Annotated in this window: 51 protein-coding genes and 1 tRNA gene (2 of these 52 only partly in view); 22 read left to right on the top strand and 30 right to left on the bottom strand. The window is 68.0% G+C overall.

Annotation, left to right across the window (positions count from 1 at the left end; genetic code table 11):
- From ACG3SL_RS18255 to ACG3SL_RS18240, 4 genes are all read right to left on the bottom strand, one after another.
- Positions 1-576, bottom strand: partial view of a glycosyltransferase gene (locus ACG3SL_RS18255; RefSeq protein WP_448662587.1) — the 5' portion only. The gene continues 375 nt to the left of window position 1, outside the view; only the first 576 of its 951 coding nucleotides appear in the window; the start codon lies at positions 574-576; its stop codon lies off the left edge, out of view.
- Positions 577-861: 285 nt separating this feature from the next.
- Positions 862-3,939, bottom strand: a complete 3,078-nt coding sequence (locus ACG3SL_RS18250; protein WP_448662586.1) for a TonB-dependent receptor domain-containing protein — start codon at positions 3,937-3,939, stop codon at positions 862-864.
- A 407-nt stretch (positions 3,940-4,346) separates the two neighbouring features.
- Positions 4,347-7,154: a TonB-dependent receptor gene (locus ACG3SL_RS18245; RefSeq protein WP_448662585.1), complete on the bottom strand. Its 2,808-nt coding sequence runs from the start codon at positions 7,152-7,154 to the stop codon at positions 4,347-4,349.
- A 163-nt stretch (positions 7,155-7,317) separates the two neighbouring features.
- A tRNA-Leu gene (locus ACG3SL_RS18240) sits at positions 7,318-7,404 on the bottom strand.
- A gap of 176 nt (positions 7,405-7,580) precedes the next feature.
- Here ACG3SL_RS18240 and ACG3SL_RS18235 point away from each other — a divergent pair.
- A complete protein-coding gene (locus ACG3SL_RS18235) occupies positions 7,581-8,939 on the top strand; it encodes an MATE family efflux transporter (protein ID WP_448662584.1) in 1,359 nt (452 codons plus the stop codon).
- Here the strand turns inward: ACG3SL_RS18235 and ACG3SL_RS18230 are convergent.
- On the bottom strand, positions 8,911-9,642 hold the full coding sequence (locus tag ACG3SL_RS18230; protein ID WP_448662583.1) for a zinc-ribbon domain-containing protein: 732 nt from the start codon (positions 9,640-9,642) through the stop codon (positions 8,911-8,913). The two genes, ACG3SL_RS18235 and ACG3SL_RS18230, sit on opposite strands and share 29 nt — an antisense overlap.
- A gap of 177 nt (positions 9,643-9,819) precedes the next feature.
- Between ACG3SL_RS18230 and ftsE the strand changes: the two genes are divergently transcribed.
- The 4 genes from ftsE to ACG3SL_RS18210 are packed head-to-tail and all read left to right on the top strand — an operon-like array spanning position 9,820 to position 12,617.
- On the top strand, positions 9,820-10,521 hold the full coding sequence (ftsE, locus tag ACG3SL_RS18225) for a cell division ATP-binding protein FtsE (protein ID WP_448662582.1): 702 nt from the start codon (positions 9,820-9,822) through the stop codon (positions 10,519-10,521).
- A complete protein-coding gene (locus ACG3SL_RS18220) occupies positions 10,518-11,402 on the top strand; it encodes a cell division protein FtsX (protein WP_448662581.1) in 885 nt (294 codons plus the stop codon). The genes ftsE and ACG3SL_RS18220 overlap by 4 nt, the downstream gene beginning before the upstream one ends.
- On the top strand, positions 11,399-11,932 hold the full coding sequence (locus ACG3SL_RS18215) for a YdcF family protein (RefSeq protein WP_448662580.1): 534 nt from the start codon (positions 11,399-11,401) through the stop codon (positions 11,930-11,932). Before ACG3SL_RS18220 ends, ACG3SL_RS18215 begins: the two co-directional genes overlap by 4 nt.
- 1 nt (position 11,933) lies before the next feature.
- Positions 11,934-12,617 carry a lysophospholipid acyltransferase family protein gene (locus ACG3SL_RS18210; protein ID WP_448662579.1) on the top strand — a complete coding sequence of 228 codons (684 nt, stop codon included), beginning with the start codon at positions 11,934-11,936 and terminating at the stop codon, positions 12,615-12,617.
- 338 nt (positions 12,618-12,955) lie between these two features.
- On the opposite strand, the gene ACG3SL_RS18205 is transcribed toward ACG3SL_RS18210, so the two are convergent.
- Together ACG3SL_RS18205 and hisC are read right to left on the bottom strand one after the other, a co-directional pair.
- Entirely contained in the window at positions 12,956-13,864 is a 909-nt protein-coding gene (locus tag ACG3SL_RS18205) for a prephenate/arogenate dehydrogenase family protein (protein WP_448662578.1), read from the bottom strand.
- Complete coding sequence (gene hisC, locus ACG3SL_RS18200) at positions 13,864-14,958, bottom strand: histidinol-phosphate transaminase (RefSeq protein WP_448662577.1); 1,095 nt, start codon at positions 14,956-14,958, stop codon at positions 13,864-13,866. Before hisC ends, ACG3SL_RS18205 begins: the two co-directional genes overlap by 1 nt.
- A gap of 104 nt (positions 14,959-15,062) precedes the next feature.
- Between hisC and metX the strand changes: the two genes are divergently transcribed.
- The 4 genes from metX to ACG3SL_RS18180 are packed head-to-tail and all read left to right on the top strand — an operon-like array spanning position 15,063 to position 18,047.
- Positions 15,063-16,187, top strand: coding sequence for a homoserine O-acetyltransferase MetX (metX, locus tag ACG3SL_RS18195; RefSeq protein ID WP_448662576.1), 1,125 nt, complete (start codon positions 15,063-15,065; stop codon positions 16,185-16,187).
- The gene (locus tag ACG3SL_RS18190; RefSeq protein ID WP_448662575.1) at positions 16,184-16,606 is read left to right on the top strand and encodes a GNAT family N-acetyltransferase; all 423 of its coding nucleotides are present in this window, start codon (positions 16,184-16,186) and stop codon (positions 16,604-16,606) included. The genes metX and ACG3SL_RS18190 overlap by 4 nt, the downstream gene beginning before the upstream one ends.
- Positions 16,603-17,190, top strand: coding sequence for a methionine biosynthesis protein MetW (gene metW, locus ACG3SL_RS18185; RefSeq protein WP_448662574.1), 588 nt, complete (start codon positions 16,603-16,605; stop codon positions 17,188-17,190). Before ACG3SL_RS18190 ends, metW begins: the two co-directional genes overlap by 4 nt.
- A gap of 2 nt (positions 17,191-17,192) precedes the next feature.
- On the top strand, positions 17,193-18,047 hold the full coding sequence (locus ACG3SL_RS18180; RefSeq protein WP_448662573.1) for a pirin family protein: 855 nt from the start codon (positions 17,193-17,195) through the stop codon (positions 18,045-18,047).
- On the opposite strand, the gene ACG3SL_RS18175 is transcribed toward ACG3SL_RS18180, so the two are convergent.
- The 5 genes from ACG3SL_RS18175 to ssb all read right to left on the bottom strand — a co-directional run bounded on the left by ACG3SL_RS18175 (position 18,044) and on the right by ssb (position 23,282).
- Complete coding sequence (locus ACG3SL_RS18175) at positions 18,044-18,505, bottom strand: hypothetical protein (protein WP_448662572.1); 462 nt, start codon at positions 18,503-18,505, stop codon at positions 18,044-18,046. The genes ACG3SL_RS18180 and ACG3SL_RS18175 overlap by 4 nt on opposite strands.
- 83 nt (positions 18,506-18,588) lie before the next feature.
- Complete coding sequence (locus ACG3SL_RS18170) at positions 18,589-19,875, bottom strand: PepSY-associated TM helix domain-containing protein (protein WP_448662571.1); 1,287 nt, start codon at positions 19,873-19,875, stop codon at positions 18,589-18,591.
- Positions 19,872-20,450, bottom strand: coding sequence for a hypothetical protein (locus tag ACG3SL_RS18165; protein ID WP_448662570.1), 579 nt, complete (start codon positions 20,448-20,450; stop codon positions 19,872-19,874). The genes ACG3SL_RS18170 and ACG3SL_RS18165 overlap by 4 nt, the downstream gene beginning before the upstream one ends.
- Positions 20,450-22,597, bottom strand: coding sequence for a TonB-dependent siderophore receptor (locus ACG3SL_RS18160; RefSeq protein ID WP_448662569.1), 2,148 nt, complete (start codon positions 22,595-22,597; stop codon positions 20,450-20,452). The genes ACG3SL_RS18165 and ACG3SL_RS18160 overlap by 1 nt, the downstream gene beginning before the upstream one ends.
- A 133-nt stretch (positions 22,598-22,730) precedes the next feature.
- Positions 22,731-23,282 (bottom strand): single-stranded DNA-binding protein, encoded by a 552-nt coding sequence (gene ssb, locus ACG3SL_RS18155; RefSeq protein ID WP_448662568.1) that lies wholly within the window; start codon positions 23,280-23,282, stop codon positions 22,731-22,733.
- On the opposite strand from ssb, the gene ACG3SL_RS18150 reads away from it, so the two are divergent.
- A complete protein-coding gene (locus ACG3SL_RS18150; protein WP_448662567.1) occupies positions 23,263-23,511 on the top strand; it encodes a DUF4169 family protein in 249 nt (82 codons plus the stop codon). The genes ssb and ACG3SL_RS18150 overlap by 20 nt on opposite strands.
- Before the next feature lie 3 nt (positions 23,512-23,514).
- On the opposite strand, the gene feoB is transcribed toward ACG3SL_RS18150, so the two are convergent.
- The 4 genes from feoB to ACG3SL_RS18130 form a co-directional block, all read right to left on the bottom strand.
- Positions 23,515-25,374, bottom strand: coding sequence for a ferrous iron transporter B (gene feoB / locus ACG3SL_RS18145; RefSeq protein WP_448662566.1), 1,860 nt, complete (start codon positions 25,372-25,374; stop codon positions 23,515-23,517).
- Positions 25,371-25,667 (bottom strand): FeoA family protein, encoded by a 297-nt coding sequence (locus ACG3SL_RS18140; RefSeq protein WP_448662565.1) that lies wholly within the window; start codon positions 25,665-25,667, stop codon positions 25,371-25,373. Before ACG3SL_RS18140 ends, feoB begins: the two co-directional genes overlap by 4 nt.
- A 69-nt stretch (positions 25,668-25,736) precedes the next feature.
- On the bottom strand, positions 25,737-26,402 hold the full coding sequence (locus tag ACG3SL_RS18135) for a COQ9 family protein (protein WP_448662564.1): 666 nt from the start codon (positions 26,400-26,402) through the stop codon (positions 25,737-25,739).
- Positions 26,402-27,307, bottom strand: coding sequence for a DMT family transporter (locus ACG3SL_RS18130; RefSeq protein ID WP_448662563.1), 906 nt, complete (start codon positions 27,305-27,307; stop codon positions 26,402-26,404). Before ACG3SL_RS18130 ends, ACG3SL_RS18135 begins: the two co-directional genes overlap by 1 nt.
- A gap of 104 nt (positions 27,308-27,411) precedes the next feature.
- Between ACG3SL_RS18130 and ACG3SL_RS18125 the strand changes: the two genes are divergently transcribed.
- Positions 27,412-28,509, top strand: coding sequence for an alkene reductase (locus ACG3SL_RS18125; RefSeq protein WP_448662562.1), 1,098 nt, complete (start codon positions 27,412-27,414; stop codon positions 28,507-28,509).
- Here the strand turns inward: ACG3SL_RS18125 and ACG3SL_RS18120 are convergent.
- The 8 genes from ACG3SL_RS18120 to ACG3SL_RS18085 form a co-directional block, all read right to left on the bottom strand.
- Positions 28,479-28,973 (bottom strand): hypothetical protein, encoded by a 495-nt coding sequence (locus ACG3SL_RS18120; protein WP_448662561.1) that lies wholly within the window; start codon positions 28,971-28,973, stop codon positions 28,479-28,481. The genes ACG3SL_RS18125 and ACG3SL_RS18120 overlap by 31 nt on opposite strands.
- 4 nt (positions 28,974-28,977) lie before the next feature.
- The gene (ribH, locus tag ACG3SL_RS18115; RefSeq protein ID WP_448662560.1) at positions 28,978-29,397 is read right to left on the bottom strand and encodes a 6,7-dimethyl-8-ribityllumazine synthase; all 420 of its coding nucleotides are present in this window, start codon (positions 29,395-29,397) and stop codon (positions 28,978-28,980) included.
- Position 29,398: 1 nt separating this feature from the next.
- Positions 29,399-30,532, bottom strand: a complete 1,134-nt coding sequence (gene ribB / locus ACG3SL_RS18110) for a 3,4-dihydroxy-2-butanone-4-phosphate synthase (RefSeq protein ID WP_448662559.1) — start codon at positions 30,530-30,532, stop codon at positions 29,399-29,401.
- Positions 30,519-31,127 carry a riboflavin synthase gene (locus tag ACG3SL_RS18105; protein ID WP_448662558.1) on the bottom strand — a complete coding sequence of 203 codons (609 nt, stop codon included), beginning with the start codon at positions 31,125-31,127 and terminating at the stop codon, positions 30,519-30,521. Before ACG3SL_RS18105 ends, ribB begins: the two co-directional genes overlap by 14 nt.
- Positions 31,127-32,071 (bottom strand): bifunctional diaminohydroxyphosphoribosylaminopyrimidine deaminase/5-amino-6-(5-phosphoribosylamino)uracil reductase RibD, encoded by a 945-nt coding sequence (gene ribD, locus ACG3SL_RS18100; protein WP_448665165.1) that lies wholly within the window; start codon positions 32,069-32,071, stop codon positions 31,127-31,129. Before ribD ends, ACG3SL_RS18105 begins: the two co-directional genes overlap by 1 nt.
- Positions 32,068-32,415 carry a hypothetical protein gene (locus ACG3SL_RS18095; RefSeq protein WP_448662557.1) on the bottom strand — a complete coding sequence of 116 codons (348 nt, stop codon included), beginning with the start codon at positions 32,413-32,415 and terminating at the stop codon, positions 32,068-32,070. The genes ribD and ACG3SL_RS18095 overlap by 4 nt, the downstream gene beginning before the upstream one ends.
- A gap of 54 nt (positions 32,416-32,469) precedes the next feature.
- Entirely contained in the window at positions 32,470-33,144 is a 675-nt protein-coding gene (locus ACG3SL_RS18090; RefSeq protein WP_448662556.1) for a TonB family protein, read from the bottom strand.
- 81 nt (positions 33,145-33,225) lie between these two features.
- Positions 33,226-34,557, bottom strand: coding sequence for a glutamate--tRNA ligase (locus tag ACG3SL_RS18085; protein ID WP_448662555.1), 1,332 nt, complete (start codon positions 34,555-34,557; stop codon positions 33,226-33,228).
- Between the two features lie 110 nt (positions 34,558-34,667).
- On the opposite strand from ACG3SL_RS18085, the gene ACG3SL_RS18080 reads away from it, so the two are divergent.
- The 5 genes from ACG3SL_RS18080 (at position 34,668) to ACG3SL_RS18060 (ending at position 39,522) form a co-directional block, all read left to right on the top strand.
- A complete protein-coding gene (locus tag ACG3SL_RS18080) occupies positions 34,668-35,603 on the top strand; it encodes a ribose-phosphate pyrophosphokinase (RefSeq protein ID WP_448662554.1) in 936 nt (311 codons plus the stop codon).
- A 104-nt stretch (positions 35,604-35,707) separates the two neighbouring features.
- Positions 35,708-36,451, top strand: a complete 744-nt coding sequence (locus ACG3SL_RS18075; protein WP_448662553.1) for an SDR family NAD(P)-dependent oxidoreductase — start codon at positions 35,708-35,710, stop codon at positions 36,449-36,451.
- Positions 36,452-36,474: 23 nt separating this feature from the next.
- Positions 36,475-37,074 carry a cytochrome b gene (locus ACG3SL_RS18070; protein ID WP_448662552.1) on the top strand — a complete coding sequence of 200 codons (600 nt, stop codon included), beginning with the start codon at positions 36,475-36,477 and terminating at the stop codon, positions 37,072-37,074.
- Complete coding sequence (locus ACG3SL_RS18065; RefSeq protein ID WP_448662551.1) at positions 37,071-37,934, top strand: aldose 1-epimerase family protein; 864 nt, start codon at positions 37,071-37,073, stop codon at positions 37,932-37,934. The genes ACG3SL_RS18070 and ACG3SL_RS18065 overlap by 4 nt, the downstream gene beginning before the upstream one ends.
- 16 nt (positions 37,935-37,950) lie before the next feature.
- Positions 37,951-39,522: a peptide chain release factor 3 gene (locus ACG3SL_RS18060; protein ID WP_448662550.1), complete on the top strand. Its 1,572-nt coding sequence runs from the start codon at positions 37,951-37,953 to the stop codon at positions 39,520-39,522.
- A gap of 122 nt (positions 39,523-39,644) precedes the next feature.
- Here ACG3SL_RS18060 and ACG3SL_RS18055 read toward each other — a convergent pair whose 3' ends face one another.
- Together ACG3SL_RS18055 and ACG3SL_RS18050 are read right to left on the bottom strand one after the other, a co-directional pair.
- A complete protein-coding gene (locus tag ACG3SL_RS18055; protein ID WP_448662549.1) occupies positions 39,645-40,913 on the bottom strand; it encodes a spinster family MFS transporter in 1,269 nt (422 codons plus the stop codon).
- A gap of 277 nt (positions 40,914-41,190) precedes the next feature.
- Entirely contained in the window at positions 41,191-43,530 is a 2,340-nt protein-coding gene (locus ACG3SL_RS18050; RefSeq protein WP_448662548.1) for a TonB-dependent receptor, read from the bottom strand.
- A gap of 118 nt (positions 43,531-43,648) precedes the next feature.
- Here ACG3SL_RS18050 and ACG3SL_RS18045 point away from each other — a divergent pair, with 118 nt between their 5' ends.
- Positions 43,649-44,299, top strand: a complete 651-nt coding sequence (locus ACG3SL_RS18045) for a TetR/AcrR family transcriptional regulator (RefSeq protein WP_448662547.1) — start codon at positions 43,649-43,651, stop codon at positions 44,297-44,299.
- An 82-nt stretch (positions 44,300-44,381) separates the two neighbouring features.
- A complete protein-coding gene (locus ACG3SL_RS18040; RefSeq protein WP_448662546.1) occupies positions 44,382-44,657 on the top strand; it encodes a hypothetical protein in 276 nt (91 codons plus the stop codon).
- A 36-nt stretch (positions 44,658-44,693) separates the two neighbouring features.
- On the opposite strand, the gene ACG3SL_RS18035 is transcribed toward ACG3SL_RS18040, so the two are convergent.
- Complete coding sequence (locus ACG3SL_RS18035) at positions 44,694-45,221, bottom strand: YceD family protein (protein ID WP_448662545.1); 528 nt, start codon at positions 45,219-45,221, stop codon at positions 44,694-44,696.
- The gene (locus ACG3SL_RS18030) at positions 45,218-45,730 is read right to left on the bottom strand and encodes a ubiquinol-cytochrome C chaperone family protein (RefSeq protein ID WP_448662544.1); all 513 of its coding nucleotides are present in this window, start codon (positions 45,728-45,730) and stop codon (positions 45,218-45,220) included. Before ACG3SL_RS18030 ends, ACG3SL_RS18035 begins: the two co-directional genes overlap by 4 nt.
- Before the next feature lie 118 nt (positions 45,731-45,848).
- On the opposite strand from ACG3SL_RS18030, the gene ACG3SL_RS18025 reads away from it, so the two are divergent.
- Together ACG3SL_RS18025 and ACG3SL_RS18020 are read left to right on the top strand one after the other, a co-directional pair.
- A complete protein-coding gene (locus ACG3SL_RS18025) occupies positions 45,849-46,328 on the top strand; it encodes an outer membrane protein assembly factor BamE (RefSeq protein ID WP_448662543.1) in 480 nt (159 codons plus the stop codon).
- 112 nt (positions 46,329-46,440) lie between these two features.
- A complete protein-coding gene (locus ACG3SL_RS18020) occupies positions 46,441-46,962 on the top strand; it encodes an RcnB family protein (protein WP_448662542.1) in 522 nt (173 codons plus the stop codon).
- A 164-nt stretch (positions 46,963-47,126) separates the two neighbouring features.
- Here the strand turns inward: ACG3SL_RS18020 and pbpC are convergent, their stop codons facing one another.
- Positions 47,127-49,223, bottom strand: coding sequence for a penicillin-binding protein 1C (gene pbpC, locus ACG3SL_RS18015; protein ID WP_448665164.1), 2,097 nt, complete (start codon positions 49,221-49,223; stop codon positions 47,127-47,129).
- Between the two features lie 155 nt (positions 49,224-49,378).
- On the bottom strand, positions 49,379-55,138 hold the full coding sequence (locus tag ACG3SL_RS18010) for an alpha-2-macroglobulin family protein (protein ID WP_448662541.1): 5,760 nt from the start codon (positions 55,136-55,138) through the stop codon (positions 49,379-49,381).
- A gap of 182 nt (positions 55,139-55,320) precedes the next feature.
- Between ACG3SL_RS18010 and ACG3SL_RS18005 the strand changes: the two genes are divergently transcribed.
- Together ACG3SL_RS18005 and ACG3SL_RS18000 are read left to right on the top strand one after the other, a co-directional pair.
- Positions 55,321-55,977: a glycosyltransferase gene (locus ACG3SL_RS18005; protein WP_448662540.1), complete on the top strand. Its 657-nt coding sequence runs from the start codon at positions 55,321-55,323 to the stop codon at positions 55,975-55,977.
- Positions 55,978-56,263: 286 nt separating this feature from the next.
- Positions 56,264-56,314: the 5' portion of a helix-turn-helix transcriptional regulator gene (locus tag ACG3SL_RS18000; RefSeq protein WP_448662539.1), read on the top strand. 651 nt of this gene lie beyond the right edge of the window; 51 of the gene's 702 nt are visible here — the first part of the coding sequence; its start codon is at positions 56,264-56,266; the stop codon falls past the right edge of the window.

The raw sequence follows: 56,314 nt of genomic DNA, 5'->3' as shown, positions 1-56,314 counted from the left end.
CGCGGCGTCGCGACGGACGCGAAAGCCAGCGCGCGCCGCATCGTCGAGCAGGCGGGCATCCTCGCCGAACGCCAGCGCCTTGAAGCCGCCCAGCCGGTGATAGACGCCGGTGCGAAAGGCGAGGTTGGCGCCGCCGGTGAAATGATGCGTGTCGCGCGCCTCCCACGGCACCGGGTCGATCCGTCGGCGATACGCGTGGAGCCGATCATAATAGGCCTCGACGCGCGAATGGGCGGGATCGCCCGAGGCGCCCATCCGAACGATCCGGCCCGCCACGACATCCGCGATCTCCAGCGCAGCGATCCCCCGCTGGATCCAATCGGCGCAGGGGCGGCTGTCGGCATCGGTCGTGAACAGCAGGCCCTCGCCATCGGGCAAGGCGGCAAGGCCCATCGCCATGGCCGCGTGCCGGGCGACGCCCGCGTTGGCGGTGCCGCGTTGAAGGCCGCCCCCGACCCTGAGCGGACAGGGCAGCACCCCGGACGCTTTCCGCAACAGCGCCGCGCTGTCGTCCTCGCAGCCGTCCAGATAGATGCAGACCGTCAGCTCCACCGCGCGCATGTCCAGGTTGGACACGGCATGGAGAAGCGCCGGCAGGCGCTGCGCCTCATCGCGGGCGGGGACGCACAGGGCGACCGGTAATGGGCTGGGCAGCGCTGGTCTCCGCGAATCGAGGATGCGCTGTGCTAACGTCCGGTGTCGCGGCAAGGTTCATCGGGTGGCAAGGCGCAGCCCGGGCGGCAGTCTTCGCCGGCCCGCACGCGCGGTCGCGCTGCGGGTGCCATAGTCGCGCGTGGCGACGGTCGGGCTTTCAGGAAAAACTCCCCGGGAACCTGCGTTCCCGGGGAGCTTCGTTACGCGTTACAGCTTGAGCGAGACGCCGGCGACGATCTGCCGCCCGAGCAGATCATAGCCCATGATCGTGTTGCCGCGCAGCAGCCCGATACGCGAGCGGCTGTCCGGAACGATCGGCGGGTCGCGATCGAAGATGTTGTTCGCGGCAAGCCGGAACGTCATCTGCTTGTTGATGTCGAACGTCAGCGCGAGATCGAACCAGTCATAGGCCTTGATGCCCGGCCACTGATCGCGACGCGCGCTGACATCCTGTGCCGGGATGCCGGTGTCGGCAGGCGCATAGACGTCGAGCGGCATCGCCGAGCGATGGCGCCAGTTGAGCGACAGGCTGGTCGAGCGATCCGGCGCGGTCCAGGTCGTGCGGAACTGGTGCGACCAGGTCGGCATGCTCTCACCGCACAGATTGCCGAAATAGCCCACGCAGTTGCGCGGGGCGATCGTCGGCGATGCCTGCGAGGTGACCGAGGTCATCAGCGTGCCGTTGAAGCTCATGTCGAGCCCACCGATCCCACCAAGGCCGACAGCGTACTGGCCCTGGAAATCCCAGCCATGCGACTGCGAGCGATAGCCGTTGGCCGAACCACGCGCGACCCAGCCGGTGGAGGGGCTGGTCGCCGGCGAACTGGACAGCGTGCCGTCCGCGTTGCGCACGATGCCGCGACAGAAATAATTGTTTCCGGTCGCGAGACACTCGTTGATCAGGTTCTGCGGCTGGAGGAAGTCGAGCTGGTCCTCCAGGTCGATCAGCCAGCGATCGACCGACACCGTCAGGCCCGGCACGAAGCGCGGGCGGAACACGACGCCGAACGTCTTGGTATAGGCGGTCTCGGGCTTCAGGTCGAACCCGCCTTCGCGCACCGTGCAGCGATCATCCGGGCAGATCAGCGTCGTGCTGCCATACAGGTTCGCCGGCAGCCCGGTGTTGGCGCATTGCTGCGGCGTCGCGAGCGGGGGAAGGCGCGGGCCATTGGGGTTGGCCGTGTTCACGCGCGGCGCGCAGGGATCGGAATAGAAGCCCTGGTTCCAGAACACGTTGGACGCGCCCTGTGCGGTGCCGACGCCGGGTGCCGCCTGCGACTTGTTGTACGACGCACGGAAGGTCAGGTCCGCGATCGGCGACCAGATGCCCTCGATCTTCCAGGTGCCGAACTTGTTCTCCAGACGGTTGTACTTGGACAGGCGATAGCCGCCGTTCAGCTGGAGCAGCTTGGTCCAGGACTGGTCCTCGACCAGCGGTGCCTGGATTTCGGCGCTCGCTTCCAGGATGTTCTGGGTATAGCGCGAATTCTCGCCACCGTTGTTGTCGATGTAGATCTGGTTGACGACGGTGCGTTCCATCTCCTCGCGATACTCGCCACCCAGCGCGATCGCGACGCCCGACGTCGCGAACGGCGAGGTGATGCCGTACTTGCCCAGGTCGCCGCTGACGGTGCCCAGGAACTGCAACAGGCGCGGGATGCGCGTGCTGATGCCGCCGCTGGCTGCACCATAGATATACTGGTTGAGCGCCGCGTCGCTGTTGAACGGTGCGAAGGCGTTGAACGGCACGCAGCTGGGATCGCTGCCATTCACCACCGAACGACAGGTCGGACGGCCATTGACGTTGACGACGTCGAGCGAGCGATTGACCTTGGTATAGTCCGCGAACGGCACGTCGATCGTGTCGAGCTGCGCACGCGAGATCATGCCCGCCACGTCATAGGACCAGACATCGTCGAACACCCGGCCACGCAGGCCGGCGACGACGCGGTAACCCGCGTTGGTGAACTTCTGTTCGACCGACGGCATCGTGTCGAAGCGATAGCGCACGTCGAGCGGGGCGTATGCAGTGGCGGACCCTGCATTGGCGCCGCACAGCACCTGTGCCTGCGATGCCGACAGGAACGGGTTGTTGCAGTTCACCGAATAGGGCGTCGAGCCATAGACGGAATAGGAATAGGTACGGTTGAGCTGGGTGTTGTACGACTTGTCGCGATAATACAGCACGTTGCTGTACAGCTCGACATGATCGGTGATCTGCGCGGTCAGGAATCCGCCGACGTTCAGGCGGTGGAACGGCCGCTGGAACGCCCAGTCGTCATACGGATTTGCAGAGGCGCCCGAAGGGCCGCTGTTGATCGGAATGAAGGTGCCGTTGCCGTTCGGGTTGTTGACCAGCTGCTGCCCGGCGAACGCGCCCGACTGCGGGATGATCGTGCCGGCGGGCGTATAGCTCGCGCGCGAGCACGACAGCGGCGACGTGTTGCTCGTCGTCACCACTTCGCACACGCCGTTCGAACGGTCGCCCAGGCGGACCAGGCTCGACTGGCGGTAGTTGGCGAAGGCCGAGATGTTGACGCGGTTGTCGAACAGGTTCGCGCCTGCCGCCACGCTCACGTCGGCGCGGGCGCCGTCGTTGCTCATCCCGTTGGGCGCGTTGAACCCGGCGCGCGATGCCGCGTCGGTTACCGCGGTTGACCGGTTGTTGTGGTTGAAGAAGCTGTAGTTGCCGTCGATCCGAAGGCCCTCGAAGTTCTTCTTCAGGATGAAGTTGACGACGCCCGCGACCGCGTCCGACCCATAGACCGCCGACGCACCACCGGTCAGCACGTCGATGCGCTCTACCAGGGCGTTGGGGATGATGCCGACGTCGACCGTGTTGGGCAGGCCGATGCGCATCCCGTCGATCAGCATCAGCGTGCGTTCATAGCCCAGGCTGCGCAGCTTGATGCGTTGGCGCCCTTCGGAGTCGCTGAAATTCTGTTCGGAGTTGACCTGCACCTGCGGCAGGCGGTTCAAGACTTCCTCGATCGTCGTCGCGCCCTGGGCGGCGATTTCCGCTGCGGTGGTGGTGACGATCGGCGCGGCCGAGCGATTGTTCGGCCGGACGATGCGCGTGCCGGTGACGACGATGTCGCCGCCGCTCTGCGTGCTGGCGCTGTTCGCATCCGCAGCAAGATTGGCCGATGCCGCCGGATCGCCGATGGAAGCCGGTGCGTCCTGTGCCGCGTCGCTATTGGTATTAGAAAGTGCCTGTGCGGCGGCTGGCGTAGCGACCAGCGCGGCCACGCAACAACTGGTGGCCAACAATCCCCTGAATATCATTATAACTCCCCTTGTTCCCTCAAACATCGGGGGGAAAATATCTGACGCCGACCACTTTTCCGTGCCCTTGCGCAGATGTACGCGCGGCTTGCGGTTTGCCCATTCACCGCGCGCCATACCGGTTTCCCCGAGACCGATCGGGGGTTAATGTCACATAGGTTTCACGCGAACAATACCACTATTGACGATTGGTCTATTCAGGATCGCTATTGGCCGTATGTGGTTGTTTTCTGGCAACGGACAGGGTTGTCACGCGGGTGCGGCGATCCAGGGCCGCATTGCAGCGCACATATCCCACCGCTTCGCGCAGAGATTGCCGTCGACGCTGACTATACCCAAGAATTTCAGCCGGATACGCCGCAAATACGGCCGCGCGGGCGAGGGCGTTTGCGCCCCCGCCCGGATTTTCAGAAGAAAAGCTTGCGCACGCTCAGCCGCACCGCCCGCCCGGTGGGGTCGAGCAGGCCGGGCTGGTAGCTCAGCGGCACGACGCCAATCTGGTTGGTCACCCGCTGCCGCGTGTTCAGGATGTTGTCGACCGAGAAGGTGATGCGGGTGCCGCGCAACCACCGATGCTTGCGCACCAGCTTGATCTGCTGCCCCATGTCGGCGAACAGCCGCAGGTTGAACGTCGCGAGGCTGCCGAAATCGAGCTGGTCGCCGCTGCCGAGGGTGCCGGTGTCCACCTGGGTCCCGCTCTGCCACTTGCCGATCAGCCGCGCGCCCAGGCCATCCTTGGAAATGCCAGCCTGCGCCTCGACCTCATGCTCGGGCTGGCCGCCGCTGCTGCCGGTCGCCGAGCCGTTGAGAAGATCGAGCACCGGCAGGCCTTCGCGGATCGTCACCTGCTCCTTGAAATGCCAGGTGTGGTACAGGCTGAACTGGAGCCGCCCCGCCAGCGCGCCATTGGGACCGCCCATCCCGCGCCCGCCAAAGCCGCCGCCGGGACCACGCGGCCCGCCGCCGGGGCCTCCGGGGCCGCCGCCGAACAGCCCGCCCTGGGGACGCGGCGGACCATCGCCGCCGGGCCCGCCCGGGCCGCCGGGCCCTTCGGGGGGCAGCGGGGTGCCATTCTTCTCCGCCTCGGCCCGCGCCGCATCGCGGGCGGCGCGGCGGGCCTGGAACATCTTCTCCAGCTTGGACGCCAGCGGCATCGAGAAATTGACGCCCCAGCGCAGCTGCTCGCGCTCCGCGCTGGCGAAATTGACCGGGCGATTGTCCACGCTGATCAACTGGCCGCTCGCATCGCGAACGAATCGCGACGGGAACGCCGCCTCGACTGCCGCCGTGGCGGCGGGGAAGCTCGAAATCTGGTTCTTCGTCGTGCTGGTGATGTAATCGGCGCTGAACTGCAGGTCGGTGCTCTCCAGCGGGCGCACCGAGGTGCCCAGCTTGAGCACGTGCCGGCTGTCCGACCCCAGATTGGGATTGCCGCCGCTGATCGTGGTGACGCTCACGGCCTGGCCGCGCACATAATCGAACACGCGCACATTGGGCGTCGACAGCGTCGGATCGCCGAGCTGGTTGGCGCTCGGCGCGCCTTCCTCGTCGGTGACCGATACCAGGAAACGGACCTGCTTGAGCGGCGACCAGTTGACGCCATAGCCGGTGGTGACCAGCGTGCCGAAGTCCGACAGCTGCTCGACCTCGACATTGCCGTTGAGCGTGAGATCGCCGATCGCGTCGAGCACGGCGCGGCGGCGGCTGGCGATGGGCAAGTCGAAATTGGCCTGCACGCTGCCGCTGTCGCGCCCGACATCGCCCGCGCGGGCCACGCCGGCGCGCAGCGAACTGCTGCTGAAATCGCTGGTCCGCGCATTGACTCGAATGCTGGTCGAGGCATTGCCCGCCGGCACCTTGAACAACGGTCCGTTGATCAGCGCATCGACGCCGCCGACGCTGGAGGTCGAACGCGCCCGATCGCGCAGGCTTGGCTGGATCAGATTGGTATCGATCGGCCCGAACGGATTGAGCGACGCGACATTGGCGTCGATCAGCGACTGGATCGGTGCGGGGTCGATCCCCGTATCGGTCGTGCTGCGCGTCGTGACGCGATCGTAATTGCCGGTAACCGACCAGCGCCAGTCGTTGCTCCAGGGCAGCCCGTCGCCGTTCAGCGAGCCGCCGGCATGGGTGGTAAAGCTGTGATTGGTGCGCGCCATCGGCAGCAGATCGCCGAACGCGCGATAGAGCGTGACGTCGTTGACGAAGGGCGAATAGTCGTTGGTCGCGGGCACTGTGAGCGTCAGCGTCGGCAGCCCCAGCAGCGCACGGCTCTGCGACGCTTCGATCCGGGCGTTGAACGTCGCGGTCAGCTTGGCGTTGAGGTTGCGGCTGTACACGCCGTTCAACACGAGCTGCTTCGACGGCGCGACCAGCGTGCGATAGCGCGTCATGTCGGGCGTGTAGGGCTTGCCCGCGCCGGGCGCGAAGGCGGCGAGCGACGCCGCGCCATCGGCGGCGGACCCCGGCACCGCCGCCTGCGTCACGCGCGTGCCGGCCAGCGCGCTGAGCGCGGGGTCAATCTCACCGCCGTTGATGCCGGCGATATTGCCGCGCGGGTCGAACAGGCCGTTGCCGTTGGGAATGATGTCGCGCTCGCTTTCGAGCAGCCCCGATTTCGCAGTGTAGCGGGCATCGAAATTGATGCGGCCTTCGCGATTGATCTTGAGCACGTCCAGGTCGACGCTGCCATTGGCGTTGCCGCCCGCCGTCGGCATGCTGCCGACGACTTCGGCGGTCAGCGCGCGGAAACGGGGGCGCAGGACGATGTTCACCACGCGCTGGTCGGCGCGATAGCCGTATTTCAGCGCGACTTCCTCGGGCAGGATGTCGACGCGCTCGATCGCCTCGGTCGGGATTTCGCGGATTTCGGAGAAGCTGGAGATGCGGCGCCCGTTGAGCAGTACCACGGGCGCATCGCCGCCGCGCCCGCGCCCGCTGCCGGTCTGGGGCGCGAGTTCGGTAAGCAGGTCGGAAATCGTCGCGACGCCGTACGCGCGGACATCGGCGGGGGACAGCTGGACCTCGGGCGGGATGTCGCCCGGCACCGCGCCGCGCACTTCACCGCGCACGACGATCTCGTCCGAATCGGCAGAGTCGTCCTCCGGCGCCCCCGAGGGCTGCGGCGCGACCGGCGGCTGTTGCTGCGCATGCGCGGCCATCGGCAGCGCGCCGACCATCAGCCCCGCCACTGCACATCCCCATTTCACCATCACGCTACTCCACCCTGATTCCGCCCGCTTCGGGGTCGGCCCTGTTCCATGCCGGCTCGCTAAAGCGCAGTTGTCGCAGAATTGTGCCAGTGTTTCCCGGCGCGGATCGGATTTTCGGGGGAAGGTGGCGGCGCGGCGTTTCCGCCGCGCGCCCAGGGTTTCATGGTGCGGTCGAGAAGACTCGAACTTCCACGGCCTTTCGGCCACAACGACCTCAACGTTGCGCGTCTACCAGTTCCGCCACGACCGCACGTGAAACTCCGCTGGTGTCCCCAGCGGCTGGTAAGGCGGTGGGCCCTAGCATCGGCCAAGGCGGGTTGCAAGCGGCGTGAAGCGCTTTCCGCATTATCCTTTTGCGCCGGCCGGCGCCGCCTTGAAATTCGCTCTTTCGCGAACTTCCAAAAAGTCTCTAAGGCCTGCGGCACCATGCGTCCCTCCCCAGCCCTTTCCGCCGAGGCGCGCCGCATCCTGGCGCTGGCCTGGCCCGTGATGCTCACCAGCCTGAACTGGACGATCCTGCACGTCACCGACGTGGTGGTGGTGGGATTCGGCGGTACGGGCGAAGTCGCCGCGCTGGGCGCCAGCCGGACGCTGACCTTTCCGGGCATTGTCATGGGGCTGGGCGCGCTGACCGGCGTGCTCGTCCATGTCTCGCGTGCCGATGGCGCGGGCGACCTGCGCGAGACGGGGCGCGTGCTGCATCAGGGGCTTGCACTGGGGCTGCTGCTCGGGCTGCTCGGTGCGCTGGGACTGTTCTTCTTTGCCGAGCCGTTGCTGCTCGGGCTCGGCGTCGCGGCGCACACTGCGCCGCAGGCGGGGCGCGTGGTACAGGCGATGGCGTTCGCCTTTCCGTGCCAGCTCGTCATGATCGCGGCCAGCTTCTTCCTCGAAGGGGTGAGCCGCCCGCAACGCGTCACGGTGGTCAACCTGGCGATCCTGCCGGTCAACGCCCTGCTCGCCTGGGCGCTGGCGGGCGGGCATCTGGGGCTGCCGATGCTGGGTGCAGTCGGCGCGGCGCTGGCGACGACGATCGCGTCGGGGCTGGGCGCGGTGGGCATGGTCGCCGCCGCCTGGACGCTACCGCGTGCCCGCGCGCGCGGCGTGCACGCGCTGGGCGAGGTGTTGACCCCGGCCACCTGGGCCGGCGCATTGCGGCTGGCGAAGTTCGGGCTGGTGCCCGCGATCGCATCGGGGCTGGAACTGGTCGGCTTCTCGATCCTGATCGCGCTGTCGACGCGGCTGGGCGACGTCACTGCGCACGCCTTTCAGATCGTGTTTTCGGTGCACAACGTCACCTTCGCGGTGGCGCTGGGCCTGGGATCGGCGGCGGGCGTGAGGGTGGGCAATGCCGTGGGCGAGGGCGTGCCCCATGCCGCCGCCGGGCGCGCGATGATCGCGGCGGTGCTGGCTGCGCTGGCGACCGCGCTGCCCGCGTCGCTGCTGGTACTCATGCCCGGGCCGGTGATCGGGCTGTTCCCCGCAACCGATGCGGTCCATGCCATGGCACTGTGGATGCTGCCGATCTGGGCGCCGTTCATCCTGTTCGACGGCGTGCAGGTGGTGTTCGTCTATGCGCTGCGCTCGCTCGGCGACCAGGTGGTGGCGGGCCTCAACGGCATCATCGCGTTCTTCGTCGTGACCGGCGGGGCGGGACTGTGGTTCATCCACGCCGGCATGGGTGCGCTGGGGCTGGTGCTCGCCTCGGGCCTGGGCATGGTCGCGGCCGCGCTGCTCGACGGCGCGCGGCTATGGTGGATCAGCCGCCGATTTCGCTCGCAAAGCTGAGCTGCACCACCTTTGCGCTGGCGGGCATGTCGACCTTTGCACTGTTGAATTCGACCGAGCCCTTGGGCGCCAGTTCGCGCGTCACGGGGGTGATCCGCCAGCTATAGACCAGCTGCTTGGCGCCGTCGCGCAGCTCGACCCGGATGTCGGGCACATGCTGCCGGTCGCCGCTGGGGTTCACCACGCGGCCCGACACGGCGAACACTTCGCTGCCGTTGGGCATGGTGCGCAGCTCGACATTCTTGTCGGCAAAGACCAGCGGCGTGTCGATTTCCTTGCCGATGCCCAGCCCGAACTGCGCGGCAAGACCCGGCGCGCCCGAATAGAGGATGGCGCCCGCGCCCAGCAGCATCGAGACGCCGGCAACCAGCGCCGCTGCGGTCCAGCGCCGGGCCGGGTTGCGGCGCGGCTTGAACGGCGGCTGGGGCGCGAAGGGATCGTAATCGGGTGCCGCCGGGCTGGAGAGCGCGGCATCGTCGAACACGCGCGGCGCAGGCGGCGCGGGGGCAGGGGCCGCCACCGGCGCGGGGGTCGCGGCTTCGGGCGCCGGATCGGGGGATGCGCGCGTGGAAAGGTCGAGCACCGCCGGCGCCTGGAACCAGCTATGCTTGCAACTGGCGCACCGGACCGTGCGCCCCTCGGCCCCGATCGCAGTGTCGGGGACCAGGTACCGCGTCCGGCACTGACTGCATTCCAGGATCATCTACGCGTTCTCACAACCGGTTGCCCACTGGCCGGTGCCGCGATTCTAGCTGCATCCAGGCGCACTGCCAAGCGCCGTCGCAGCACCATGCGACGCACTGCTTGAGCGCACCGGGCGGCTGTGCGATGGCGGAGCCGCCGCACAGGGGACACAGGGAGAACGGCGTAGCCCGAACGCATGGCCAATATCGTTCAATTCGAGGATGTCGGCCTGCGCTACGGGACCGGACCGGAGACGTTGTGCGACGTCTCGTTCACGCTGAAAAGCGGGTCCTTCTATTTCCTCACCGGCACATCGGGCGCGGGCAAGACGTCGCTGCTCAAGCTGCTCTACCTTGCCCAGCGGCCGTCGCGCGGCGTGGTGCGGCTGTTCGGTGAGGATGCGGGCGCGCTGCCCCGCCAGCGGCTGCCCGGCTTTCGCCGCCGGATCGGCGTGGTGTTCCAGGATTTCCGGCTGGTCCCGCATCTGTCGGCGCATGACAATATCGCGCTGCCGCTGCGCGTCGCGGGCGTGTCGGAAAGCGATATCGCGGCGCCGGTGCGCGAGATGCTGGCCTGGGTCGGGCTCGAGGACCGCGGCAATGCCCGCCCGGCGACGCTGTCGGGCGGCGAACAACAGCGGATCGCCATCGCCCGCGCAGTGATTGTCCGCCCCGAAATCCTGGTGGCCGACGAACCCACCGGCAACGTCGATCCCGACATGGCGGAGCGGCTGCTGCATCTGTTCGATTCGCTCAATCGGCTGGGGACGACGGTGGTGGTCGCCACGCACGACTTCCACTTGCTCAGCCGCATTCCCAACGCGCACCGGATGCGGCTGGAAAACGGGCGGCTGCTCGATCCCACGGGCGTGCTGCGCAACCCGCCGGGGGCGCCGTGAAGCTGAGCCCCGATCCCAGCGCGACCGATCGCCGGCTGCTCGACGAGAGCGGGCGCACCCGCGCGATGGCGTGGATCATGGCGATCATGCTGTTCCTCACCGTGCTGGCCGCCGCGCTGGGGCTGGGCATGGCCGGCGCCACCGCGCAGCTCGACCGCCAGCTGGCCGGGCGGCTGACCGTGCAGATCGTCGAGCCCGATCCCGCGACGCGCGACCGGACGGCGGCGGCGATGGTGACGGCATTGTCGCGCATCCCCGGCGTGACGCGCGTGGCGGAGGCCGATCGCGCGCGGCTGGCGGCGCTGCTCCAGCCCTGGCTGGGCGACACGGGCATCGACCCCGACCTGCCGATGCCGGCGCTGATCGACGTCGAGATGCGCGGCGGCGACGTCGCGCTGGTCGAACAGGTCGCGCGCCGGATCGCGCCCGCCGCGCGCGTCGATCGCCACGCGGCATGGCTGTCGCCGGTGCGGGGATTCCTGTCCACGCTCAGCTGGCTGGCGCTGGGGCTGGTGCTGCTGATCGCTGCCGCCACCGCCGCCGTCGTGCTGCTTGCGGCGCGATCGGGGCTGGACACGCACCGCGCCACGATCGAAGTGCTGCACATGCTCGGCGCCACCGATGTCCAGATTGCCCGCCTGTTCCAGCGGCGGATCGCGTTCGATACGCTGGCCGGCGGGCTGCTGGGCACCGGCGCGGCGATCGCGCTGGCATCGCTTCTCCAGGCGCGCCTCGGCCTGCTGGGGTCCGAGATGCTGAACGGCATTGCGCTCCAGCCGCGCGACTGGCTGCTCCTGCCGCTCCTACCCCTAAGCTTCGCGCTGCTGGCGACGGGGGCGGCGCGCTTTGCCGTGCTGCGCGCATTGGGGCGCACGCTGTGATCTGGCGCACGCTGCTGTTGCTGGTGGTCGCGTGGGTGCTGGGATTCGCGATCTTCATGATATCGCTCGGCAAGCCGCTCGACGACCGCAAGACCGACGCGATCGTCGTGGTCACCGGCGGGCCGGGGCGGATCGATCGCGGCATCGCCGTGCTGACGCGCGGCGACGCGAAGCGGATGCTGGTCAGCGGCGTCGATCCCGATGTGAAGCCGGTCGAGTTCGCCGTGCAGTACAAGATCGATCGCACGCTGTTCTCCTGCTGCATAGACCTGGGGTGGCAGGCGGTGGACACCCGCTCGAACGCCGAAGAGACGCAGAAATGGGTCGCGCGCCACGGCTTCAAGTCGATCCGGCTGGTCACCACCGACTGGCACATGCCGCGCGCGCGGATGGAACTGGCGCACGCGCTGGGCGGCGACGTGGAGATACTGGGCGACGGCGTGCGCAGCACCGCCGGGTTCCAGGTGCTGTTCCGCGAATACCACAAGTATCTGGTCCGACGGATCGCGTTGCTGTTGGGAGCGGGATGAGGTGAGGGGTGTGCGTACGCTGCTGTTCAAGGCGGTGTTCTATGGCGTGTCGGTGCCGATCGTGCTGCTGGCGCCGGTAATGGCGCTGTTCGGCGACCGCGCCTTTCGCGGCTGGGTACTTCGGTGGACGACGTTCCACGCCTGGTGCGCGCGGCACATCATGGGCATCCGCACCCGCGTGGAGGGCGCGCCGATCCAGGGCCCCGCGCTCTATGCCGCCAAGCACCAGTCGTTCTTCGAAACCTTCGAGCTGGTCCGCATGCTGGATGCGCCGGCGATCGTGATGCGCCAGGAATATGCCCGCATCCCGGTATGGGGATGGGCGGCGCGGCGCTATGGCGTGATCGTGATCGACCGCAGCGGATCGGCGAACGCGCTGCGCCAGATGATGCGCGAGGCCAAGGCGGCGGGCGACGCCGGGCGATCGGTGATCCTGTTCCCCGAAGGCACGCGCTCGCCGGTGGGCGAGGCCCCGCCGCTGCGATCGGGCCTTGCGGGACTATACCGCGCGATCGGCCTGCCGGTGGTCCCGGTCGCGCTGGACAGCGGGCATGTGTGGCCCAAGGTCGGCCCGATGCGGCCGGGGGTGGTGACGTTCCGCTTCGGCGAACCGATCCCGGCAGGGCTGAAGCGCGATGCGATCGAGGCGCGGGTGCATGCGGCGATCAATGTGCTGAACGGGTGAGGGGGTTGGGTCAGGCGGGCCGCTTCAGCTTTGACCTTGCATCAGTCGAACGGTTGAGATTGGTGGAAGCAATTGTGGTCAGGGTGCGCGGCTGGCGCTTTCTTTGATCCTCCCCCGGAGGGGGAGGGGGACCAGCCGCAGGCTGGTGGAGGGGTAGTCTCCCCATGTTCCACGACTCGAAGAAGACGCAGCACGTTCGCGCCCTTCGCATACCCGCACAGATAACTCCGTACGATCCGAAAACCGCGATGCACCACATCGTATGTTATCGCCCGCGGTGACTACCCCTCCACCGGCTTCGCCGGTCCCCCTCCCCCTCCGGGGGAGGAATAAGCCCCTCACTCGTGCGAGCGGCCGAAATCGGGGCGGGCGTCGTCCTGGCCCTGGTCGATGATCGAGCGGCGCACCGCGCGGGTGCGGGTGAACAGGTCGAACAGTTCGTCGCCCTTGCCCCAGCGGATCGCGCGCTGGAGCGCGGACAGGTCCTCCGAAAAGCGCTGGAGCATGTCGAGCACGGCCTCGCGATTGGCGAGGAACACGTCGCGCCACATCGTCGGGTCCGAGGCAGCGATGCGGGTGAAGTCGCGGAAACCGCCCGCCGAATATTTGATGACTTCGGACGCGGTGACTTCCTCCAGATCCGATGCCGTACCGACGATGGTATAGGCGATCAGATGCGGCAGATGGCTGGTCACCGCCAGCACGCGATCATGGTGCGCGGGGGCCATCGTCTCGACCTCCGCCCCCAGCCGGCGCCAGAATTCGAGCACGCGCTCGGTCGTCAGCGGATCGGTGCCCTCGGGCGGGGTGATGATGCACCAGCGCTTGTGGAACAGCGAGGCGAAGCCTGCCTCCGGCCCGCTATTCTCGGTCCCCGCCACGGGATGCGCGGGGACGAAAATGAGGCCCGGCGCGGCGGCGTGCACGGCCTCGACCACGCTTTCCTTGCACGATCCTACGTCGCTGAGGATCGCCTCGGCCGGCATGTCGGCGGCAATTTCCGCCGCGACCGGCCCCATTGCGCCGACGGGTACGCACAGGATCACCAGGTCGGCGTCGATCACGGCGGTGCCGGCGGTGTCGGCCACGTCATCGCACAACTCGATCCGCACTGCCGTTTCGCGCACGGCGGGATCGGCGTCATAGCCGGTGACCCGCACGCTCGGCATCGCCTGGCGCACGCCGCGCGCGATCGACGAGCCGATCAGGCCCAGCCCGATGACAGTGACGCGCGCAAAGGGCAGCATCAGGCGCCCACGATGGCGCGCAATGCCGCCGCCAGCCCGGTGATTTCCGGTTCGGTGCCGATCGTGATGCGCAGCCCGTGGGGCAGGCCCTGCCCCGGCAGCCAGCGGACGATATAGCCCGCCGCCATCAGCCCCTTGTACGCCGTCTCGGCGCTGGTCTCGCCTTCGAACAGCACCAGCACGAAATTGGCCTTGGAGGGGACGACGCGCAGCCCCTTGTTCCCCATCGATGCGATCTGATCGGCGAACCAGGCGCGCCACTGCGCATTGTGGCTGCGGCTGTTCTCGACGAACGCCTTGTCCTGCAGCGCGGCGACCGCCGCCTTTTGCGCGCCGATGCTGAACGCGAAGGGCGCGCGGATGCGGTGCATCGCATCGATCACCGCCGGCGCGGCATAGCCCCAGCCGACCCGCGCCGAGGCGAGCCCGAAAATCTTGGAAAAGGTCCGCGTGACCAGCACATTGGGCTGGGTCCGCGCCAGTTCGAGCCCGCCATCGTCGTCCTCGGCGCTGAGATACTCGGTATAGGCCTGGTCGAGCACCAGCAGCACATCGCGCGGCAGCCCGGCGTGGAGCCGCGCAATTTCCTCGCGCGCGGTATAGGTGCCGGTGGGGTTGTTCGGATTGGCGACGAACACGATGCGGGTGCGATCGGTGACGCGCGCGAGGATCGCGTCGACATCGGTCGCATAGTCCTTGTCCGGCGCCACCACCGGCGTCGCCCCCACGCGCCGCGTCGCGATGTCATAGACCGCGAAGCCATAGCGGACATAGATGATCTCGTCGCCCTGCCCGGCAAAGGCGCCGGCGGCGAGGTGGAGCACTTCGTCCGACCCGGTGCCGTAGATGATCCGGTCCGCCTCGACGCCGTAATGCGCCGACAATGCATCGCGCAGTTCGACTGCGGCGGCATCGGGATAGCGTTCCAGCTCCATTGCGGCCGCGACATAGGCCGCGCGCGCGCCGTCGGGGGTGCCGAACGGATTTTCGTTGGACGAGAGCTTGGCGACCTTGCGGCCGTCGTCGGTCGTCGAGCGACCGGGCACATAGGGAGCGATGCCCATGATCCAGGGCTTGGGAGCGGGAGCGTTCATGGCCGCGCGGATTGGCCCAATGCCCGCCGCTTGGCAAGCGCTGCGCCCCCTATCGGGCAAGACGCGGCTTGAACCCGCCGCCCCGCCCTTCTAACGAACGCGCCATGTCCGACGATCAGCGCTTCGGTCTTGCCCGCGTGGCGACGTTGCCGGGGCCACTCAGGCTCGACGGCGGCGTGCTGCTGTCGCCGGTGGACATCGCCTATGAAACCTATGGCACGCTGGCGCCCGATGCGGGCAACGCGATCCTGGTCACGCACGCGCTGACCGGGGACCAGCATGTCGCCTCCGCGCATCCGGTGACCGGCAAGCCCGGCTGGTGGGCGCGAATGGTGGGGCCGGGCAAGCCGATCGACACGGATCGCTATTTCGTCGTGTGCGCCAATGTGCTGGGCAGCTGCCTCGGCTCGTCGGGGCCCGCCAGCATCAATCCGGCGACGGGCAAGCCCTGGGCGATGACCTTCCCCGTCATTACGATCCGCGACATGGTGCGCGCGCAGGCGATGCTGCTCGACCATCTGGGCATTGCCCGGCTGTTCGCGATCGTCGGCGGATCGATGGGCGGGATGCAGGCGCTGAGCTGGACCGCGACTTATCCCGAGCGCGTGGCCTCCGCCGTCATCATCGCATCGGCCCCCCGGCATTCGGCACAGAATATCGCGTTCCACGAAGTCGGGCGGCAGGCGATCATGGCCGATCCGCGCTGGCGCGGCGGCGACTATTATGCCGACAACGATCCCCCCGCCTCGGGACTGGCGGTGGCGCGGATGGCGGCACACATCACCTATCTGTCCGAAGCCGGGCTGACCGCGAAGTTCGGGCGCAAGCTCCAGGGGCGCGAGGCCAAGACCTTCGGCTTCGACGCCGATTTCCAGGTCGAGAGCTATCTGCGCCACCAGGGGTTGAGCTTCGTCGACCGGTTCGACGCCAATTCGTACCTCTACATCACCCGCGCGCTCGATTATTTCGACCTGGCCGAGGAGCATGGCGGCAAGCTGGCCAATGCGTTCCGGGGCACGGCAACGCGGTTCTGCATCGTCAGCTTCGACACCGACTGGCTCTACCCAACCAGCGAGTCGCGCAGCGTGGTCCACGCACTCAACGCCGCCGGCGCGCCCGCCAGCTTCGTCGAGCTCAGCTCGCCCTTCGGCCATGACGCCTTCCTGCTCGAAAGCCCCGAACTGGACCGTGTGATCGGCGGATTCCTGCGCGCAGGGGAGGCGGCATGAGCTATCGCCTGTCGTTCGAGCGCGCCGACCAGCAACTCGACCTGATCCACGCCTTTCTCAGCGGCTCCTATTGGGCCGCGGGCATTCCGCGCCATGTGGTGGAGCAGTCGATCGCCGGTTCCTTCTGCGTCGGCGCGTTCGATGCCGAGGGCGACCAGGTGGGATTCGCGCGCGTGGTCACCGATCATGCGACCATGGCGTATCTCGCCGATGTCTTCGTGCTGCCCGCGCATCGCGGACAGGGCGTCGCGCGGCAGATGATCGAGGGACTTCAGGCGCATCCCTCGCTCCAGGGGCTGCGCCGCTGGCTGTTGTTCACGCGCGACATGCAGCTCCTATATGCCGGGCTCGGCTGGCGCCCGCTGGCGCATCCCGAACGCTGCATGGAGCGGCACCAGACGGACCCGTACACGCAATGACCCTGCGCCCCGACCTTGCCCTGATCGCCGCGCATGTCGCGCGCGAGAGCCGCGTGCTCGACATCGGCTGCGGCGACGGCGCGCTGATGGCGGCGCTGCGCGACCAGCGGGGTTGCGACGCGCGCGGGCTGGAACTGGACCCGGGCAATGTCGCGGCGGCGATGGGGCGCGGGCTGCCGGTGATCCAGGGCGACGCTGATACCGACCTGGCCGATTATCCCGACGCCAGCTTCGACTATGCGATCCTGAGCCAGACGCTGCAGACCACGCGCCGCCCCGACTGGGTGCTCGACCAGTTGCTGCGCATCGGCGGGCGCGCGTTCGTGTCCTTCCCCAATTTCGCGCACTGGCGCGTGCGGGCGTCGCTGTTGTTCGGCGGACGGATGCCGGTGACGCGGCTGTTGCCGCTCAAATGGTATGCCACGCCCAACATCCATCACGTCACCGTCGACGATTTCCGCGCGCTGGTGGACGAGCGGGGGCTGACCGTCGAGGGCGCATGGTTCCTGTCGGGCGACCAGCAAACCGGGTCGGCGATGGCAAACCTGCTCGCGGAGCATGCCGTATTCCTGTTGAGGCGATGACGATGACTCATGTGAAGCAGCTGCACGCGGCGTATCGCGACGATATCGGCGACCTCGTAACCCGCCGCCCCGTACCGGGCCCGGCGATCGACCATCTGGGCGCGTTCCTGTTCCTCAACCATCACGGGCCGCAGACCTACGCGCCGAACAATCGCGGCCTGCCCTTTGGCCCGCACCCGCATCGCGGGTTCGAGACAGTGACGTTCATCCTGGAGGGCGAACTGGCCCATACTGATTCGGCGGGGCATGAGAGCATCATCCGCGCGGGCGGCGTCCAGTGGATGACGGCGGGCAGCGGGCTGGTCCATGCCGAAGTCTCCCCCGCCGATTTCAAGCGCGACGGCGGGCCGATGGAGATTCTCCAGCTGTGGGTGAACCTGCCCGCACGGCTCAAAATGTGCGCGCCGCGCTATGTCGGCGTCCAGGCCGATGGCATCCCCGCGATCCCGGTGGACGGCGCAACAGTGCATCTCGTCTCGGGCAGCTTCGCCGGCGTCGCCGGGGCGATCGAGTCGCTGACGGGCGTGTTCCTGAGCTGGGTCGAAGCGGCGCCGGGTGCCGCCGTGACCTTCGACGGGCTTCAGGGACGCGATGTGTTCCTCTATGCCGCGCGGCGCACGATCGCCGTGGACGGCACGGCCATCCCCGCCTTCACGCTGGCCGAGGTCGCGCCGACCGACACACTCACCGTCACGGCAACCGAACCCGCGCTGTTCCTGTTCGGCCATGCCGATCCGATCAACGAGCCGGTGGTGGCCCACGGCCCGTTCGTGATGAACAGCGTCGAGGAAATCCGCCAGGCCTTTGCCGATTACCAGGCGGGCAAGTTCGGCCATGCGGAGATCGTGCGCGGCTAAATCCGCCGGCCCCAGTTGAGCGTCACGCGCGTCTGCCCCTGATAGGGTTCGGCGACCACCATCACGCTGCGCTCGGACTCCTCGCCCGCCTCGTATTTCGTGTCGGTCATCGTCTTGTGGGCGAGGCCGGAGGCGTTGAGCTGGGCGCGCGACCAGCCGAGCACCGTGCGTGGGTCCGCCGCCGTGTTGTACACGATCGTGCCCGAGACATGGCGGGGCAGCCCATCGGGCGCGGAAATGCAGCTGGTGACCTGCGCATCGACATAGAGGGGCACGAAATCGGGCTTGTTGCTGCAATCAATGGCTGCCGTCACCGCCGCCGGCGTGCCCTCGGCGGCAGCGGCGGCGACGTTCTGGGCGGTGGGGTCGCTGACAGTGTCGGACGACGCGCCCCCGCCGCACCCCGCGAGCAGCAGCGGCAGGGCGAGAAGGGCGGCTCTGTACAAAGGCTGGGGCATGGTCGCTCCGCGCTCGAGTGGGGAGAAACGCTCCCCGACACGCGCATAAGCATTTCGCAGCCGGAAAGGTTGCGTCCCCGGCGTCAGGCCGCTGCGGCGCGGCGCCCGCCCAGGACGATGCCGCCCAGCGTCGCGGCAACCATGCCGATCCAGAAGATCGCCGTGAAGGGCGCCGCGTCTCCCACCGCAAACCGCAAAGCCAGCGTCACCAGCAACAGGGCCGGTGCGCCCCAGACGATGCCGTGCCATGCGCCGAGCAACCGGGGCTCGTGGATCCCCCGCCGCCGCCGCTTGCCCAGCCAGATATAGACGCCCGTGGCGCTCACGATCGTCAGCGCGAGGCCGAACAGGCAATAGGCGATCTTGACGGGCAGTCCGCCATAATTGCCGAAGTGCAGCTTGTAGTTCGATGCCGCCGCCTGCTTGCCGATCGCGCCATCCGCGAGGCCCGCAGTCCCATGGAACCGGCCGGCGGCGTCGAATGCGTAATACTCGCCGAAGATCAGCCGGCGCGGCGGGCCGCCGATGATCTGGACATGCTGGCCCGCCGTGCCCGGATCGTGCAGCGTGACATAGGTGACGGGCACGTCGGGGAAATGCTGCTGCATATAGCGCAGCGGCGTGGCGACATCCGCGAGCGGCGCCTTGGCCGCATTGGGCTTGCCCTCGCCGCCGAACACCGGGGCATAGACGGCTTCGAGGTCGCCGCCATAATAACGCTGCGCCAGGGCATAGGCTGTGATGCTGCCCAGCCCGATCACGGCGCCGGTGATCGCGATCGCCAGCCCGAACGGCAATGTCCACACGCTCAGCCGGTTATGCCAGTCCGCCAGAGCGACGCCGCCGCTGCTGCGGGTGCGCAGGCGGAACGCATCGCGGAAAATGCGCGGGTGCGCGAGCAGACCGGTCACCGCCAGCGCGACCATCAGCATTCCCAGGATACCCACCAGCGTGATGCCGAAGATGCCGGGAAGGTGCAGCGTATAGTGCAGGCCGTAGAGAAATTCGGACCAGTGGTTCTGCTCGGGCGCGGCGATCCGGCCCTGTGCGTCCAGGTGCACGGCCTGGCTGTCGGTCGTGATCGTGGTGCGCGGCAGTTCGGGCACCGGCAGGTGCACGTATAAGTGCGTCGTCGCGGGCTTGCCCCGCTCGCTTGCCAGCACCGCCGCGACGCCGCGCTGCACCGCATCCGGGTCGATCCGCGTCATTTCGGGGGCGTCGAGCTGCTCGGCGCGCTGCCATTGCTGATAGAATACCAGCACGGTGCCGCTCAGGCAGACGAAATACAGCAGCGCCCCGGCCAGCAGGCCCATCGCCGCATGCGCCGAAAGCGCGCGCTTTACCGTGGCGGCACTGGGCACCAAGTTCATGCGATCGCTCCGGGAATCAGGAAAGGCGCGCCCGCCGCCACACAGGCAAGCAGCGTCGCGATCTGGGTACGGCGGCGCGCCTGCATCAACAGCGCAGTGGCCAGCCCCGCCCAGACCAGCGGCACGGTATACAGGGCCGCGACAACGGCATTGGCCTCGCCCCAGCCGCTCCACAGCCCCAGCGTGCGCACCGCGAGGCACAAAGCGAGCGCGGCGATCAGCCCGCCGGGGATGACCAGCAGGAACGTCGCGACCCGGCGCCCGATCCGGCGCGGCTCACCCGGCTGCGGCAACATGCCGACGCGACGATTGGAGGCGGCGGCGCGGGCCGGCGGCGCGCGCAGCCCGGCGACGGCGAGCGCGACGAACGCCGCCCCCGTCGTCACCAGCGCGGCGACCGATACGCCCCATGCGCCCGCCGCCTGCCATCCGGCGACGACCGATGCCACCATCAGCGCCCAGCCGAGGGTATTCCACCCGGTCGAGCGATGCGGCAGCGCCCACGCATGGCGCAGCACGCCGACTGCGCCTGCGCCCATCGCACAGGCCAGCCACAGGATCGCCGCGCCCGGCATCAGAAGCGGTAGCTCAGCGTGCCGAAGATGTTCCGCTCGGCCCCGATGAAGCAGTCGCCGCGCGAAAGGCAGGTCGCGTAATATTTCTTGCCGAGCAGGTTGGTTGCGTTGAGTCCGAGGCTCCAGCGGCGCCACCGCAGTTCGGCGAAGCCATCGACCAGCGTATAGTCTGGCGTCCGCAGGCCATCGGGGAAGGCCGGGCCATAGGAGATGGTCTCGCCCGCATAGCGCACGCCGCCGCCCAGCTTCAGGCTGACCTCGTCCGCCACGCTGAAGCGGCGCGAGGCCCAGAGCGAGGCATTGTGCTTGGGCACGCTTTCCAGCTGCTGGTTGGTGCCGTCGATCTCGGCCTCGTTATAGCTGTAGTTCGCGATCAGCTGGACCTGGCCCGCGATCACGGTGCGCGCCTCGAACTCGATGCCCTTGGACGTCAGCGATCCCGCCTGGCGCTGGTCGAACGGGTCGGCCGTGGTGGGGTCGTCGACCGGGCGATTGGTTTCCTTGATGCGGTAGCCGGTCAGCGTGACCATGCTTGCGGCATTGGGCTGGTATTTGATCCCCGCCTCATACTGGTTGCCCGCCTTGGGCACGAACGGCTTGCCGTTGCTCGCGGTGCCGGCGATCGGCTCGAAGCTCTCGGTATAGCTGAAGAAGGGCGACACACCGGGCACGATCTCGCCGATGATGCCGGCGCGGAAAGTGGTCGCGCTCTGGGCGACGCGCGCAGCGCTGAAGCTGCGGCTGGTCACGCGGTCGCGCCGCGCACCGAGCACGATCGACACGCGATCCCACAGCCGCATCTGATCCTGGACATAGACGCCGAACTGGGTCTGCTCGACATCGTCCGAAGGCGCAGCGCCGGCGGGCAACCCGCCGCCGAAATCGGACAGCGCGGCATAGTCGATGTTGTACAGGTCGATATATTCGAAGCCATAGCCCGTCGTCTTGCGGACATGGTTCCAGCTGTAATCCACGCCGGCCAGCACGACATGCTCGATCGCGGCGCCGGTGTTGAAGGTGAACTGCGCGTTGTTGTCGGTCGAGAAAATCTCCATCCGCGCGGTGCTGCCCCCAGAAATGAGCCCGATCGTGCGCTGCCTGGGGTCCGCCACGGCAACGCCTTGCGCATCGGTCACCGGCGCGCCTGCGGCATCGAGCAGCACATAGGGATTGGCGGGGTTGGAATAGCTGTCGGGGTAGTGCGTCAGATAGGTCAGGTCGCTGTCGATATAGCGCGCCTTCAGGCTCAGCTTCGCCTTGTCGCTGAATCGGTGCGTCAGCAGCGCGGTGCCCTGGAGCAGCCGCCCGTCATAGCGGTCCCAGCCAGGCTTGCCGATGAACGTATCATTGGCAAGCTGGCCGTTCGGATTGGGCAGCAGCGTGCCGACGACTGGCAGGAACTGCGACGTCGAGCCGCCATCGTCCTCCTGGTACAGCCCCAGCAGCGTCAGATCGGTATTCGCCCCCGGCGACCAGGTGATCGACGGCGCGATCATCACGCGATCGTCGGGCACATGATCCACCTGCGTCCCCGCATCGCGCACCCGCGCGACGATTCGCGCGGCGAGCCCGTCGGTGATCCCGCCGGTCAGGTCGGCCATCACTTCCTTGCGGTTGAACGAGCCATAGCGGACCGCGACTTCACCCTGCGTCACGGACGAAGGCAGCTTGGAATTGAGATTCACCAGCCCGCCCAGCGAACCCTGGCCGAACAGCATCGATGCGGGGCCGCGCACCACCTGGACGCTGTCGAAATTATACGGATCGGCGCGGATGCTGGCGTAATAGCTGAAAATGTCGCGCATCCCGTCGCGAAACTGAAGCGCGTCGAGCCCGCGGATCGTCGCGCTGTCGATGCGACCGTCCGAGCCATAGGGGTTGGACTGGACGCCGGACACATAGTTGAGCGTATCCGAGATCGAGACCGCGCCCTGCGCCGTGTACAGTTCGGCGGGGATGACAGTGACCGGCTGCGGCACTTCGATGGCCGGCGTGTCGGTCTTGGTCGCGGCGCCGCTTTCGCGAAGCTGCCCAGACACGACGATGTCCGAATCGTCGCGCACGCTCTGCGCCTGGGCAGTGCCGGCGAGAACAGTGGCGCCGGTGAGCGCGGTAACAGACAGCAGCAGCGACTTGATATGGTTCATTACTTCACCCCTTATATGGGGGTGCCGTTAATGAGAGTCAGTCGCAGTATCAAGAATATTCGACCGCCGATCGCGCTTTTGGCGATCGCCCCGCATCGACGCCGGCGCGCCGATGCGGGATGCGGGGACACCATCAGAAGGGAACGTCGTCGTCCAGGTCGTCCGGGAATCCACCACCGAAATTGCTGCCGCTCTTGCCGCCGCCGCTGTTGAAATTGCCGCTGCCGCCGCCACGGACCGAAGACTGGCCGGCGAATTCGTCGGGCGCGCCCCAATCGTCGCCGCCGCCGCTGTTGCCGGCACCCCGTCCACCACCGCCGCCGCCCTGGCCGGGCGCGCCGTCGAGCATGGTCAGTACGCTGTTGAAGCCCTGGAGCACGATTTCGGTCGAGTAGCGGTCGTTACCCTGCGGGTCCTGCCACTTGCGGGTGGTCAGCGCGCCTTCGATATAGACCTTGCTCCCCTTGCGCAGGAAACGCTCGGCGACATTGGCGAGGCCTTCGTTGAAGACCTTCACCGTGTGCCACTCGGTCTTTTCCTTGCGCTCGCCCGTGTTGCGGTCCTTCCAGCTTTCGGACGTGGCGATGCGCAGTTCGACCACCTTGCCGCCGTTCTGGAAGCTGCGCGATTCGGGATCGCGGCCCAGATTCCCGACGAGGATCACCTTGTTCACGCTGCCGGCCATTCAAAACTCCAGTAAATCGATTGAGCGCACGCGTGGGACGGCGCTACACAAACCCATGGCTGAGATCATTAACCTGAACAAAGCAAGAAAAGCGAGAGCGAAAGCGGCGGCCGGTGCCACCGCAGACGCCAACCGGATCGCCTTTGGCCGGACCAAGGCCGAACGCGCCGCCGACGACGCCGCGCGGGCCAGGGCGGAAAAGCTGCTCGACGATTCGAAGCGAGAATAGGGGTCAGAGCCCCAGCGCCACCGCGCTCCAATAGGTGATGCCCGCCGCGACATAGGCCAGCGCAAACAGATAGCCGACCATGAACGCCGGCCATTTCCAGCCATTGGTCTCGCGCCGCGTCACCGCGATCGTCGAAATGCACTGCGGTGCGAACACGAACCACATCAGGAAGGCGAGTGCGGTCGGCAGCGTCCAGTGTTTTTGCAGGTTCTCGCGGATCGTCGCTTCGCCCGAGGCATCGTCGGGATTGTCGACTGCATAGACCGTCCCGATCGCCGCCACCGCCACTTCGCGCGCCGCCATCGCCGGGATCAGCGCGAGCGCGATGTCGCGGTTGAAGCCGATCGGCGCGACCACCGTTTCCAGCCCATGCCCGATCCGCCCGGCGATCGAATAATCGACCTTGGAAATCCCGCTGCCCTCCGGCGGCTTGGGGAAGCTGAGCAGCGCCCACAGCACCACGGTGGTGAACAGGATGATCGTGCCCGCGCGCTTGAGGAAGATCGCCGCACGCTGCCACAGGCCCAGCACCACGTCGTGCAGCCGGGGCAGCTGGTATTTGGGCATCTCCATCATGAAGCCGCTGGTCGCGCCCTTGGTCACGGTATGCCGCAGCACCAGCGCCGCGCCGAACGCGCCGACGATGCCGAAGATATACAGCGCGAACAGCACCAGCCCCTGGAGCCCGATGCCCGGCAACACCGCGCGATCGGGAATCATCGCCCCGATGATGATCGTGTACACCGGCAGCCGCGCCGAACAGGTCATCAGCGGCGCGATCAGGATCGTCGTCAGCCGGTCCTTGTCGTCCGAAATCGTCCGCGTCGCCATGATGCCCGGCACGGCGCAGGCAAAGCTGGACAGCAGCGGGATGAACGCGCGGCCCGACAGGCCGACGCCGGCCATCACCCGGTCCATCAGGAACGCGGCGCGGACCATGTATCCGGTCGCCTCCAGCACCAGGATGAAGGCGAACAGGATCAGGATCTGGGGCAGGAACACCACCACCGCCCCGACGCCGGCGATCACGCCGTCGAGCAGCAGCGAGCGCAGGAATCCGGGCGCCAGCAATCCGCCGATCGCCTCGGAGAGCGCGGCCATGCCCGCCTCGATCCAGCCGATCGGCGCTTCGGACCAGGCGAACACCGCCTGGAACATGACGAACATCAGCCCCAGCAGCAACACGGGTCCGAACACCGGGTGCAGCGCGACCGAATCGAACCGATGCGTCCAGCGCCGCGCCGCCGTCTCCGACACGGTGACCGCCAGCGCGATCTGGCGCGCGCGGCGCTGGAGCACGACGATATCGTGCTGCACGCCGGCGCCCGCGCGCACCTTGTGCGGCGTGCCGCGCACGACTTCCGCCAGCCGGTCGCGCAGCGCGTCCAGCCCGCGACGGCGCACCGCCACGGTGGAGACGACGGGCACGCCCAGTTCGCGTTCGAGCGCTTGCGCATCGAGCACCAGCCCGTCGCGTTCGGCGAGATCGACCATGTTGAGCGCGACCACGATCGGCAGTCCCAGCGCGATCAACTGCAGCGTGAAGCGCAGATGGTTGTCGAGGTTCGACGCATCGACCACGCACAGGATCGCATCGGGCAGCCGTTCGCCCTGCTGGCGCCCGACCAGCACATCGCGCGTCACTTGCTCGTCGGGGCTGGAGGGATCGAGGCTGTAGGTGCCGGGCAGGTCGATCAGCTCGACCGGGCGCCCGTCGTTCAGCGCCATGCGGCCCGAATGCCGCTCGACCGTCACGCCGGGATAATTGCCGACCTTTTGCCGGGCACCGGTCAGCGCGTTGAACAGCGCACTCTTGCCGGCATTGGGGTTGCCGACCAGCGCAACCAGCGGTGTGGCGTTCATACGATCGGCGTGGCGTTCGAGTCGATCGGCGTCCGCACCTGGATCGCGGCGGCGACGTGGCGGCGCAGCGCCACGGTCATGCGGCCGATCCGGCACGCCACCGGCCCGCCGCCGAGCAGCCCCGAGCGATGCAGCATCTCGACCTCGACTCCCTCATCGAGTCCCAGCTCGCGCAAACGGCGCGCCTCGGGCACGGCAAGGGAGTCCCAATCCACCGTCGCGACCGTCGCCGGACGCATCTTCGGCAATTTCGCAAGGGATACAGGCACGGAAAGCGCAGCAGCCACGTTCATGCTGCGAGTGATTATCAATAAGCGGCCGCGATTGCCAGCCCAAACTGGCTGCGGCGAATACGGATGGGTTCAGATCGCGGGATAGCGCAGCCGACCGACGAAGCGCGACAGGCTCGGGCGGTTGGCGGTGCGCGCGAGGAAACCCGCCTTGGCCTTTTCAAACCGCATGATTCCGTCGATCCGCCGGCCCAGGAAGGCGCGCGCATCGGCCCATGCCTCGCTCTCGTCGTTCAGGAACACCGCGATCGTCGCGGCATAGACGCTGCCCAGGATCGCGCGCTTGGTATAGTGGTTGTAATCGGTCGCGGTATCGCCGGCCAGCCGCCACATCGCATCGACGGAGCGCCAGCCGAGCCGAGTCGCCCGAGCCGCATTCTGCGGCATCGCGAGGATCGCGACGGCCCGGCGCAGCGCTTCGCGATTGGGCGCGGCGATCGCCAGCCGCGCCTCGACCAGCGCCGTGATCCGCTGGCGGATCTTCATCGCGCCCAGCGCCTCGGGCGTGCAGCGCGCCGCCATCTCGGCATCGATGCTGGCGAACCACGCATCGATCATGTCGACTGGCGCACCGCCGGCAAAGGCCAGCCGGGCAATGTCGCGGTCCACGCCCGCCGCATCGGCGGTAGCGTCCAGCGCCTGGCGGTTCCATCCATCGAACGCCGCATTGGCGGCCACCTGCGGGGCAAGCGCCATCCGCAGTTCGTCGAGCGTCGCATCGGCAAGATCGGTAGGCATCATTCCGATCTAGTCGCTTCGCTGCCGGGCGCAAGCGCGCGCGTGCCCCGATCGCCGCTGCGCACCAGCACCAGCGCCACTGCAACCAGCACCGCGCCGACCAGATCGGGCGTGGTCAGCCGCTCGTCATAGGCGATCCAGCCGATCAGCGCGCCCACCACCGGCTGGATCAGCATCGCGATCCCGACGATCAGCGGCGAGAGGTGGCCGAGCGCATAGATCATCAGCCCCTGTCCCAGCACCTGGCTGAAAAACGCCAGCCCGATCAGCGGCCACCAATTGCCCGGCACGATCCGCTCCCCCATCGCCAGCGCGAACAGCAGCAGCGCGGGGATCGTCACCAGCGACGACAGGACCAGCGCGGTCATCGCCGGCATCGCCGCACGCACCCGCGCCATGCACACAAGGTAAACCGTATAGACGAGGCCCGCGAGGACACAGAACAGATCGCCGGCCAGATGCCGGGGCGACAATTCCGCCGATCGCCCGAGCAACAGCGCCGCACCGATCGCGGCAAGCAGCAGCGCCGCCGCCTGTGGCCGTGTGGGCCACATCCGTGCCGCGATGAATCCATAGATCGGATAGATCAGCGTCGCCGAATTGCCGAACAGCGTGGCATTGGCCAGCGTGGTGCGGACGATGCCGATGTGCCAGCTCCCCAGATCGACGGCAAAGGCCAGCCCGCCAAGCGCCACCAGCAGCCACACTCCGCGTGCCGAGCGCACCGGCCGCTGTCCTGCGGCCAGCCCCACCCCGAACAGCAGCGGCGTCGCCAGCCCCATCCGCCAGAACGCGGCGGCGACCGGCCCCACATCGGAAAGCCGCACGAACAGCGGGCCGAACGACAACGCCAGATTGGCGACGACGATGGCCAGCAACGCCACCAGCGGCGCGGCGGCGGGCAAGGCGCGGGTTTTGGACGCGATAGGTTTCGTTGGGGGGGCGGCCTCGTGCATGCTGCGCTGTAGCGCCCTATCTCCGGCCATCACAGCACAAGGACGTGTTTTCCATGCCAAGCCTGTTCGATCCGATCCAGCTGGGCGCCGTGGCGGCGCCAAACCGCATCCTGATGGCCCCCCTCACGCGCGGTCGCGCCACGCGCGAGCACGTCCCCACGGCCATCATGGGCGAGTATTACGCCCAGCGCGCATCGGCGGGGCTCATCATTTCCGAAGCGACGGGAATCAGCCGCGAAGGGCTGGGCTGGGCCTATGCGCCGGGACTGTGGACCGACGTGCAGGTCGAAGGGTGGAAGCCCGTGATCGAGGCGGCGCACAAGGCCGGCGGGCGGATCTTTGCCCAGCTATGGCACATGGGGCGCATCGTCCATCCCGATTTCCTCGGCGGCGCGGCCCCGCTCTCCTCTTCCGCCACGACTGCGCCGGGTGAAGTCCGCACCTATGACTCCGGGGACGGCAAGAAGCCCCATGCCCAGGCGCGGGCCGCAACGAAGGACGATATCGCCCGCGTGCTCGACGATTATGCGCTGGCGACGCGCAACGCGCTGCGCGCCGGGTTCGACGGCGTCCAGCTCCACGCCGCCAATGGCTATCTGATCGACCAGTTCCTGCGATCGGGCGCCAATCACCGCGACGACGACTATGGCGGCAGCCCGGAAAACCGCGCGCGGCTGTTGCGCGAAGTGACGCTGCGGCTGATTGCCGAAGCCGGCGCCGACCGCACCGCCGTGCGCTTTTCGCCCAACGGCGCGTCACAGGGCGTCGAGGACCCCGATCCCGAATCGGTGTTCGTCCCCGCCGCCAAATTCCTCTCGGACCAGCGCATCGCGTTCCTCGAACTGCGCGAGCAGACGCCCGAGGGGACTTTCGGGCGCTCCGAGCAGCCGCGCGTGTCGCCGGCGATCCGCAAGGTGTTCGCCGGGCCGCTGGTGCTCAACCAGGATTATGACGGCGCCCGCGCGCAGGCCGAGGTCGGCTCGGGCAATGCCGATGCGATCGCCTTTGGGCGGCCGTTCCTGGCGAACCCGGACCTGGTCGAGCGGCTGCGTCTCGGGGCGGCGCTCAATCCGGTCGACACCGCAACGCTCTATGCGCGCGGCGCCGAGGGGTATCTCGACTATCCGACGCTGGCAGACGCGCCGGCCTGATCCAGCGCGTCGATCCCGCGCGTGATGGCGCCGCGGAGCCGGTCTCGCACGCCCTTGGTTGCGAGTACCGGCACCAGCAGCAGCGGCACGTACGGCCAGAACACGACGCTGAGCCCCAGGAATACCGCGATCGAGAAGGCCGCGATCTGGCCCACACGCTCGATTCGGCTGCGGTTCGAGAAATTCTCGCGGATGCGGCGCGGGGCGCGGTCGTCATACCAGCGGCGGGTAGTGAACATCACATCGCCCGGCGCAAGCTCCGCCGGGGCAACGGGATTCGCAACCACCGGGTTGGTGCCGTGGCGGGCCCTGGCAATGGCGCGGGGCGGGCGATCGGTTCGCCCACGCGCGGCCGGTTCTGCGGGCAGCGGCTTGGTCGCCTCCGCCCCGGTCCAGCTATCGATCACGAGCAGCCGCCGTCCCCGCTCCACCACCTTGTAGCGCGTGGGGGGCGGCTGCATCATCGGATCAGCCGAAGCGATTCGCCAGCGCCAGCATCGCCAGCGCGGCCTTTGCCGCTTCGCCGCCCTTGTCCTTCTGGTCCGGGCGGGCGCGCACCAGCGCCTGTTCCTCGTTCTCGACCGTCAGGATGCCATTGCCCACGGGCACGCCGTCCAGCGCCAGCGCCATGATCCCGCGCGCGCTTTCGCCCGCGACGATCTCGAAATGATAGGTTTCGCCACGAATCACCACGCCCAGCGCGACAAAAGCGTCGTAATCGCCCGAATCAGCCGCCAGCGCGATCGCGCCGGGAATCTCGAGCGCGCCGGGCACGGTGATGACTTCGACCTCATGCCCCTCCGCCTCCACGGCGGCGCGAGCGCCCGCGAGCAGCAGGTCGTTCAGATGCGCATAGAATCGCGCCTCGACGATCAGGATCTTGGCCATGTTATTCTCCGTCGATCGCGCGCTCGCCGACGATCGACAGGCCATACCCGTCAAGGCCGATCAGCGTGTGGTGGGTATTGGTGAGCAGGATCATGTCCTGCACGCCCAGTTCGGTCAGGATCGTCGCGCCGACGCCATAGTCGCGCAGTTCGTCCATGTCGGTCGCCGGAATCGCGCCCGCGCGCGCCTGGAGCGCCATCGAGAACTGGTCGTCGCGCTGGCGGTTGATGACGACGACGACGCCGGCGCCCTCGCGCCCGATGATCTCCATCGACCGCCGCAACAGCCCGCCGCGCTCCCCGCCCTCACCGAACAGGTCGGAGAAAGGCGACACCGCGTGCATCCGCACCAAAGTGGGCTTCGCCGGATCGATCGCACCCTTGACCAGCGCGACCTGTTCGCTGCCCGTCGCCTTGTTCCAAAACGTCAGCGCGGTCCATTCGCCGCCCCATTGGCTGACGAACGCGGCCTCTGCGCGCTTCTCGACCAGATGGTCGTGTCGGCGGCGATAGGCGATCAGGTCGCGGATCGTGCCGATCTTGAGGTTGTGATACTGGGCAAAGGACACCAGGTCGTCGAGGCGCGCCATCGTGCCGTCGTCCTTCATGATCTCGCAGATCACGCCCGACGGATTGAGCCCGGCCAGCCGCGCGACATCCACCGCCGCCTCGGTATGCCCGGTGCGCACCAGCACGCCGCCGTCGCGCGCGACCAGCGGAAACACATGCCCCGGGCTGACCAGGTCGTCGCGGCCCTTGGCGGCGTCGATCGCCACCGAAACCGTGCGCGCGCGATCGGCGGCGGAGATGCCGGTGGTAACGCCTTCCTTCGCCTCGATCGAAATGGTGAAGGCAGTTTCGTGGCGCGTGCCGTTGGCGCGGCTCATCAGTTCGAGCCCGAGCTGGTCGACGCGCGCCTTGGTCAGCGCCAGGCAGATCAGCCCGCGACCGAATTTCGCCATGAAGTTGATCGCATCGGGCGTCGCCATCTGGGCCGGGATGACCAGATCGCCTTCGTTCTCGCGGTCCTCGTCGTCGACCAGGATGAACATGCGGCCATTGCGCGCCTCGTCGATCAGCTCCTCGGGCGTGGAGAGGAAGCCATGCTTCAAGCGGGCGAGTTCAACCTTTGGCACGAAGCGCCTCCATGCGCTGAAGATAGCGGGCGAGCACGTCGATCTCGAGATTGACGGCCTGACCCACGGTGATGCCGGCGAACGTGGTCACGGCGGCAGTGTGCGGAATGATGTTGAGCGCGAATTCGACGCCCGTCGGCGTATCCTCCACGGCGTTGACCGTCAGCGAGACGCCGTCGACAGTGATCGAACCCTTGGGCGCGAGATAGGGCGCCAGGTCCTTGCCCGTGGCGATCACGACATGGTGCGATCCGCCCTCTTCGCGGACTTGCGCCACGGTGCCGATGCCGTCGACATGGCCGGTGACGATGTGCCCGCCCAGTTCGTCGCCGAGCTTCAGCGCGCGCTCCAGGTTGAGCCGGCGGCCTTCGGTCCACTGGTCGGTCGCAGTGCGCGACACGGTTTCGCCCGACACGTCGAACGCGACCCATCCCGCGCCCTTGTCCACCACCGTCAGGCATACGCCCGAACAGGCGATCGACGCGCCCAGGTCGATCGTGTCGGCGTCATAGGCCGTGGACACGCGGACGCGCAGGTCGCCCTGCTGCTCGACGGCATCGATGGTGCCGATATCGGTGACGATTCCTGTAAACATCAGCAGGCCGCGTAGACCTCCAGCCGGTCGCTGCCAAGCATCCGCGTGTCGTCCAGCCGCCAGCGGCAATGCGCTTCGGCGAGCGCGGAGAGGCCGATGTCGCCCAGCGCGGGCTTGCCGTCGCCGATCAGGATGGGCGCGCGGTACAGCAGCAGCCGATCGACCAGCCCCGCGCGCAGGAACGACGCGGCGGTATGCGCGCCGCCCTCGACCAGCAGATGGTCCACGCCCTCGATCCCCGCAATATCCTCGGGTCGCGCCAGCGGCCCCGCCGACGACAGCACCAGCACGCGGGGGCTGCGCGACTCGATCCCGGGCAGGCGCACGTCGAGCTTGGGCCTGTCGATGTCCCAGGTGCCCCGCCCGACCAGTATCGCCTCATGCCGCGCCCGCTCCAGATGGACATGGGCACGCGCCTGCGGCCCGGTGATCCAGCGGCTTTCTCCCGAAGGCAGCGCGATCCGGCCGTCGAGCGAGGTCGCGAGCTTGAGCGTCACATGCGGCCGCCCCAGCTTGCGCCGGGTGAGGAACCCCGCCATCGCCGCGCGCGCCGTCGCTTCGCCGACGCCCTGCACCACCTCTACACCCGCATCGCGCAGCCGCGCCATGCCCAGCCCGTCGGTGCGGGGATCGGGATCGCGCAGCGCGATCGCGACTCGGGCAACCCCTGCGGCGACCAGCAGGTCGGCACAGGCCGGCCCGCGCGGCGAGGGATGGGCGCACGGCTCGAGCGTGACGTAAACGGTGGCACCGCGCGCGGCCTCGCCTGCCTGCGCCAGCGCCATTGCCTCGGCATGGGGGCGCCCGCCGGGCTGGGTCCAGCCGCGCCCGACGACGCGCCCGCGCTGCACGATCACGCAGCCGACATTGGGATTGGGCGCGGTGCGGCCCCGCCCGCGCTCCGAAAGCGCCAGCGCCGCCGCCATCCAGCGCAGGTGGTTCAGAAGCCCCACTTTGTCAGCGTGTCATCGACGCGCTTGAATTCTTCCTGCCGCTGCTTGCGCTTCTTCTCCGCCTCGGCGAGCAGGACCGCGCGCTTGGCGTTGTCGATCTTGCGATCGGCGCGGATCTCGTCGTCGGTGCGCGTGATCGGCCAGCTTTCGGCGTAGATGATGTTGCGCTTGTACGGCACCTCGATGTGCGAGTCCTTCACGAAGACGAACAGCACGACCAGCGTGATCGCCATCGACAGCATCATGAACCACAGCTCGTGCGGGCGCCGCTGCGCGAGGAACATGCGCAGGTCGCGGATCGCACCGATCGGCGAGATTTTTCTAAGAAAGCTCATCGGCCGCCAAGATAAGGGCGCGGGGGCCGAAGGGCAAACCCCGCGCCCGTCGAATCATTGGTTGGCGAGTTCGAACCGCACGGTCATCACCCGCCAGCTTTCTTCGGGGATGCCGCCGCGCGTGGCGGGCTTGAACCGCCATTTGCTCAGCGCCTGGCGCCGGGTCGCCTCGAAGAACGCATCGCTGGTCGCGCGCAGCTGCTGCACTTCCTTCACCCGGCCGTCGATGCCGATCAGCACGCGGATACTGACCTGCCCGTCGCGCTGGGCGCGCAGTTCGGCGGCGGGATAGGCGGGTTGGAAGTCCTTGAGGTAGCGCGGGTCCTGGCTCGGCGCGATCAGCGGCGGCAGCGCCTTTACCGTCGTTGGCTCGGTGAGCGGCCCGGTCTCGAACGATCCGCCTGCGGGGGGCAGCGAGGGCGGCACCTCGGTCGTCCCCGCGATGATCGGGTCCTGCGCGGTCTTGATCAGCGGATCGGGGACGGTCGGCTTGGGCACCGTGGTGGTGCGTTCCACCTTCGCCTCGGGCTGCGGCTTGGGCTGCTCGACAGGGGGCGGAACGGGGGGATCGAACGGGTCGTAGATCGTGATGGGGGTATGCCCCTTTTCCTTGACCACATAGGGCGCGGAAAAAACCAGACCGGCGATAATCGCGCCGTTGATGGCAAAGGCCGCGCCCAGGCTGACGGTGCGGGACTTGGGGGCGGCGTATCGGGTGTCGGCATACATGATGTTGCTCTCCCACTCTCCTCTCCGGTCGAACCGGAAATGAAATGATACATCATTACTTGTCGCGCGCAAATACTTTGCTCACGGCGCCGCAAGAAGCCGCTCGACTGCACGATCCTTGCCGATCAGCGGCAACAGCGCCGCCATGTCGGGGCCATGTTCGCGCGCGGTCAGCGCCAGCCGCAGCGGCAGGAACAGCGCCCGCCCCTTGCGCCCGGTGGCGTCCTTGAGCGCGGCGGTGAGCGCGCGCCACGGGTCCTGCGCCCAGTCGAGCGTCGCGGCCACCGCCGCCGCCTGCGCCACGAACGCGCGATCCTCTGCGTCCAGCGCGGGCGGCGCCACCGGCCCCTCGATCACCTGCCACCATTCCGCCGCATCGGAAACGCGCGCCAGGTTCGGGCGAATCGCCTCCCACGCCGCCGCGCCCATCCCCACCGGCAGCCGATCCGCGACTCGCGCAAAATCGAGCTGGTGGACGATGCGCGTGCTGAGCGCCGCCAGTTCCGCCTCGTCGAAGCGCGCCGGCGCGCGCCCGAACCGCGCGAAATCGAAAGTCGCGATCAGCGGCGCGGAATCGGCAAAGGGTTCCACCGAGTCGCTCGTCCCCAGCCGGGCGAGCAGCGCGACCAGTGCCTCGGGCTCGATCCCCTCCTCGCGGAAATGCGCGATGCCCAGCGCGCCGAGCCGCTTGGACAGCTTGCCCTCGCTGCCGGTCAGCAGCGCCTCGTGCGCGAAATGCGGCGGCGTCGCGCCCAGCGCCTCGAACATCTGGAGCTGCGTCGCGGTGTTCGAGACATGGTCCTCGCCGCGCACGACATGGGTGACCCCCATGTCGATATCGTCGATCACGCTCGGCAACAGGTACAGCCACGACCCGTCGGCGCGGCGAATCACCGGATCGCCCATCGTCGCCGGATCGAAGCGCTGGGGCCCGCGCACCAGATCGTCCCAGATGATCGGCGACTCGAGCAGGCGGAAGCGCCAGTGCGGCCGGACGCCCTCGGTCTCCAGCAGCGCGCGGTCGGCGTCGGTAAGCGCCAGCGCAGCGCGGTCATAGATCGGCGGGAGCCCGCGCCCCAGCAGCACCTTGCGCTTCAGCTCCAGTTCCTGCGCGGTCTCGTACGCGGGATAGATCCGCCCCTGCGCCACCAGCGCGGCGAAGCGCACCTCATAGCGATCGAAGCGCGCCGACTGGCGCTCCTCGCCATCGGGCACCAGCCCCAGCCACGCCAGATCGGCGCGGATCGCATCGACAAAACGTTCTTCTGAACGTGCGCCGTCGGTGTCGTCGATCCGCAGCAGGAATTTCCCGCCCTTTGCGCGCGCGAACAACCAGTTGTGGAGCGCCGTGCGGATGTTTCCGACGTGCAGCGTGCCGGTCGGGCTGGGGGCGAAGCGGGTGATTACGGTCATGGCCGCGGGTTAGGCCGCGTCGCACGCAGCGGCAATGCCCCTTTGCCTTCGCGCATTGCGATACTAAGGGACACGCAATTCAACTCCAGCAGCGGTGGGAACGAGCGCGCATGAAACTTCTGGCCGGCAATTCGAACATGCCGCTCGCCAAGGCGATCGCCGAGTATCTCGAGATCCCGATCACCCAGGCGAATGTGCGGCGCTTCGCCGACGAGGAGATCTTTGTCGAGATCCTCGAGAACGTCCGTGGCGAGGACGTGTTCGTGGTCCAGTCGACCGCCTATCCGGTCAACGACAATCTGATGGAACTGCTCATCATGGTCGACGCGCTCAAGCGCGCCTCGGCCAAGCGGATCACGGCCGTGCTCCCCTATTTCGGCTATGCGCGCCAGGACCGGAAGCCCGGTCCCCGCACGCCGATCTCGGCCAAGCTGGTCGCCAACCTGATCACCGTCGCGGGCGCCGATCGCGTCCTCTCGGTCGATCTGCACGCGGGGCAGATCCAGGGCTTTTTCGATATCCCGACCGATAATTTGTACGGCGCGCCCGTGATGTCGGCGGACATCCAGACGCGCTTTCCCGACAAGCAGTGGATGGTCGTGTCGCCCGACGTAGGCGGCGTGGTGCGCGCCCGATCGCTGGCCAAGCGACTCGACAACGCGCCGCTGGCGATCGTCGACAAGCGCCGCGAGCGTCCGGGCGAATCCGAAGTGATGAACATCATCGGCCAGGTCGAAGGCCGCTTCTGCATCCTGATCGACGACATCGTCGATTCGGCGGGCACGCTGTGCAACGCCGCCTCGGCGCTGAAGGCGGCGGGGGCCGAGGGCGTGGTCGCCTATTGCACCCACGGCGTGCTGTCGGGCGGCGCGGTGGCGCGCGTCGATGCATCGGACCTGACCGAGCTGGTCATCACCGATTCGATCGGCAACCATGCTATCGTCGAGGCAAGCAAGAAGATCCGTCACCTGACGATCGCCCCGCTGCTCGCCGAAGCCGTGCGCCGCATCGCCGACGAGGCATCGGTCTCCAGCCTGTTCGACTAAGGGCGAAAGCACCGCATTCGCCCGTGGCGCGTTGGACCCTGAAACAAGTTCGGGGTGACGGACTCACGAACCGAATCCCTTGTCCCGGTCAGGAGCAAAGACACATGGCAACGGCACTCATCACCGGCGCGACCGCCGGCATCGGCGAAGCGGCGGCGCGGGCGTTTGTCGATGCGGGCTGGCATGTGATCGGCACCGGGCGCCGCGCCGACCGGCTCGATGCGCTGGCGGCCGAACTGGGTGAACGCTTCCTGCCGCTGGTGTTCGACGTGCGCGACGAGGCGGCACGCGATGCCGCGCTCGACACGCTGCCGGCGGACTTTGCGCAGATCGACTTGCTCATCAACAATGCCGGCCTCGCGCTCGGCATGGAATCGGCGCAACAGGCATCGCTTTCCAACTGGAAGACGATGATCGACACCAACATCACCGCCTTGGTGTCGATCACGCACAAGCTTTTGCCGCGCTTGATCGAGCGCAAGGGCGCGATCATCAATCTGTCGTCTGTTGCCGGCACCTATCCCTATCCGGGCGGCAACACCTATGGCGCGACCAAATCGTTCGTCCATCAGTTCAGCCTCAACCTGCGTTCCGACCTGGTCGGCACGGGGGTGCGGGTGACGTCGATCGAGCCGGGCATGGTCGAAACCGAATTCACGCTGGTCCGCACCGGCAGCCAGGACGTGTCGGACAAGGTCTATGCCGGGGTGAACCCGATGACGGGCGAGGACATCGCCGAGACGATGCTGTGGGTCGCCACGCTGCCGCCACATCTGAACATCAACGTGTTGGAACTGATGCCCGTGAATCAGGCATGGTCGCCGTTCCTGGTGCATCGCGAGGGCTGAACGTAATCCTGAAAGGAGCTGCGATGAAGCGCGAGACCGAATCGGCAATCGACACCGCGACCGACATTCTCGCCGGGGACGACCGGACCCAGTATGATTCGGTGTCGATCGCGCTCCATTGGATCACTGCGCTGCTGGTGCTCGCGCAGTTCGTCACGTCGCAGGCTTGGGAGTGGTTCGACCGGCCGATGCACCGCACGCTGGTCATCACGCACATGTCGCTGGGCGCGCTGCTCACGCTCGTGATCGTCGCGCGGCTGATCTGGCGGCTGCTGCCGGGGCACCGCGTCGGGCCGCTCACCACGGGATGGCAGACGATCGCCGCGCGGGGCGTGCACTGGCTGCTTTACGTGCTGCTGATCGCCGAAGCGACGCTCGGCTGGATCGGACGCTGGGCAGAGGGCAAGCCGCTCAACGCGTTCGGCCTGCTGATCCAGCCGCCGTTCGCGGCCTGGGCCCGCGAGGATGTCCATGAATTGTTCGAGCTGCACGAGAAGATCGGCTGGGCCATCGTGCTGCTGGCGCTCGGCCATGCGCTGGCGGCGCTGTACCACCATCATCATGTGCGCGACCGCGTGCTGGTGCGCATGGCGCCGTGGCTGAAGGCGCCCGCTGCGCGATGATCGCGATTGCTTCGGACCAGCTGGCCGCCACAATCAATCCCTTCGGCGCCGAGCTGTCGTCGCTGAAGGATCGCGACGGTCGCGAACTGATGACCGATGGCGACCCCGCCTTTTGGAGCGGGCGGGCGCCGCTCCTTTTCCCCATCGTCGGGCGGCTGGCGGGGGACCGCTATCGGCTGGACGGCGTGGAATACCCGCTGCCGCAGCACGGCTTTGCGCGGCGACGCGCGTTCGAGACAGTCGCGGCGGCGGCGGATCGCGCGACCTTCCGCCTGACCGACGACGCGGAGACGCGCGCGGCCTATCCCTTCGCCTTCGTGCTGGAGGCGCGCTATGCCGTGTCGGGCGCGACGCTGCGGATGGAGATCGCCGTCACCAACAGCGGTGACAGGGCGATGCCCGCCAGCTTCGGCTTCCACCCCGCCTTTGCCTGGCCGCTGCCCTATGGCGGGGCCAAGGAAGACCACCGCATCGTCTTCGGCGCGCCCGAGCCCGGCGCGCTCAACGCCATCCAGGGCGGGCTGATCGGCGCGCCCACGCGGCCCTCGCCCGTCGAGGGCGATACGCTGTGGCTCGACGACGCGCTGTTCGCCGAGGATGCGCTGGTGTGGGAGGCGCCGGCCAGCCGCACGCTCTCCTATGGCACCGCGCACGGGCCACAGCTCGCCTTCGCCTTTCCCGACATGCCCAGCCTTGCGCTCTGGTCCAAACCCGGCGCGCGCTTCGTGTGTGTCGAGCCGTGGCAGGGCCATGCCGATCCGGTCGGGTTCACTGGCGAAATCTGGGACAAGCCCGGCATGCTCCGACTGGAACCCGGCGAGACGCGGACGTTCAGCATGGACGTGACGTTGCGCGCGTAAACCGCTAGGGCGCGCCATGCCTTCCGTTTCCGACCGCCGCACCTTCGCCATCATCTCGCATCCCGACGCGGGCAAGACCACGCTCACCGAAAAGCTGCTGCTGTTCGGCGGCGCGATCCATCTGGCGGGCGAAGTGAAGGCGCGCGGCGCCGCCCGGCGTGCCCGGTCGGACTGGATGAAGATCGAGCAGCAGCGCGGCATCTCGGTCACCTCCAGCGTGATGACGTTCGAGCGCGAAGGCATCACCTTCAACCTGCTCGATACGCCGGGGCACGAGGATTTCAGCGAGGACACCTATCGCACGCTGACCGCCGTCGATTCCGCCGTGATGGTGATCGATGCCGCAAAGGGTATCGAGCCGCAGACCCGGAAACTGTTCGAAGTGTGCCGGCTGCGCAACGTGCCGATCATCACCTTCGTCAACAAGGTGGACCGCGAAGGCCGCCCGGTGTTCGAGACGCTGGACGAAATCGCCGACATGCTTGCGCTCGACGTCGTGCCGATGACGTGGCCGGTGGGCATGGGCGGCGAGTTCGAGGGGATTTACGACCTGGTCGCCAACCGCCTGTTGCTGCCCGAGGGCGGCAGCCGCGAGTTCCAGGGCAAGATGGTCGAGACGACGGGGCTTGATGACGCCAAGCTCGACGAAATCCTGTCCGCCGACGGCGTGGCCAGACTGCGCGAGGATGCCGAGCTGGCGATGGCCGGGTACGAGGCCTTCGATCCCGAGGCGTATCGCGCCGGCGACCAGACGCCGGTCTATTTCGGATCGGCGCTGAAGGAATTCGGCGTCGATTCGCTCATCAACGCGATTGCGCAGTTCGCCCCTCCGCCGCGCAGCCAGCCTGCCGAACCGGCGGCGGTGGACCCGGCCCGCGACGAAGTCACCGGATTCGTGTTCAAGGTCCAGGCGAACATGGACCCCAACCACCGCGATCGCATCGCGTTCATGCGGTTGTGCTCGGGCACGTTCAAGCGCGGCATGAAGCTGATCCCGACCGGCCATGGCAAGCCGATCGCGATTCATTCGCCGATCCTGTTCTTCGCGCGCGAACGCGAACTGGCGGACGAGGCCTATCCCGGCGACATCATCGGCATCCCCAACCACGGCGTACTGCGCGTGGGCGATACGCTGAGCGAGCGCGCGGACGTGCGCTTCACGGGGCTGCCCAATTTCGCTCCCGAAATCCTGCGCCGCGTCGCGCTGAAGGACCCGACCAAGACCAAGCAGCTGCGCAAGGCACTGGACGACATGGCCGAAGAGGGCGTGACGCAGGTGTTCTACCCGGACATCGGATCGAACTGGATCATCGGCGTGGTCGGGCAGCTCCAGCTCGAAGTGCTGCTGAGCCGGCTGGAGGCGGAGTACAAGGTCGCGGCGGGGCTGGAAATGGCGCCGTTCGAGACCGCGCGCTGGGTATCGAGCGAGGACCCGAAGGACCTGCAGGAGTTCATGGCCCTCAATCGCGGCGCCATGGCCAAGGACCGCGACGGCAACCCGGTGTTCATGGCCAAATCGGCATGGGAAGTCGGCTATATCGCCGACCGCTATACCAAGGTGAAGTTCGCGGCGACGCGCGAGCGGTAGAAGCGGGCCGACTGGCGCCCGCCAGCCCGCTGCCCCACAAAGCGACAGCTCTCGGAACCCACCCGAGATAGGCGATCGCCGGGTGTTCCGCGATTGCGGGGATCGCCGATTCGGCGAACTACCTACGCCACCCAGTCCTGCGCCAACTTGCGGCTGGCCAGTGCCATCAGCGCGCCGGCGACCAGATACAGGCACAGCCCCGCCGCGATCGCATAGCGCAGGCCGTCGGCGGGGCCGTACGCCGGGGTCAGCGCCTTGGAGAGCGATCCCACCACCCAGCTGCCCAGCCCCAGCCCGATCAGGTTGTTGATGAGCAGGAAACAGGCCGATGCGGTCGCGCGCATATGCGCGGGCACCAGATGCTGCACGGCGGTCAGCACCGGCCCCAGCCAGACATAGACCAGCGCCTGGGGCAGCAGGAACAGCGCGAACGCCGCCTGCCAGCTGCCCGCCAGCACACCCGCGATGAACAGCGGCGTGCCCGCGACATAGCAAATTGCCGGCGCCAGCGCGTACCAGCGCTTGTCGCGCCCGCCCATCCGGTCGCCCAGCCAGCCGCCCAGCAATATGCCCGCGACTCCGCCCGTGAGCAACAGCGCGCCGAAGAACTGGCCCACCTCGCCCAGGTTGAGCCCGAAGCTGCGCATCACCATGCTCGGCAGCCAGAATGCGACGCCGTATCCGCACATCGACCCCGCCGCCGCGCCGAAGGCGAGCAGCCAGAAGCTCGGCTTGGCCGCGAGGATCGCGAAGACGTGCCAGATTGGAACCTGTCCCAGCGGTGCGGCTTTGCGGGGCGGATCGCGGACGATCAGCTTGAACGGGATCGCGACGAGCAGCCCCAGCACCCCCACGACGAGGAACGCCGTGCGCCATTCCACGGTCTGCGCGATCGTGCCGCCGAGCAGTGCGCCACCCGCAGAGCCGAGCGGGATGCCCAGCGAATAGATCGACAGCGCCCGTGCGCGCCGTTCGGGCGGATAGGCATCGCCGATCAGCGCATAGGAGGGGGCGACTCCGCCCGCTTCACCGACGCCGACGCCGAGGCGAAACAGGAACATCGAGGTGAAGCTCTGCGCCGTGCCGCACAGCGCGGTGAATGCGCTCCACACGCCCAGCGACACGGTGATGACCCAGCTGCGGCTGGTGCGGTCCGCCAGCAGCGCCAGCGGGATCGCCAGCGTCGAATAGAGCACGGCAAAGGCGAGCCCGCCGAGCATCCCGAGTTGGCCGTCGTCAAGGCCGAGGTCCGCCTTCACCGGCTGGGCAAGGATGCTGAGGATCTGCCGGTCGAGGAAGTTGAAGATATAGACCAGCAACAGCATCGCCAGGACGATGCCGCGCGGGGCGGTAGGGGCGGGGGTCCCGGCGGGTGCTGCGGTGTCGGTCATACGGGGTCCTGAACTTATTCCCCTCCCGCACGCGGGAGGGGTTAGGGGAGGGGCCGCGCTTGCGCGGCGCTTCTGCCAGGTCAGGCCCTCCCCCCGCCCAGCTTGTGGGGGACAGCCCCCCGGGCTGTCCAGGGTGCGCGGGGGGCGCACCCGACCCCAAACTCGCACGCGGGAGCGGAGCGCAACCGTTCTCCTGCGAATGCAGGAGCCCAGGGCCACGGGCGGCGCGGCCTGTGGTCTTGGGCCCCCGCTTTCGCGGGGGAGCAGGTTCGGACGCTCAGAATTTCAGCCCGAAGGTCGCGAAGATCTGCCGCGGGTTGCCGTAGAAGGCAGTGGCGATGCCTTCCTTGCCCAGCGTCGGGGTATAGCCGCCGGCGGGCGTCTTGATCGGCACGCCCGCGACCGTGCTGGCGATATACTGATACCCGCCGATCTTGTACGTCTCGCCGGTCAGGTTCTTGCCATGGACGCCGATCGAGTAGCGGCCCTCGCCGAAGGTGAACACGGCGTGCGCATCGAACAGCGTGTAGCCGGGCTGGTCGAGGAACGGGCTCGCCGTCTCGAACTGGTGGGTCAGGCTGCGATAGCTGGCGACACCCGACAGCGACAGATTGCCCCCGCCCACCGGCAGCGCAGTGCCGAGCGTGCCCGACAGGTTCCACTTGGGCGTGTTCTGGAAGACGCGGACATCGGACACGTCGGTGCCGGTCGGCCCGATGAAGCGCTTATACTTGGCGTCGATATAGCCGAGCGTGCCCGAGAAGGTGACGTTCGATCCCGGCCCGGCAAAGCCGCGCGCCAGCACGGCGGTCGATTCCAGCTCGACCCCCTTGATATCCGCCTTGGCCGCGTTGGTGGTGATCCCGCAGAAGGTCTGGACGCCGCCGACCAGGCAGCCGACCGATCCGGGGATCTGGACGTCGCTGTAGTTGGAATAGAAGCCGTCGAGCGCCCAGGTCAGCCGGCGATCGAATGCCGACCCCTTCCAGCCGATCTCATAGCTCTTCACCGTCTCGGGATCGAACGAGAGATAGTTGTAGATGTCCTGATAGGTGCGCCCGGCCGACGCATTGCTGATCGGTGCCGAGGTGCCCGATCCGCGCGGATCGAACCCGCCGCCCTTGAAGCCTTCCGAATAGGACGCATAGAGCATGTGGTTTTCGGTGGGCTTGAAGCTGAGCGAGGCGCGCGGGGTGAAGCGCTTGAAATTGGCGGTGCCCCGGAAATCGGTGGAAGGCGTGCCGAACGCGATCGGCGTGCCGCCGAACTCGCTGGTCAGGCCGATATAGTTCGCCTTGAACACGCGCGACTGGCGCTGGTCCCAGGTGTAGCGGCCACCCACGGTCAGGCTGAACTGCGGCGTGATGTCGTAGGTGAAGTCGCCATAGATCGAATGCGTCTCGGTCCGCACGTCGCCCGCCGTATAGGCGTTGAGCCCCGCCAGCGTGGTGGACAGCAGCACGCCGAACCCGGTCGTCGCCTTGGCGCCCAGATAATAATAGCCGAGCAGCCCGTTCAGCTTGTCGCTGTTGTACAGCAGCTGGAATTCCTGGCTGGTCTGGTCGTTCTTGTACACCGCCGGCACGTCGACATCGACCGAGGGCGTCGAATCGAAGTCGATCGGCGTGTAGGACGTGTCTTCGCGATAGGCGCTGATGCTGCGCAGCGTGAAATGGTCGGAAAGCTGGGCATTCACGGTCATCGACACGCCGCCCGCCTCGATATCGTTCTCCGGATTCCGCAGGCCCGCATTGGTGTCGTACACGTTGGGCAGCGAGGGCGATCCGGTGAGCAGCCCGGCGAACAGCCGGTGGCCGTTGCGCGCGTTCGACTTGTCATGGGTATAGTCGCCGGTCAGCCGGATCGACATCGCCGAATCGGGCGTCTCGAACTCCAGCGTGCCGCGCGCAGCCCAGATGTCCTTGTTGTAGTTGTCGATGCCGAGCGTCTTGTTCTCGCCAAAGCCGCCATGCGACAGCCGCGCACCCGCGACGCCGAGCTTGAACCCCGCGCCGAGCGGGGTGGAGGCGCTGACCACCACATCGGCCTGGTCATACGAGCCATAGGCCCCGCGAATCGCGAAGGTCGGGCTGTCGGCCAGCGGCTTGGTGACATATTTCACTGCGCCGCCGATCGTGTTGCGGCCATACAGCGTGCCCTGCGGCCCGCGCAGCACTTCGATCCGCTCGACGTCATAGATGTCGAGCACCGCCGCCTGCGGGCGATTGAGGTACACATCGTCCAGATAGATGCCGATGCCCGCCTCGAACCCCGGTACGGGGTCCTGCTGGCCCACGCCGCGGATGAAGGCGGCGAGCGTCGAATTGGTACCGCGCGCGCTCTTCAGCGTGGTGTTCGGCGTGACGTTCTGGATATCGGTGAGGTCGAGCGCGCCATTCTGTTCCAGCGTCGCGGCGGACAGCGCAGTGACGGCGGTCGGCACGTCGAGCAGGCGCTCCTCGCGGCGGCGGGCGGTGACGACGATCTCGCCGGTGTCTTCATAGGCGCCCGGCTCGGCGGCGGGGGTTTCCTGTGCAAAGGCGGGCGCGGCGCCCAGCGCGGCAAAGGCGGCGCCGGCGAACAATATCGAGCGAGCAGACGGAATCAGTGCAGACATCAGTGCGTTCCTCCCCAGAAATCGGCCCGTCCTTTGCGGCGGGTTGTATGCGTTGGCGTCAGGCTATACTGAAACATGAACCGGGTTTCAACTTGGGAACGGTCAGGGAGAGATGCGAATGGTGAGCGGGCGTGGCACGGCGGCCACAGCAGCTGCGATTGCCGGAGGGGATGCCGCCAGCGCGGGCAAGGAGCCGCGCACCGCGCGCGGCCGCCGCACGCTGCGCGCGATCCTGGATGCCGCCGCCGAGGAATTCGGGGAAAAGGGATTCCATGAAGGATCGATCAGCGGGATCACGCGCCGTGCGGGCGTCGCGCTGGGCAGTTTCTACACCTATTTCGATTCGAAGGACGCGGTGTTCCGCGCGCTGGTGCGCGACATGTCGGAGCAGGTGCGCGAAAATGTCGCGCCTGCGCTGAAAGACGCGCCCGACCAGATCGCCGCCGAACAGGCCGCCTTGCTCGCGTTCATCCGCTTCACGCGCACCCACAAGGAAATCTATCGCATCATCGACGAAGCCGAATTCGTCGATCCCGAGAGCTTTCGCCTGCACTATGCCACCACCGCCGAACGCATCGCGGCGCGGCTTCAGGCGGCGGCGGCGCGGGGCGAGGTGCGCGACGATGTCGGCGAAATCCACGCCTGGGCGATCATGGGGATGAACGTGTTCCTCGGCCTGCGCTACAGCGTGTGGGACGAGGACGTCGCGCCCGAGGAATTGTCGCGCGTCGTCGCCTCTCTGCTCGCACGGGGACTGGCACCGGATTAAGGGCGCTGGACAAGCCGGCGATTGCGTGGATTGAGGGGCGGGCAACGCGTGGCCCGCGCACCAATCAGGAAACCGATCCCCGATGGACTATGTCGACCAGCTTTTTGAAGGCGAGACGGTAACGCTCGACGGCAACAGCTTCCGCAACTGTACCTTCCGCAACGCCGTGCTCAAATATGCCGGCACGGGCGTCGAGATGACCGAATGCCGGCTGGAGAGCTTCTCGTTCCAGCTCGACGGCGCGCTCGCGGGCGGGCTGTTCACGCTCTACCAGCTGTTCGGCACCGAGGGGATGCTCAAGATCCTGCGCGGGTTCGTCGAGCCCAGCGACAAGCCCGAAGTCATCGAGATCGGCTGACGGGCCAGGGCGCGCGTCCCGGCGCGCCCGACCCGGTCACTTCCCCGCCAGCTTGTCCTTCAGCCCCGCGAATGGGCTGAGCGGTCCGGCCTCGTCCTCGCTCAGCACGCCTGCCTGTTTGAGCACGGTGGCGGCGTTGGGGCCGCGCGGGAACGGATCGAGCGAAAGCGCCAGCGTCTCGGCGGCGGCTTCGCCCAGGTCGATCGCGCTGCCGGTGTAGAACACGGTGTCGCACGCATCCTCGGACAGCTCGATATCCTCGTCAGGCGTGGCTTCGTCGGGTTCGGGGAGGAAGCGGATCGCAAAATCCTCCTCGACCGCCACCGGCAGCGGATCGCCGGTCGCAACGCAGGTTTGCGTCACGCGGGCGGACAAATGCCCGGTCGCCAGGATGCTCACGGCGTCGCGGCGCAGCGTGAGGCGCGAGTCGAGCGCGTCGACCGCCTGCCAGCCGAACCGCTCGGCCAGCGCGTCGCGCTCGGCGGCGTCGGCGGTGATGTGGATTTCGTTTTCACCCGCGCCGATCTGGTCGAGGCGCTGGGGGCGGGAAAATTCGGGGTTCATTCGGGCAGGTCTCCCGCGACGATCGTCGCGACGGGGGTTTTCTGAAGCGCGTCGCGAAAGGCGAGCAGCGCCGATTCGGCATGGGCGAGCGCGGCGTCGGCCGGCGGCTGGCCACGATAGAGATTGCGGATCAGCGCGGGCGCCAGTGACCCTTCGGCCAGCCCGGTGCGATAGGCGCCGAGGCGTCCGCCCAGCATCCCCATCATCCGGCCCATATGCTTGCCGACCAGCACGTCGCCGATCCCGATCTCACGCAGCTGGCTGTCCATGTCGTCGATGAAGCATTCGGCCAGGGCGGTGCTGGGGGCGATCCCCTCCGGCGCCTGCTCCAGCCGCAGCAGCACCAGCACCATCACGGCGGCGATCGCATCGAATCGCCCGTCGATCGTGTCGGGCACGCCGCCGTCTTCGTACCAGTGCGGCGCGCGGCCGCGGGCGACGACGGCATCGTATAGTGCCGGAATCGTGCCGCGATCGGGGCGCCGGAAGAGGCGTTGGAGCAATCCCATAGGTCTTCTTGTCCCGTGGTGAGGGGCTGCGACCTTGTTTGGCCGCATTTTGCCGCATATTGAGGCGAACGGCGCGCGATGCAATGCGCGCACGTGCTGCGTTCTGCTGGAGACTATGATGCCCTTTCCCGTCCGCGCCCTTGGTTGTGCCGCGCTGCTCGCCGCCCTGGGGACCGCCGCCTGTGCGCCGGTGAAGACGCATCAGGGCTATGTCGTCGACAAGGAACTGGTCGATGCGATCCAGCCCGGCATCGACAATCGCGATTCGGTGCTCGGCACGCTGGGCCGTCCGACGCTGACCAGCCAGTTCAACCAGGGCGAATGGTATTACGTGTCGCGCGACGCGAGCAATCTCGCGTATCAGAACCCCAAAGTAACCGACCAGACCACGCTGCGCATCCGCTTCGACGCGGCGGGCAATGTCGTGAAGGTTGATCGGATGAATGCCGACATGATCGCGTCGATCGACCCCTATGGCAAGACGACGCCGACGCTGGGCCACAAGCGCAGCTTCTTCTCCGACCTGTTCGGCAATATCGGCACGGTGGGTGCGCCCGGCACCGGCGGCGGTGCCCCCGGCGGCGCCGGCGGCCAGTAACCATCCTGTCTATTGGCTGACGGCGGCGTTCCCGACCCGTTCAGCCTGATGCGTCCAAAAGGGCGGGGTGCCGGCGAAACCAATGCCGGCTTCCGTCTTTTTGGAGGCAGCCATGAACAAGTTCCTTACCGCAGCCCTGCTCGCCGCCGTCGCGATGCCGGCGGCGGCACTTCCCACCGCCGCCAGCGCGCAGTCGCAGGCAGAGCTGCGCCGCGATCGCCAGGACATTCGCCGCGAACAGCGTGAGCTGCGCGAGGCTCAGCGCCACGGCACGTATCGCGACGTGCGCGAGCAGCGCCGCGACGTGCGCGAGGCGCGGCAGGAATATCGCGAAGACCTGCGCGATCGCGACCGCGCCTGGGGCAATGACGACTGGCGTGCGTACCGCAACGGCAATCGTGGCCTGTATGCGCGGGGCAACTGGCGTGCGCCGTTCGCGTACAACCGCTTCCGCCCCGGCGTTCGCATCGGTGCGCCCTATTACGGCGCGCGCTATGTGATCGCCGATCCGTGGCGCTACCGCCTGCCGCGCGCGGGCCGCTACCAGAGCTGGGTGCGTCACTATAACGACGTGCTGCTGGTCGATACGCGCCGTGGCACCGTGATCCGGGTGCTCCCGTCCTTCTACTGGTAAAGGACTGCGGTCGCGCCGCCGGTTGAGCGGCGGCGCGACCGGGTGCCCGCAGGCACGGTCCCGAAAGGGGTTAGGACCAGTCGGCACACGTTTGTCTGTGTATTTCGCTCCGGTGACCTCGCGTTGCCGGGGCGAAATTTATGTGGATAAACTGCCCGGCGCGGTCAGCGGATCGTGAAGACCGTCTGGTCCACGATCCGTCCGCCCAGATCGACGAGGCGCAGCCGGTGGCGCCCGCGCGGTGCTAGCACCAGCGGATGGCCGTCCGCCGGCCCCAGATCCTGATTGTCGAGCAACAGCCGGTGCCCCAGCACTTCGCCCGACACCGCGATCGACAGCCGCTGGTTGTCGCGCGGAATATCGGGGTCGAGCGCATAGACGCTGCCGCCGACCGGGCTGACGATGCGCGGGCGCCGCGCCGATGCGGGCGCCATCGCCACCTGGCTTAGCGCGGTGCCGTGGACGAAATATTCCTGGCGCGGCTGTTCCAGTCCGCCGGCGAAGCGGACGGTGCGCACGTCCACCCCCGCCGGGCGCGGCGGGGCGGTGCCGCCGCCGCGCTGGTGCAGCGCCACCATCACGTCGCGCCACACCGGCGCCGCGCCGCTGGTGCCCGAGACGGCGCGCATCGGATCGCCTTCGAGGTTGCCGACCCATACGCCTACGGTGAAGCGGTCGGAAAAGCCGATGCACCAATTGTCGCGCATCGCCTTGGACGTGCCGGTCTTTACTGCCGCCCAGAAGGGCAGGCGCAGCGCCGAATCGGTGCCGAAGGTGCCGACGCGGGCATTGGGATCGGCCAGCATGTCGGCGACGATCCACGCCGCCTCGGGGCTGGTGGTGCGGCGGGGCGGTTCGTGCGGGTCGCCCTGGACCAGCCGCAGCGGCGACCAGCGCCCGCCAAGGGCCAGGCTGCGATACGCCGCGACCTGTTCCATCAGCGTGACTTCGGCCGAGCCCAGCGCGAGCGAATAGCCATAATATTGGCCGTCCTCGACCAGCCCGCGATACCCGGTGTCCCACAGCCGGTCGCGAAACGCATCGACTCCGGTGAGCAGCAGCGTGCGTACCGCCGGGACGTTGAGCGATCCCGCCAGCGCGATGCGCGCCGATACCGGCCCCTTGAACGCCTTGTCGTAATTCTGGGGGACGTAGAGGCCGGATGCGGTGTCGAGCTGTACCGGCGAATCGTCGAGGATCGACGCGGCGGTCAGATACCCCTTCTCGATCGCCTGGGCATAGAGGAACGGCTTGAGCGTCGATCCCGCCTGGCGATAGGCCGAGGCGCCGTCGACGGCGGGGGCAGTCGATTCGCCGCCGATGCCGCCGACATAGGCGAGCACGTCGCCGCTCTGGTTATCCACCACCACGACTGCGCCGTCACGCGCGCGCGATCCGCCCAGCCCCTGGAGCTGGCGGCGCAGCGCGGCGATCGCCACGCTCTGGATGCGCATGTCGAGCGTCGTCGTCACCTTCGCGCCCGCCTGCGTCAGCAACCGCGCCGAGAGGTGCGGGGCGAGGCCGGGATCGAGTGCAAGGCTGCGGGCCGGGCCCAGCATCGACGCGGCGGCGCCGGCGAAGCGGCTGCAATCGCTCTCCCGGGCCAGCGCACAGGCGCGCCGCGCGACTTCCGCGGCCTGCCCGCGCGGATTGGGGAGGAGTGCTGCGAGCAGCAGGGCATCGTCGCGGGTGAGCGCGGCGGGCGTCTTGCCGAACAGCCCCAGCGCGGCGGCGCCGATCCCCTGCGCCTCGCCGCGAAAGCCGGCGAGGTTGAGATACGCCTCGAGAATCTGGTCCTTGGTCCAGGTCGCCTCCAGCGCCGCGCCGGCGCGCATCTGGCGCAGCTTGTCCCAGCGGGTGCGCCGCCCCGGACGCGCGAGCTCGGGCGCTAGATAGGCCGCGACTTGCATCGACAGGGTAGAGGCGCCGCGTGCGCGCTTGCCCTCGGCCCGGTCGCGCAGGGCGGCGCCGATCGCCAGCCAGTCGATACCGCCATGGCTGCGAAAGCGCCGGTCCTCGGCGGCGACCAGCGTTTCGCGGGCGACGGGCGCGATGTCGTCCAGCCGAGTCCAGGCGAGGCGGCGGGCCTGATAGTCCACCCGGCTGCTGTCGATCAGCCGACCGCTGCGGTCATACAGCCATGCTTCCGAAGGCTGCCATTTCGCGCGCACCGCCGCATAACCGGGCAGGGGGGGCGGCAGCGTTGCCCAGTAAAAGCCGGAAAAGCCGATCGTGAGGGTGCCGACTCCCGCCGCGACGATGCGCGCGGGGGTGAGCACGCCACGCCAGCCCTGCGCGCGAAACGCCGCGCGCTCGCGGCCTCCCCATGCGGCGAGCGCATGGGGGAAGCCGTCGACTCGCGCGATCCACCGGCGCGCACCCTCGGGCAGCGGCGGCAGGCGAAACCGACGCCTGCTCACCGCTCGGCCACGGTCACCGGCTGGTTGGGCAGCGCCGCGCGGATTTCGGGCGAATACATCGCCTCGACCCGCGTCGAGGGCAGGCTGAACCGGCCCGATGCGTTCAGCCGCATCACGTACGACACCGTGAAGCTGCCGCGCGGCACCCAGTGGAAATAGGCGCGCCACGAATCGCGCCCGCGCTCGATCCAGCTGGGCGAGACGCCCTCGCCGGCATCGGCCTGTTCCGCCAGCATCTGCGACTGGCCGCCCAGATTGCCGATCACGCTGGCGCCGGCGGGCACGGGGTCCTCGACGACGACCCAGTTGCGTTCGGCACTCGCCTCGACCGTGATCGTCACCTTGATGACGTCGCCGCGTGTCAGGCGGCCGGGCGTCATCGCCTGCACCACGCTGACCTGCTTGGTCATCTTGTACCCCGCCATCAGCGGCTGAGTGAGCGGCACCGCCGCCTTGACCCGGACGAACGCCCAGGGCGCGGCGCCGCCGGCCTGGTTGAGCACCAGCGGCGTGGTCTGTGCGGGCAGCGGCAGGCTGAAGGTCCGCTGCGGCTCGGCCAGCGGCCAGCTGCGGCTGACGCTGGTGCCGCCCAGCGACGCGGTGGTCACCCCGGCAATGGCCTCTGCCGGGTAGAGCGCATTGAACTTGCGCGCCGCGATCGTGCCCCAGGCATTGGCGGTGGTGGTATCCCAATGGCCGCGCTGCTGCCGCATCGCGACGCCGACCATCATCTTGGGGGTTTCGCCCTGGAAGCCGGGGCGGCCAAGCGTGGCGAGCACGGCCTTGATCGCCGCCTCGTCATCCGACGACATCAGCCACCAGGCCGAGCTGCCTTTGTCGCTCAGGTCGATGCGCGTGCCTTCATAGACCAGCCGGGTCTTGAGTACCTGTTCGGCGGCGGTGCGCAGTGCGGCGCCGTTTGCCAGGCCGGGGACCTTGCCCAGCGCGGCGATATAGTCGGCCAGCGACGCAGTGGGCATTTCGTTCGGCGCGATGCCGATCTGGCCCAGCATCGCCGGCGTGGCTGCGCCCTGCCGTGCGAGCGCCGCAAAGGCGGCGATCCGCTGGAGCCGGACGTCGCCATAATCCTCGCGGCGCAGGCGACCGTCGAGCACGGCCTTCATCGCGTCGATCATCTTCGCACGCGGCGCCTCGGGCAGCGGCAGCCCGGCCTCGGCAGTGATCGACAGCAGATACGCGGTCAGCGCCTCCGATCCCGCCCATTCGCCGGGGAAGTAGCGCATCAGCCCGTCGCCGTCCTGATAGGCGGGCAGTTCGCCCGCGATCAGGTTCCACGCGGCAATGTCACCCAGCGCGATCGCCTTCGACGTGCGCTGTTCTAGGCAGCCATAGGGATAGGCCGCCATGTAATCGCGCACCCCCTGCAGCGGCGGGGCGAGCGTGTCGGCCAGCGTCACGTCGACCATGCCGAATCCGGGTAGCGCGCCCGCCGGGGGGGCGATCGAGAAGCCCGTGCCTACCCGCGCCAGCGTCGCGGCCCAGGTTTCTACCGGCACGGCGGGGATCACGTCCTGCGCCACGGTGATGCGGTCCACAGCCTTGCCGTCCGCCGATTTGGCGGTGACGGTCCAGCTCAGCTTGCCCTCACGCGGAGGGGCGGTGAGGTTCCAGGTGATCGGCTTGGCGCCGCCCGCTGGGATATCGACCGTCAGCGGCTTGCCGCGCGCGATGGCGGGGGTGAGCGCGACTTCCGCCGTAACCCGCATCGGCTTGTCCGATCCGTTGCGCAGCGTGAACATCGCCCCGAACGTGTCGCCGGTGCGCACCAGCGTAGGCACGCCGGCATAGATGCTCAGATCCTGCGCGGTCCGCACGCTTGCCTCGCCGGTGCCGAACAGCTGCGCGCCGTTGGTGGCGATGGCGACCAGCTTGAACGAGGTGAGCGCGTCGGACAGCGGCACCGGCACGCGGGCGCGGCCCTGCGCGTCGAGCGGCAGCGTGCCCTTCCACAGCAGCACCGGCTGGAAATTCTCGCGGTTGAGCGCCGACAGGTCGCCGCCACCCCCGCCGCCGCCGGCCTCGACGGCCTTCTTGCCGTAATGCCGCTTGCCGACCACCTGGGTCTGCGCGGTCGAGGTGAGCACTGACAGGGGCCGATCGCCCATCATCGCGCTCAGCACGTCCCAGCTGTCGTTGGGCGCGAGCTGGAGCAGTGCTTCGTCCACGGCGGCAAAGGCGACGTCGGCGGTCTTTGCCGGGCTGCCATCGGGGTTGCGGACCTGCACATCGACATTGGCGATGTCGCGTGCGGCGTAGCTCGGCTTCTCGGCCTTGACCGTCACGCCCAGCCGGTGGCCTTCCCACCCGACCTTCACCTTGGCGATGCCCAGGCGATAGGCCGGCTTGGCGAGATCGACCGTCGCGGTCGGCTCGCCGCCGTCCTTCGAGAAGAAGGGCAGGCCCCAGTCGCGCGCCAGGCTCGATCCCCAGTTGGACCAGCCCGCCACGCGGCCGCGCACCGCCATGACCGAGACATAGACATCGGGGGCATAGTCGCCCGGCATCGGCACTTCGATCACCGGGTCCTTGCCCGACAGGCCGACGACGAAGCTCGACAGCACGCCTTCGCGCTCGACGGTGACCAGCGCGGTCGCCTCGCGGAAGGGCATGCGAACCTGGAACTTCGCGGTGTCGCCCGCCTTGTATTCGGTCTGCTCGGGGATCAGGTCCATCCGGTCGCCATTGTCGCCGCCGAACCACCAATCCTCGTCGCCGACCAGCCACACCGATCGCGTCGCGCGCGCGACATTGCCATTGGCATCCTCTGTCGTCGCGACGGCATAGACTTCGCCCGACACGCCGGGGTCGAGCTGGCACGTCGCCAGCCCCTGTGCGTCGGTGGTCGCCGAACAGGTCGCGCCCAGCTTCTTGGTGCGCATCTGGTTGTCATAGGCATAGAAGCCGCCGATCAGCCGCCGCCGCGCGGTCAGGATCTCGCGGCTGTACAGCTCGACCGAGACCTTCTGGTTGGCCATCGGCTTGCCCGAGGTGTCGAGCGCGACGAAGCGCAGGCGCAGATCGTCCTGCTTCATCAGCCAGCCGTCGGTCTTGATCCCCAGCTGCACGGCGGAGGTGTAGAGCGGGATGCTGTGCGACGCGGTCAGGATTTCGCCATTGGCATCCTGATAGTCCATTTCGACGCGCATCGTGGTCGGCTGGTCGAGCGTCTGGGGCACGTCGATCGCCGCGCGCTGCGTCCCGTCGGCGCCGAGCGTGATCGGCAGCGTCTGGGTGGGGGGCAGCGGGGTGGTCTGCTCGTCGGTCTCGTCGCTGCCGTTGAGCGGCTTGACGCCTTCGCTGAGCGCGCGCCCGCCGAAGCTGTACCCCTCATAGCCCGCAGGCGTCGGGAAATCGGCGAAATAGCCGACGCGCAGCTCGACCGGCAGGTTCGATGCGCCGCCGCCGGAGAGATAGCCGACGAACAGGTCGAGCGGCAGCGTGCGCGGGCGGATCGCCGCGTCCTTGGGGCCCGCCACGCTCGCCTTCATCGTCGGCAGCTTGTATTCGTCGACCTTGAACGACTGGCTCGTCCACAGCGTCTTTTCCTCGCCATCGCGGGTATAGACGACCTGGATGTCGTAATCGCCCATCTTGGCGCCCTGTGGCGCGGTCCATTCGGTCTCGCCCACGCCATTGGCGTCGATCGTCAGCGGCAGTTCGTATTTGGTGTCCGATCCGCGATGCGACAGGCGCAGCGTGCCGGTGAAGGCGGGCGACGTGCCGAAGCCCGAGGCGATCGGCTGGCGCACGATATGCTTCATGTGCACCGTCTCGCCCTGGCGCAGCAGCGCGCGGTCGAACACGGTGTGGAAGATCTGCTCGGGCTTGGAATAGCCATAGGGCAGGTCGAAATCATAGGGGCGGATACCCTCGCCCCACTGTGTCAGGGTAAAGCTGAAATCGTCGCCCTTGCGCGCCGACACCATCAGCGGCGACGCGCTGCTGCCTTCGCAATTGGTATAGGTTTCGGGCTCGGGCAGTCCCGGCGGCACGCCCAGCCGGCCCGAGGCATCGGTCGTGCCCTTGGCCAGCAGCTGGCCGGTGCAGCTGTCGGTGACCTGCACCGCAGCCCCTGCCACGCCCTGGCCGGTGTCGAGCGAGGTCACCCATACCAGCGAGGATTCGCGGCCCCATTTGAAATGGACGCTCATATTCGTGACCAGCGCCCCCGCCGCGACATAGCGCGGCGCCGCGCGGCCCAGCAGTGCCTGGCCCAGCTTGGGGCTGGCGAATTCGACGATGTAGAATCCGGGCGTCTTGAGCGGCACGCCGACGACTTCGAATTCCTTGCCCTTGCCCGGCAGCCCGACCTGGAGCGGCTTGCCCGAGGCGGGAGTCAGCAGCGGCTTGGCACCCGTCTGGTTGATCCGGACTTCTTCCTCGCCGCGCTTGACGGTATCGATCTTGGTGCTGGCGGCATCATCGAGCGCGCGGAGCCATTTGGCGATCTCGCCGTCGCCGCCCTCGACCTTCAGGCTCTGGCCCTGCACGCTCATTTGCCGCGCGGTCAGGTTGGCCTCGACATTGCGGACGCTGACCGGCAGCACGCCGCCTTCCTTGGCTTCCAGTATGCCGAAGTTGGCGGCGAACTTGAGCAGCGGGGGCGCTTCGTCGAACTTGACGTCGAGCGGGAAGCGCTCGGCATTGGACAGCGCCCGGCCGCTCTCGTCGGTCACCTTGGCCGGCAGCACCAGCTTGGCGGTGACGGCGGCGGGCAGCGGTGCCTTGAACTTGACGTCGCCCAGCGTCGCGCGGCGCTTGTCCTCGTCGCTGAGCAGCGGGCTCAGCGCCTTGCCGTCGGGCAGCTGGATGCGGATCGCCTCGGCCTGTTCGCGGGGGATCGGCGCGGAGAAGCGGACCCAGGCGTCTTCCACCGGGCTGCACCCGGCCTGCGGATTGACGCGCGAGCATTCGAAGCGCGCGGTGAACGGCTTGCGCACGGTGAAGTCATAACGCTGGTCGGCGCCGGCGATGCGGCCCGACGCGCTCTTGATGTCCTTGCCCCATACCAGCGCCATGTCGCGGCCGGGGGGCAGCGGGCGGCGGCATTTGAGCGCGACGATGCTGGCGGTCGCCTTGGTCCGCGCGGCGGCATCGGCGGGCAGCGCCTCGGGCAGCCCCGCTTCCTCCAGGAAGCTCCGCATTTCCCAGCGATCGGTGCCAAGATCGGCGATCAGTTTGCCCGCGGTCTCGGCGGGAAGCACGTCCACGGGAATCTTCTCGCCGATGCCGTCCACCGCGCAATAGGCGTTGGCGCCGACCGATGCGCGATCGGGCGCGAGATTGGCGGCGACCAGGAACGTCTGGTCCTCCTCGATCTCGCGGCCATAGCGGCTCGGCAGCACAGCGCGCGCGATCGGGCCGCCGCTGTCCACCGTGAACTTGGTCTGGCCGGTGACGGCATAGCCCGCCAGCGTCTTGAGCTTGGGCTTGAGCGTGAAGGTGCAGGTGACTCCGCCGGGCAGCGGATTGGCGAATTCGTGGACATAAGTCTGCTGGTCGACCCAGCGCCCCTCGCCGCCGACCGGGCATTCGACGTCGAACGGCCCCGCCGCGCGCGGATCGCCTAGCGGCACCATCTGCTGGTTGAAGCGCGCAGTGAAGCGCTCGATCGCGCCGTCGCCCATGCCGGGCGTTGCCATTTCGACCTGGGGGCTGTTGTCGCCCATCGCCGCGATGGCGCCGAGCGGCGCGAGCGCCAGTGCCAGAATTCCCAGTTTCGTCGCGAGCTTCATGGCACCCTCATCCCTTAGGCGGCGACACCCTAGCTGCGGACCCCGAGGTGTCCAGCAGCGAATGCACTTGCTCCGAATCGGAGTGATATTGCCGCCGCGCCGCTGACTCAACCTGAACGGGGTGCAATAACAACGGCCTATACATGCATCCGAATCGGGGGAATTTCGGTGCGGCCAGGGGGATGCTGACGTCTGCAATAGATGCGATTGCGCGCGAGGCGACGCTGTTCGCCGCGCTGTGCTTTCTCGTCGGCGGGCTCGACGATCTGCTGGTCGACCTGGTCTATCTGGGACGGCGCATCGCGGGGCTGCTGGCCCAGCACCGGGGATCGGCGGCGGAGCATCCGGCGATGCACGGGCCTGTGCCGGCGGGGCGCATCATCCTGTTCGTGCCCGCATGGGACGAATCCGCCGTGATCAGCCGCATGCTCCGCGCCGCGCTCGCCCGGTTCGCGCATGACAATTATGCCCTCTATGTCGGCACCTATCCCAACGATGCTGCCACGATCGGCGAAGTCGCGCGGGTGGCGTGCGCGGATGCGCGCGTGCGGCTGGTCATCAACGACCATCCCGGCCCCACGACCAAGGCCGATTGCCTCAACGCGCTGTGGCGCGCGCTGCTGCGCGACGAGGCTGCCGAAGGATTCACCACGCGCGCCGTGGTGCTCCACGATGCCGAGGACGTCGTCCACCCGCACGAAATCGCGCTCTATGCCCGCTGGATCGGCCATTACGACGCAGTCCAGCTGCCGGTGCTGCCGCTGCCGCATCCCCGATCGCGCTTCATCGCCGGCCATTATTGCGACGAATTCGCGGAAGCTAACTGGGCATTAGCATAACATTTGCCTAACATCAGCATTGGGCCTGATCGCGAGAGACGTTGCCTGTCGTTGGCGCCAACAGCCTACCTAACTGTAGGTAAATTATTCAAACACTTGACTTGTCTTGATTTTGACGTTCACTGGCAGTGCACCAATGCTCTGACGGCCTCTCGTGAGAAGGGGCGCGGCCAGCAGCCCTATTGGAGGTCGCCGGTAGCGGATTGTGGGCCGCGACGGTGGATCGGTCCGGACGGGTATGGTCGGGTTCGATACCGCAAGCAAATTCGCGGAGGTGGCGCGATCCGTGATCAGCGTCGCCGAGCTGATGGAAGCGATAGCATATACCTGCACGACG

The organism is Sphingomonas degradans (assembly GCF_053502645.1).
The sequence above is the reverse complement of the archived record's forward strand: the minus strand, read 5'-3'. Positions and strand labels throughout refer to the sequence as shown.

Coding starts and splice junctions, on each gene's coding strand:
- ACG3SL_RS18250 (WP_448662586.1), bottom strand. CDS start 3,939: ATGATATTCAGGGGATTGTTGGCCACCAGTTGTTGCGTGGCCGCGCTG.
- ACG3SL_RS18245 (WP_448662585.1), bottom strand. CDS start 7,154: ATGGTGAAATGGGGATGTGCAGTGGCGGGGCTGATGGTCGGCGCGCTG.
- ACG3SL_RS18235 (WP_448662584.1), top strand. CDS start 7,581: ATGCGTCCCTCCCCAGCCCTTTCCGCCGAGGCGCGCCGCATCCTGGCG.
- ACG3SL_RS18230 (WP_448662583.1), bottom strand. CDS start 9,642: ATGATCCTGGAATGCAGTCAGTGCCGGACGCGGTACCTGGTCCCCGAC.
- ftsE (WP_448662582.1), top strand. CDS start 9,820: ATGGCCAATATCGTTCAATTCGAGGATGTCGGCCTGCGCTACGGGACC.
- ACG3SL_RS18205 (WP_448662578.1), bottom strand. CDS start 13,864: ATGCTGCCCTTTGCGCGCGTCACTGTCATCGGGCTGGGCCTGATCGGC.
- hisC (WP_448662577.1), bottom strand. CDS start 14,958: ATGAACGCTCCCGCTCCCAAGCCCTGGATCATGGGCATCGCTCCCTAT.
- metX (WP_448662576.1), top strand. CDS start 15,063: ATGTCCGACGATCAGCGCTTCGGTCTTGCCCGCGTGGCGACGTTGCCG.
- ACG3SL_RS18190 (WP_448662575.1), top strand. CDS start 16,184: ATGAGCTATCGCCTGTCGTTCGAGCGCGCCGACCAGCAACTCGACCTG.
- metW (WP_448662574.1), top strand. CDS start 16,603: ATGACCCTGCGCCCCGACCTTGCCCTGATCGCCGCGCATGTCGCGCGC.
- ACG3SL_RS18180 (WP_448662573.1), top strand. CDS start 17,193: ATGACTCATGTGAAGCAGCTGCACGCGGCGTATCGCGACGATATCGGC.
- ACG3SL_RS18175 (WP_448662572.1), bottom strand. CDS start 18,505: ATGCCCCAGCCTTTGTACAGAGCCGCCCTTCTCGCCCTGCCGCTGCTG.
- ACG3SL_RS18170 (WP_448662571.1), bottom strand. CDS start 19,875: ATGAACTTGGTGCCCAGTGCCGCCACGGTAAAGCGCGCGCTTTCGGCG.
- ACG3SL_RS18165 (WP_448662570.1), bottom strand. CDS start 20,450: ATGCCGGGCGCGGCGATCCTGTGGCTGGCCTGTGCGATGGGCGCAGGC.
- ACG3SL_RS18160 (WP_448662569.1), bottom strand. CDS start 22,597: ATGAACCATATCAAGTCGCTGCTGCTGTCTGTTACCGCGCTCACCGGC.
- ssb (WP_448662568.1), bottom strand. CDS start 23,282: ATGGCCGGCAGCGTGAACAAGGTGATCCTCGTCGGGAATCTGGGCCGC.
- feoB (WP_448662566.1), bottom strand. CDS start 25,374: ATGAACGCCACACCGCTGGTTGCGCTGGTCGGCAACCCCAATGCCGGC.
- ACG3SL_RS18140 (WP_448662565.1), bottom strand. CDS start 25,667: ATGAACGTGGCTGCTGCGCTTTCCGTGCCTGTATCCCTTGCGAAATTG.
- ACG3SL_RS18135 (WP_448662564.1), bottom strand. CDS start 26,402: ATGCCTACCGATCTTGCCGATGCGACGCTCGACGAACTGCGGATGGCG.
- ACG3SL_RS18125 (WP_448662562.1), top strand. CDS start 27,412: ATGCCAAGCCTGTTCGATCCGATCCAGCTGGGCGCCGTGGCGGCGCCA.
- ACG3SL_RS18120 (WP_448662561.1), bottom strand. CDS start 28,973: ATGATGCAGCCGCCCCCCACGCGCTACAAGGTGGTGGAGCGGGGACGG.
- ribH (WP_448662560.1), bottom strand. CDS start 29,397: ATGGCCAAGATCCTGATCGTCGAGGCGCGATTCTATGCGCATCTGAAC.
- ACG3SL_RS18105 (WP_448662558.1), bottom strand. CDS start 31,127: ATGTTTACAGGAATCGTCACCGATATCGGCACCATCGATGCCGTCGAG.
- ACG3SL_RS18095 (WP_448662557.1), bottom strand. CDS start 32,415: ATGAGCTTTCTTAGAAAAATCTCGCCGATCGGTGCGATCCGCGACCTG.
- ACG3SL_RS18090 (WP_448662556.1), bottom strand. CDS start 33,144: ATGTATGCCGACACCCGATACGCCGCCCCCAAGTCCCGCACCGTCAGC.
- ACG3SL_RS18085 (WP_448662555.1), bottom strand. CDS start 34,557: ATGACCGTAATCACCCGCTTCGCCCCCAGCCCGACCGGCACGCTGCAC.
- ACG3SL_RS18080 (WP_448662554.1), top strand. CDS start 34,668: ATGAAACTTCTGGCCGGCAATTCGAACATGCCGCTCGCCAAGGCGATC.
- ACG3SL_RS18075 (WP_448662553.1), top strand. CDS start 35,708: ATGGCAACGGCACTCATCACCGGCGCGACCGCCGGCATCGGCGAAGCG.
- ACG3SL_RS18070 (WP_448662552.1), top strand. CDS start 36,475: ATGAAGCGCGAGACCGAATCGGCAATCGACACCGCGACCGACATTCTC.
- ACG3SL_RS18065 (WP_448662551.1), top strand. CDS start 37,071: ATGATCGCGATTGCTTCGGACCAGCTGGCCGCCACAATCAATCCCTTC.
- ACG3SL_RS18060 (WP_448662550.1), top strand. CDS start 37,951: ATGCCTTCCGTTTCCGACCGCCGCACCTTCGCCATCATCTCGCATCCC.
- ACG3SL_RS18055 (WP_448662549.1), bottom strand. CDS start 40,913: ATGACCGACACCGCAGCACCCGCCGGGACCCCCGCCCCTACCGCCCCG.
- ACG3SL_RS18050 (WP_448662548.1), bottom strand. CDS start 43,530: ATGTCTGCACTGATTCCGTCTGCTCGCTCGATATTGTTCGCCGGCGCC.
- ACG3SL_RS18045 (WP_448662547.1), top strand. CDS start 43,649: ATGGTGAGCGGGCGTGGCACGGCGGCCACAGCAGCTGCGATTGCCGGA.
- ACG3SL_RS18040 (WP_448662546.1), top strand. CDS start 44,382: ATGGACTATGTCGACCAGCTTTTTGAAGGCGAGACGGTAACGCTCGAC.
- ACG3SL_RS18035 (WP_448662545.1), bottom strand. CDS start 45,221: ATGAACCCCGAATTTTCCCGCCCCCAGCGCCTCGACCAGATCGGCGCG.
- ACG3SL_RS18030 (WP_448662544.1), bottom strand. CDS start 45,730: ATGGGATTGCTCCAACGCCTCTTCCGGCGCCCCGATCGCGGCACGATT.
- ACG3SL_RS18025 (WP_448662543.1), top strand. CDS start 45,849: ATGCCCTTTCCCGTCCGCGCCCTTGGTTGTGCCGCGCTGCTCGCCGCC.
- ACG3SL_RS18020 (WP_448662542.1), top strand. CDS start 46,441: ATGAACAAGTTCCTTACCGCAGCCCTGCTCGCCGCCGTCGCGATGCCG.
- ACG3SL_RS18010 (WP_448662541.1), bottom strand. CDS start 55,138: ATGAAGCTCGCGACGAAACTGGGAATTCTGGCACTGGCGCTCGCGCCG.
- ACG3SL_RS18005 (WP_448662540.1), top strand. CDS start 55,321: ATGCTGACGTCTGCAATAGATGCGATTGCGCGCGAGGCGACGCTGTTC.